We start from the raw sequence: 57671 nt of genomic DNA, 5'->3' as shown, positions 1-57671 counted from the left end.
GAAGAAAGATACCGAGATCGTCGACTGGGCTGCGGCCTGGGTGCCGGAAGGCGAGCTGGTGCAGGAAAGCTACGTCAACCTGATCCCGACCGCGCAGCACGGCACCCACGTCAACGGCCTGCGTTCGGGCCTGACCGATGCGTTGCGCGAGTTCTGCGACTTCCGCAACCTGCTGCCGCGCGGGGTCAAGCTGGCGCCGGAAGACGTATGGGACAGGGTCACCTTCGTGCTGAGCCTGAAGATGACCGACCCGCAGTTCTCCGGACAGACCAAGGAGCGGCTGTCCTCGCGCCAGGCCGCCGGCTTCATCGAAGGCGCCGCGCACGATGCCTTCAGCCTGTATCTGAATCAGAACGTGGAGATCGGCGAGAAGATCGCGCAGATCGCCATCGACCGCGCCAGTGCGCGCCTGAAGACCGAAAAGCAGATCGTCCGCAAGAAGGTGACCCAGGGCCCGGCCCTGCCCGGCAAGCTGGCCGACTGCATCAGCCAGGACCTGTCGCGTACCGAATTGTTCCTGGTCGAAGGCGACTCGGCCGGCGGCTCGGCCAAGCAGGCGCGCGACAAGGATTTCCAGGCGATCCTGCCGCTGCGCGGCAAGATCCTAAACACCTGGGAAGTGGCATCGGGCAGCGTGCTGGCCTCCGAGGAAGTGCATAACCTCGCGATCGCGATCGGCTGCGACCCGGGCAAGGACGACATCACCGGGTTGCGCTACGGCAAGGTGGTGATCCTGGCCGACGCGGACTCTGACGGCCTGCATATCGCCACCCTGCTGACCGCGCTGTTCCTCAAGCATTTCCCGGCGCTGGTTGCCGCCGGCCATGTGTTCGTGGCGATGCCGCCACTGTTCCGCGTGGACGTGGGTAAGCAGGTGTTCTATGCGCTGGACGAAGAGGAAAAGACCACGCTGCTGGACAAGATCGCGCGCGAGAAGATCAAGGGCCAGGTCAGCGTCACCCGCTTCAAGGGCCTGGGCGAAATGAACCCGCAGCAGCTGCGCGAGTCGACGATCCACCCGGATACGCGTCGCCTGGTGCAGCTGACCATCGACGATGGCGAACAGACCCGCTCGCTGATGGACATGTTGCTGGCGAAGAAGCGCGCCGGCGATCGCAAGCAGTGGCTGGAGACCAAGGGCGATCTGGCGTCGCTGGAAGTTTAAAAGCCTCTCGAGTTTTAGCTCCTAAAGGTTAAGCCCCTCTCCCGTCGGAAGAGGGGTTGGGGTCAGGGTACGTGCGAAGCCACTGGGTAAGTAAACGCCTGAGGCTTCGCCCCGCACCCTCCTCCGCCCCGGCCGGGCACCTTCTCCCGAGGGGAGAAGGGAGTGTCAGCGGTTTTCTTTTAGGTCGATGCCTATTTCAGCAGACTGCCCAAACCTCACCCTTTGGGTCAGACGGCTGCCTGCCGCGGCACAGACGGCGCCATGCCAGGCATGCGACGTCTGCCAACGCGACACACATGCCTTTGTGCACATCCATCAGGCGCTATCGGGGGCCTAGCATCGCTGCTCCCCTACCGAACGCCCGATGCTCATGCCCTTCTTTCTCCGCACCAGCCTGCTGGCCTGCGTCCTGCTCAGCGGGACCGCGCTGGCCGATACGCCCGACAAGAACGATGCAAAAACCGACGCCAAATCCGATACGGCGGCGGCCAAACCCGCGCCACTGCCGGCCGATGCCAGCGTGCGGCAAAGCACACGCGTGGCCGGGCGCACGCTGAGTTACACCGCCACCGTCGGCACGCTGCCGGTGCGCGACGCGCAGGGCAAGACCACCGGCGAGGTGGTGTTCACCGCCTATACCGTCGACGGCAAGGACCGCCCGGTGACCTTCGCGCTGAATGGTGGGCCCGGCGCGTCGTCGGTGTATCTGAACATGGGCGCGATCGGGCCCAAGGTGGTCGGTTTCGGCGCCGAAGGCGACAGCGCGTCGGCACCGGCGGCGCTGCGCGACAATCCGGGCACCTGGCTGGACTTCACCGACCTGGTGTTCATCGACCCGGTCGGCACCGGCTTCAGCCGCGCCCTGATCGGCGACGACGAGGCCAAGAAGCAGTTCTACAACCCGCAGGCCGACGTGGAATATCTCTCGCGCGTGGTCTACGACTGGCTGCTCAAGAACCGCCGCCTGCAGGCGCGTAAATACCTGGTCGGCGAAAGTTACGGCGGCTTCCGCGGCCCGCGCATCACCCAGTACCTGCAGACCCGGCTGGGCGTGGCGATGAACGGCGTGGTGCTGGTGTCGCCGTATCTCAACCCGACCCTGGACGACAACAGCGATGTGTCGCCGCTGGCGTGGATGATGACGCTGCCCTCGATCGCCGCCGCGCATCTGGAGCGCCAGGGCCAGCTCAGCGACACGGCGATGCGCCAGGTGATCGACTACACCCGCGGCGACTATGCGGTGGCGCTGATGAAGGGCCGCACCGACCCGCAGGCCAGCGAGGCGATGCTGCAACAGGTCACCCGCATGACCGGGCTGGATCCGGCTTATGTGCGGCGCTCCGGCGGACGCCTGGAAACCCAGGCGTACCTGCGCGAGGTGTTCCGCGACAAGGGCGAGCTGGGCAGCCGCTACGATTCCAATGTCACCGCGTTCGACCCCTTCCCCAACGATCCGGAGCAGCGCGCCAACGATCCGCTGCTGGACAGCATCATCGCGCCGACCACCACCGCGATGGTGGACTTCGTCACTCGCGTGGTCGGCTGGAAGGTCGATGCGCGTTATCAGGCGCTCAATTACGACGTCAACAAGCTATGGGACTGGAACGACGAACTGCGCAAGGGCGCGGTCACCCAGCTGCGCCAGTCGGTGGCGATCGACCCCAAGCTGCGCGTGTTGATCGCGCATGGCTGGAACGATCTCTCCTGCCCGTTCATGGGCTCGGTGCTGACGGTGGACCAGATGCCGGCGATGGGCAGCGACCCCAGGCGCGTGCAGGTGCGCGAATATCCCGGCGGCCACATGTTCTACAACCGCCCCGACAGCCAGGCCGCGTTCCGCAACGACGTCAAGACGCTGTACGAAACCCGCTGAGCACAGCCATCGCCGGCCGCACACGCGGCTGGCGATGCAACACCCAGCGGCGCGTGCGTATCAACCCGTCGCGAAGCCACCACACAACGCGTGCACTGGCCCTACTGCCAGTTGCATGCGCCCGCTTCCGCAAACCTGAGACCGGCACAGGTACCATTGAAGTTGATCAGCCGCACAAACCAGAACGGACACCAGCTGTTACGAATCCCGAATCCCCATTCCCCATTCCCCATTCCCAATTCACAACGCCCCAGGCGCCACAGCCAGCACATTCCACCCCATCCACTCGTAAACCCGATAACGCGCAATGCCCAGGTACTCGTGCAAGGCGACATCGGCCACGGTGAAGTTGTAGCTCTGCGGCAACCACGCCCAGGACGCGGTCAACCAGTCCGACCGCACCGGCGTGGCGTCGATGCCGAAATGGCGGAAATACAGCTCGGCCCGCCGCAGATGCGTGGCCGAGGACACCAGCACGACCCGGTCGGGGCGGTACTGGCGCAGCAATGGCTGGCTGAACTGCGCGTTCTGCCAGGTGTTCATGCTGGACGGCTCCATGATCAGATCGGCCTGATCGATCCCCAGCCCGATCAGCACCTTCCGATAGACCACCGCTTCGGACAGGCCCAGCCCGCGCGCATCGCCGCCACTGATCTCGATCTTGCAGTCGCCGCCATGCGCACGGCACTGCCGGTACAGCCGCGCCGATTCGACGATGCGACCATAGGCAAACATGTTGGCCTCGGCGGTGGCATCGGGGCCATCCGGCCGCACCGTGCCCGCGCCCAGCAGCACGATCATGTTGCGCGCGCGCCAGTCGTTGAAATCGTTGACGCCAGTCTGCTGCAGCCCGTGCAGCATCCAGCCCGCCAACGGGCCGCAGCCGACCAGCAACAGCAACGCCAGCGTGGCCGCCGCCAGCGCACGTGCACTGCGCAGCCAGCGCCGGCGGCCGATCAACCAGGACAGCAGAAACAGTACGCACACCAGCGCAAGCATCATCGGCGCGTTTCCTCAGGCAGGACGCGTTGGTACATCAAAGCCGAACGGGATGACCTGCAACAGGATGGCCCGCAGTTGGCGCGCATGCTCGCCGACCGAGGTGACCACCGCGCGACATCGCTCAGGTCCAGCCGAACCATTCGAAGCAGCGCAGGATCAGATACGCCACACCGCCTGCGGCCGGGATGGTCAGAATCCAGGCCCAGACGATGCGCTCGATCACGCCCAGCCGCAGCGAGCGCGGATTCTTGGCAAAGCCCACGCCCATGATCGCGGTGGAAATGCTGTGCGTGGTCGACACCGGCATGCCGAAGTGCGCGGCCACGGTCAGCACGGTGGCCGAGCTGGTTTCCGCGGCAAAGCCGTGGATGGGATGCAGCTTGACCATCTTGTGGCCGAGCGTCTTGATGATCTTCCAGCCACCCGAGGCGGTGCCGGCGGCCATCACCACCGCACAGGTCAGCACGATCCACATCGGAATGCCGGCGCCTGCGGCCAAGCCGGTGCCCGGATGCAGGAACGACAGCCAGCTCGGCAGCTCGTCCAGTGCACCGGCCGACTGCGCGCCGATCAAGGTCATGGCGATGATGCCCATGGTCTTCTGCGCGTCGTTATGGCCGTGGGCATAGCCCATGTAGGCGGCCGAGGCGATCTGCGCCTTGCCGAAGAACGCATTGACCCAGCGCGGACGCGCCAGCCGCCCGATCGGCCCGCCCAGCCGGGCCATGCCGGCGATGATCGCCCACAGCAACAGCATCACCACGATACCGAGCAGGAAGCCGGCGATCGGCGAGGTGATCATCGGCACGAACACCTTCCACAACAGGCCCTTGTTCTTGGCCCAGTTGCCGATGTTTTCCGACCAGATCAACGCGTTCCAGTTGTTGTGCGCGGCCGCCAGGCCGGCGCCGCACAGCCCGCCGATCAAGGCGTGCGAGGACGACGACGGCAGGCCCTTCCACCAGGTGATCAGGTTCCAGATGATGCCGCCCAGCAGCGCGCACAGGATCACCTGCGGGGTGACCTCGACCACCTCGGTGTTGAGCAGGCCGGAAGCGATCGTCAGTGCCACCGCGGTGCCGGTGAGCGCGCCGATCAGGTTCATGCCGGCGGCCAGCATCACCGCCCAACCCGGCGACAGCACCTTGGTGGCGACCACGGTGGCGATGGAGTTGGCGGTGTCGTGGAAGCCGTTGATGAACTCGAACACCAACGCCGCCAGGATCACCACCAGGACTAGGGTAAGCACGCGGCGACCTCAGCTGTTCTTCAATACGATCTGGTACACCACCACCCCTGCCTCGCGGCAGCGGTCGATGGCCTTTTCCAGGATCTCGAAGAATTCCTTGAGCAGGAACATCTGCAGCGTGTCCAGGCGGCCGGAATAGATGTCGCGATACAGCTCAAGCATCAGCCGGTCGGCTTCGTTTTCCAGCATGCGCAGCTTGTCGTTGAGCGCGGTCATGCGATCGATGTTCATGTGCGGCAGGTCGGTCACCATCTCCACCACCACGGCAGCCGCCTGTTCCAGCATCGCCGCGCGCGGGGCGAAGTCGATGTGCTCCAGATGCTTGGTGGCCAGCGAGTACCGGTCGGCAAACTTCTCGACCTGCTTGGGAATCTTGTACAGCGCCGAACCCAGCGCTTCGATGTCCTCACGCTCGATCGGGGTCATGAAGCTGTCCACCAGCGCCTGGCCGATCTTGTCCGAGGCGGCGCGTTCGCGCAGGCGGGCCAGCTTGAAGGCGTCCAGCGCGGGTTGGCGGTCGGACGTGCGCATCATGGCGTGCAAGGCCTTGGTGCTGTCGTAGGCGGCCTGCGCCGCTTCGTTCAGAAGCGCATAGAACTGCTTGCCGGAACCGAAGATGGTCTGCAACGAGAACATGGGTGGAGAACTTCCTGCCGTCGAGGGAGAGACGGACGCCAAGCGCGAATTATGACCGTTCCATGACCTGTCTGGGTATCTCGGCGGCGCAGGCGGCCTTCACATCGGCATTTCCCGGCTCGAACCACCCTGTGGTTTGCTAACATGCTCCCGCGCCCCCGGGTGCACCCTATGGCCTATGGAAGACGACCCTATATTCCCCCGTTGCCGCCCCGCCCTTGCGCGCGCCGGCCAACCCAGTGCTCGCCCGCCCTCCCCTTCACTGACCGGGGAAGACGCCCGTGGTTGAGTTTCTGATCGTCATCGCGCTGATCCTGTTGAACGGTTTCTTCGCGATGTCGGAAATGTCCCTGATGACCTCGCGCAAGAGCCGCCTGAAGCAGATGGCCGGCTCCAGCAAGCGCGCCGCACGCGCCTTGGCGCTGGCCGAAAGCCCGGAAAACTTCCTGTCCACGGTGCAGATCGGCATCACCCTGATCGGCATCCTGACCGGCGTGTTCGGCGGCGAAGCGATCGGCGAGGCCATCAGCAGCTGGCTGCAGGGGCTGTTCCCGGCACTGTCGGCCTCGTTCGAGCTGGTCGGCAAGCCGCGCCCGTATTCGGTGGTGATCGGCAGCACGCTGGCGGTGGCGCTGATCACCTTCCTGACGCTGATCTTCGGCGAACTGGTGCCCAAGCGGCTGGCGCTGCGTAACTCCGAGGACATCGCCGGGGTGGTCGCGGTGCCGATGGCCTGGCTGGCGAAAATTGCCGCGCCCGGCGTGTGGGTGCTGGCGCGCTCGACCCGGCTGGTGCTGCGCATGCTCGGCATGGGCAAGGACGAATCGGCATCGGTGACCGAAGAGGAGATCCGCATGCTGGTGGCCGAAAGCCACGAGGCCGGCGTGATCGATGCGCATGAGCGCGACATGATGAACCGCGTGATGCGGCTGGGCGACCGCACCGCCGACAGCCTGATGACCCCGCGCAACCGCATCGCCTGGCTGGATGCCAACGCCGAGCCGGAACGCAATCTGCAGGTGATGCGCGAGCACGAATTTTCGCGCTACCCGGTCTACCGCGGCAGCGACCAGGACATCGCCGGCGTGCTGGAGGTCAAATCGCTGGTCACGCGCATGGACGGACATGGCGCGCACTTGTTCCAGGCGCTGCGCGACACCTTGTTCGTGTCCGAATCCACGCATGCGATGAAGCTGCTGGAGATCTTTCGCGAAGAACAGCAGTCGATGGCGCTGGTGGTGGACGAATACGGCGAAATCCGTGGATTGGTGACCATCAGCGACCTGATGGGCGCGGTGGTCGGCCGTCTGCAGGCGGTGGAAAACACCGACGAGGATGCGCTGGTGGTCACGCGTGCCGACGGCTCGCTGCTGATCGACGGGTCGCTGCCGGTGGAGGAACTGCGCGAAGTGCTGGGCGCCGAACTGCCGGAAGCCGACGAAGGCGACTATCACACGCTGGCCGGCCTGTGCATCTACTACTTCGGGCGCATTCCGCAGGCGGGCGAATTCTTCGATTGGGCCGGCTGGCGCATCGAGATCGTCGATCTGGATGGCGCGCGCGTGGACAAGCTGCTGCTGAGCCGTGTCGGCGATGAGGGCAGCGATGACATCGTCGGATAACGGCATGCCGCCTTCGGATGCGGCCGACGACGAGCAGATGCGCTATCGCAACGAAGGCATCCGCAGCCTGCTGGCGGCCTTCAGCGAGGGCGATCCGGCGCAGGTGTTACGGGTGCGCGAGATCCTGGCCGATCTGCAGCAAAGCGCGTTCGGCGTGTTTCTGTTCCTGGCGATCCTGCCGTCGTTCATTCCCATTCCCGGCGTGGCCGGCGGCATCAGCGGCCCGCTGACGGTGCTGATCGGGCTGCAGATGCTGTGCTGCCTGCGCAAGCCGTGGGTGCCGCGTTTCATCGGCGAGCGCGGGCCGCGCCGCAGCACCAGCCAGCGTTTCGTCGCGCGACTTGCGCCGACGCTGCAACGCCTGGACCGGCTGCTCAAGCCACGCCTGCACGGCATGCTGGACCGGATTCCGGCGCAGATGTTCACCGGCGTGCTGCTGGTGCTGGTCGGTATCTTGCTGACGCTGCCGATCCCGTTCACCAACTACCTCTTCGGGCTGATCCTGCTGTTGTTCGCGCTGGCCCTGCTCGAGCGCGACGGCGCGCTGCTGCTGGTGGGCTGGGCGGCTGCGCTGATCTCGGTGGCGGTGTTCGGCGTCACATCCGACCAGCTGCTGGATCTGGTGCGCGATTGGTGGCCGGTCGCCTGGCGCTGATGCGCGAGACGATCGGCACACCTGATCGGTCGCCGTTATTTCAGATCGACCACACGGTTGTCGGACAGGCTGCCGGTATCGTCGGTGACTGCCGTCATCACAAAGTACAGCGCCTTGCCCAGCAGCCCGCTCGGGCCATCCCAGTACTCGGCCGATTCGGCGCGCACGTGGATCAGGCGCAGATTGGGGTCATCCTTTCCACCCGGGAAAAACACCTTCATTGCCGGCGACCATAGTTCATCGATCTTGGCGCGGTCGTTGACCAAGCGCGCGGTACCGGCGACCGACACATAGCTGTTCTTCGACGCCGAGGCGTATGCCACATTGACGCGCGGGTCGGCGGCAATCTCTGCCACCTTCGGGCTATCGGCGGCGGTGGCGAACCACAGGTCGCCATCGAATTCGACTTCCTGCGTGCCCAACGGCCGGCTCACCAGTTTGCCGTCGGCCGACACGGTCGTGAACATCGCGATGTCCACGCCGCGGATCAATTCCGCCAACTGCTTGATGCTCTCGCTGCGTTCCTGAAATTGCATGCTGGTCTTCCCAATGGAGGTGCATGCATCTGAGCGGATCGCCGCGCAAAGCGACGTGAATCACGCAGGAGTCACGTCCAGCTCGCGGCAGGCCATGGCGGCGATTTCGAACGAACGCAAACGTGCGGCATGGTCGTAGATGTTGGCGGTAAACAGCAGCTCATCAGGTGTGTGGCGCTCGATGAACTCGGCCACTCCCTGCGCGACCTGTTCGGCATCGCCCAGCACCGTGCAGGCCAATGCACGCTCCACGCCGGCACGTTCGTGCGGCTGCCAGAAGCTGTCAATGTCGTCGATCGGCGCGGGAATCTTGCCCGGCTTGCTGCGCCGCAGGTTGACGAAACTCTGCTGCTGGGTGGTGAACAGGCGGCGCGCCTGCGCTTCGGTCTCCGCGGCTACCACATTCAAGGCCAGCATCACATGCGGCTTGGCCAACTGCGCGGACGGGCGGAACTCGCGGCGGTAGATCGCCACCGCCTCGTCCATCGCGTCGGGCGCAAAATGCGAGGCAAATGCGAACGACAGGCCCATCGCTGCAGCCAGCCGCGCACTGAACAGGCTGGAGCCCAGCAGCCACACCGGCACGTCAAGACCGCCGCCTGGCACCGCCTGCACCAGTTGCCCCGGCACGACCGGCGCGAAGTAGCGCAGCAGCTCGGCCACGTCCTGCGGGAAATGGTCGGCGCTGTCGAAATAGCGGCGCAGGGCGCGCGCGGTCGGCTGGTCGGTACCGGGCGCGCGGCCCAGGCCCAGGTCGATGCGCTGCGGATACAACGAGGCCAGCGTGCCGAACTGTTCGGCCACCTGCAGCGGCGCATGGTTGGGCAGCATGATGCCGCCGGCACCGACGCGGATGGTCTTGGTGCCGCCGGCGACGTGGCCGATCAGCACCGCGGTGGCGGCGCTGGCGATGCCCGGCATGTTGTGGTGCTCGGCCAGCCAGTAACGCTGGTAGCCCCAGCGCTCGGCGTGCTGGGCCAGATCGAGCATGTTGGCGAAGGCGTGGGTGGTGTCGCTGCCTTCGCAGACCGGCGCCAAGTCGAGCACGGAAATGGGCGTCATCGGATGACTCCGGGGAATGAATGATGTGCAAGAGATGGGGCTGACCTGGTGGCTTTGCCACCTGCCGAGGTGGCGCTGGGGGGATTACAGCATTCCAGTGGTCAAACAACGGGAGGATTTTCAACCGGCAACCCCACTCCGCGCCCAGGCCCGCGCCTGGTTGCACAGGCGCTGCAACGCACACGCGGCAATGGCGCGCAAGTCATGCATTGGCCCCGCAGGCAGGGGCTTCAGCTGTGCGCGATGGGCTAGTGGTGTATTGCGCTCGTTGGATCGCCTGCGAATGCAGTTGCCTGGTCACGAAGCACGCGCGCCGGGTGACACCGCTGCTGGCTATGATGGACATCGCACTGGCAGCGCCTGCATGACGATGGCTTCGACCGCTCCGCTTGACCCCGCTTCCGACACCCTGCACATCGCCGCGCGGATCGATCGGCTGCCGGCCAGCGCCACGCTGTGGCGGCTGGTCGGCCTGCTCGCGCTGGGTGGATTTTTCGAGTTGTATGATCTGTTCCAGACCGCCTACATCAGCCCCGGGCTGATCCGCGACGGCATCTTCGCCAGCGGTGCCGATGGCGCGTTCGGCATGTCCGACCAAGCCGCGTTCGCGGCGGCGACGTTTCTGGGCCTGTTCGTCGGCGCCGCCCTGTTGAGCCCGTTCGCCGACCGCTTCGGGCGCCGGCCGGTGTTCACCTTCGCCTTGGTCTGGTACACCGCCGCGACCGTGGCGATGGGCCTGCAGGACACCGCCACCGGCGTCATCGTGCTGCGCTTGGTGGTCGGGATCGGCCTGGGCATCGAGCTGGTCACCATCGACACCTATCTGTCCGAGCTGGTCCCGCGGCATATGCGCAGCGCCGCGTTCGCGTTTGCGTTCTTCGTGCAGTTTCTGGCAGTGCCTGCGGTGGCGCTGACCGCCTGGCTGCTGGTGCCGCATGCCCCGCTGGGGGTGAGCGGATGGCGCTGGGTGGTGTTGCTGAGCGGGGTGTTTGCGCTGGCGATCTGGTGGCTGCGCAGCCGTTTGCCGGAATCCGCCCGTTGGCTGGCAGCGCAAGGACGCCATGCCGACGCCGATGCGGTGCTGAGCCAGCTCGAAGCGCGCTGCGCGCGCGATCTGGGCGCGCCCCTGGCCGCACCGCAGTTGCTTGCCCCCTCGCCGGCCGGCGACATACAGACAGCAGTGCTGTGGCGCGCCCCGTATCGCGGGCGCATCGGCATGCTGGTGGTGTTCCATATCTTTCAGGCGATCGGCTTCTTCGGCTTCGGCAACTGGTTGCCGGCATTGATCTCGGCGCAAGGCACCGGCGTGACCAAGAGCCTGGCCTATTCCTTTGCGATTTCGCTGGCCTACCCGCTGGCGCCGCTGCTGTTGCTGCGCTTTGCGCAGCGCTGGGAGAACAAATGGCAGATCACCGCATCGGCGCTGGGCGCAGTGCTGTTTGGCGTGCTGTTTTCGCAACAGCATCAGGCGATCGGCATGGTCGTGTGCGGGGCGACGATTGCGTTCTGCAATGCCTGGATGAGCTTTGCCTATCACGGCTATCAGGCCGAGCTGTTCCCCACCGGGCTGCGCGCGCGAGCGGTGGGCTTTTGCTATTCCTTCAGCCGCCTTTCCACCGCGGTAAGCAGCGTGCTGATCGGCTGGCTGCTCGCCCAGGTCGGCAGCCATGGCGTACTGGCCTTTATCGTGGTCAGCATGTCGATCGTGGCCGGTGTGATTGCGCTGCTGGGCCCGCGCACGCGCAATCGTGCGCTGGAAGAGATTGCCGGTTGATCGCGCTGCCGGCGCGAGCACGCCACCTGGGGTATCACGCATCTGAGCTTGCAACTGCATCAGCGTGGGCAGCGGTCTGTGCGGCAACTGCGATGCCCAAGACAACCGTGCGATCGGCCACCGCAGCCAGGCTTGTGCGATGCGAGACCACCACCAGCACCGTCCGCGGCAGGCGTTGCCGCAACATGCGCAACAGCTGCTGTTCGGCCTCTGCATCCAGTGCGCTGGTGGCCTCGTCCAGCACCGCCAGGGCCGGCTGGCGCAACAGCACCTGGGCCAGCAGCAGGCGTTGCGCTTCACCGCCGGACAGCCGCCCGTCCTGGCCGTTGATCGGGCTGTCCAGGCCTTGCCCGTCGCGCCGCAGACGCGTGCTCAAGCCGACGTCTCCGAGCACCTCCCACATGCGTGCATCGGGGGTGCCGGGCAACGCCCAGTCCAGACACGCGCGGACCGTGCGCTGCCACGGCCGCACGCCCTGGCCCAGGTAGGCGCCATGCCGCACCAGTGCGCGATACGCGGCGAAATCCAGCCGGCGCCCGGCCATGTGCGCGGTGAACTGCGCGGGCGCAGTCTGACCCGAGAGTACGTCCATCAGGCTGCTCTTGCCGACGCCGGAGGGCCCGACGACCAGGGTCAGTTCGCCGGGCAGCAGCAGCATCGGCTCGAGATCGAGCCTGGGCAATGGCGGTGCCAGGCCGATATGTTCCAGATGCACGGCTGCCGGCAACGGTTGTGCCGGCGCGGCCGACGTGTGCGTACGCGTCGTGCCCAGCTCCACATAGCGCCGCCACAGCTGCAGTGCCGGCCAAGCCGAGCGCAGTTGCTGCACGCTCTGGCGGGTACTGACCAGATACGGCAGCAGCCGCCCGAGCAGCAGGCTGACGGTGATCAGCGCAGCGCGGTCCGCGCCCTGCCACAGATTGGCCAGCACCAGGATGCCGGCGATTGCAGCCACGGCAGTGGCTTCGAGCAGCAGCCGGCTGCCTGCCACCAGCGCCTGCTGCTGCGCATAGCCCTGCCCCAGCCGTGCGGAAATACGCTCGTAATGGCGTGTTTCCAGCGCTTCGCGCTGGAACGAGCGCACATGCCGCAGCCGACGCGGGAAGTCTTCGCTCAACCAGAACAGCTGCGTCATGTCGGCCACATAATCGCGACTGATGCGCGCCTGTTTGTCGCTGCTGGAGATGCGCAAGCCCAGCCACGCAAGCCCCAACAGCAGCGGCGCCGCCATCAGCAACGCCGGGGCGATCATGACCGCGATGCAGATGCTCACCAGTGCGGTCGTGCCGGCCACCAGCAGCTGCAATGCTGCACTGAACCCCTGGGTGGCGATTTCGATGTTGTAGGTCAGCACATTGGCGATTTCCGCCGAGCTGGCGCCGGACAGGGCCGGCAGCGGCGCATCGATCAAGGCGGCATGCACACGCTGCCGCAACCCGATCGCGTAGCGGCTGGTCAGCCGCGCGGCCAGCCGTGCGCTGTACCAACGCAGCGCGGCAAACACCAGACTGACAGCAACGAACAGCGCCACCTGCATCGCCAGACCCTGCGGTAACGCCAGCGCATAGCCGGCCAGGCGGACGGCGTGCCCAGGCTGCACCAGCGGCACCAGGCTGACCGCGACGATGCTGCCGGCCAGTGCGGCAAGCAGCGACAGGCCGACGTAGAGCGCGATGGTCGACACATCCGCCGGTACCAGCGTACCGAGGAAATCGCGCCACATCGCGCGCGTGGGCTTGCGATCTGCAGCGGCGCGCATCTCAGTCACGCGTGGCGCACACGATGGAATGCGGCATGGCGTCGAACAGGCCGACGACGCTAAGCGGCAGCGGCACGGATGCGCTCACCGCAACACCTGCAGCAGCGCGTCCACCGAGGCCTGCGGATGCAAGCCGCGGCGCAGGGTAAACATGCCGATGCGCTGCACCTGTTCGACAAAGCGCTGCCAGCCCGGTTGACCGGCCGCATATGGCTGGTCGCCTGCGAGGCAATCGGCGATCCGCTCGGCCGGCATCGCCAGCAACGGCTGCGCGGGATCGCTCGCCGGCGTTGCCGACAGCATCACCACCGCACACAACTGCAGGGGCGCGCGCGCCAGCTGCGCGCGGCCGTGGCGGATATCGATCTCAAACTTTTCCACGCCGCTGCGGCGCCGGATGGTCGGGGAGGCGCTGATCCAGGCGCGGGTCTCCGCACTGACCAGGCCCAGCGCGCCGGCGCGCAGATGCAAAAAGTTGGCCACGCCAGTGGTGAGCAGGCTCTCCGGCGCCACGAACACGCCGTCTTCGGCGATGAAGTCCAGGCCATGCAACAGGCTGTGCAGCGCCAGGGTCGATTTGCCGGCGCCACTGGCGCCGAGCAACAGCACGCTGCGTCCCTGCCGGCCCACGCAGGCGCCATGCAACGGCACCAGGCCCATGCCGCGTGCGGCCAGCAGAAACACGGCAAATTCGATCAGCTCATAACGCACGTGATAGGCGTGGGCGAGCATGTCGTCGGAGACCACCAGCATGGCGCGGCGCGCGGGCACCGACAGCATCAGGTAGTTGCAGGCATCCATGACGCCGCACAGCAGGCCGCCGCTGGCGTGGGTGCGCACCGGTGGCGGTTCTGCGCTGGGTGGCGCATGCCCACGCGCCAGCAGATCCAGCGTGACATGGAACTCCGGCGCACCCGGCAAGCGATGCGCGGGCAGGCCTGCGTAGGCAAGGTCCACCAACGCCAGGAGCGCCTCGCTGTCGCTTTCGAAGTGAAACAGCGCGCCGAGGATCTGCCTGCGCACGCCATGCCGACGCGGCCGATGTTCGCCGAAGGGATCTGCTGCCAGTGCCGCCGCATCCGGCGTGCCAGAGCGTGCGTCATCGCCCACCGGCATCAATTGCGCCAACGCAGCCGACTGCGGCATGCCGTTTCCATCCATTGCATCGATCAGCCGGTATGTGCCGATCGGCAAGAGAAAGGTTGCCTCGCGTGCATCGGCGCGCATGCCCAATGCAAGCCAACGACCGCGCGCGAGTCGGCGCAACCAAAGCCGCCCGCATCCGCACCTACTGCCGAGCCGAATGCCGGTGTCTGCGCACGCCGCCGCTGCGCCCACCTGGCGACAGAACGAGAGCCTTGTGCAGATGCTAAAGATCCAGGTCAGTCATTCGTATTTCCTGCGTTACGACCCCAAGCAATGGGAGCGCGGCAAACCGTATCCACCACTGGCGACGCTGCAGGTCGCGGCGTTGCTGCGCGAACGTGGCCATGCACTGAGTCTGTTCGACGCGATGCTGGCAGACGACGTGCAGGAGTACGCCGGCGCCTTGCACCAGGCGCAGCCGGATGTGGTGGTGTTCTACGAAGACAACTTCAACTTTCTCACCAAGATGTGCCTGAGCCGGATGCGCGAGGCCGCTTGCCGCATGATCGCGCAAGCGCGTGCTGCCGGTTGCCGCGTGCTGGTCGCCGGCTCCGATGCGTCCGACAACCCGGACGTGTTCCTCGACGCCGGCGCGCATGCGGTGCTGGTCGGCGAAGGGATCGCACCGCTGCTTACGCTGATGGAACGGCTGGAAGCCGATCCGGACATCGACGGCGACGCCTGGCTGGCCGGCGTGGCGCGGATCGCCACCGCGCAACCTGCCGCCACGCGCGCGCATCCCGGCGCGCAACCGCCGGATGCGCGCCTGAGCGGCCTGCCTGCCTGGGATCTGGTCGACATGCCGCGCTATCAGCGTTTCTGGCAGCAACGGCACGGCTATTTCAGCCTGAACATGGCCGCTTCGCGCGGCTGCCCGTTCCGCTGCAACTGGTGCGCCAAACCGATCTGGGGCAATCACTACAAGCGCCGAGATGCGGAAGACGTGGCTGCCGAAATGATCCATCTCAAGCGCAGCTTCCAGCCCGATCACCTCTGGATGGCCGATGACATTTTCGGCTTCCACATCGATTGGGTGGAAACCTTTGCGCAACGCCTGAGCGAAGCCGATGGCGCGATCCCGTTCACCATCCAGACCCGTGCAGATCTGGCCAGCGAGCGCATGGCCGCCGCGCTGGCACGCGCCGGCTGCGCCGAGGCCTGGCTGGGTGCCGAAAGCGGCAGCCAGCGCATCCTGGACAAAATGACCAAGGGCACCGAGGTTGGCGAGGTGATCGCCGCACGCCAGCGCCTGGGCGCACACGGCATCCGTGTTGGCTTCTTCATTCAACTCGGCTACCTGGGCGAAGAACTCGAAGACATCCTGGCCACGCGCGCACTGGTGACGCAGGCCAACCCGGACATCATCGGCGTCAGCGTGTCCTACCCGCTGCCCGGTACCAAGTTCTACGAGGAAGTGAAGAACCAGCTGGGCGGCAAGACCCATTGGCAGGACAGCGACGACCTGGCGATGATGTTCCATGGCGCCTACGACTCGGAGTTCTACCGCAACGTGCGCGACCTGCTGCACACCCAGGTCGACCTGCAGCAGGCGTGCGCCACGCTGGGCGCCGATGCGTTTGCTCAGGCCTCGGACACGCTGGAAGCGCGCTGGTCCGCCTTGATCGCCAGCGAACGGCAGCACCGCACCGCGCCGCTTGCCGGCGCTGCCGAACGCCAACCGCGCCAGCTGGCCAGCGTGCTGGTCGGCTAGCGCGCAACGCGCCGATCTCGCTTCCCCCCTCACCTCGCCTTCCGGATCACAGCCGCATGCAGCCTTCCCTTCGCACCATCAAGCACGGCCTGCGCATGGCCACCGAACGGCTGGCCAGGGAGTTGGCGCAGCCCGGCGCAGCGGTGCCGCAGTGGGACCGGCTGCAATGGCAGCTGGCCGCCGCGGCGGCGGCAGCGCATGGCGTGTCGCCGCTGCTGCAACGCCGCTCGTTGTGGCAGAACGCCGACTGGACCACGTTCCTGAGTGAGCAACGTGGCCATGTCGAAGACCGCCATCGGCGTATCGCGCTGCTGCTGACGCGCATCGACGCGGCAGCGCGTGCGGCGGGCATCGCCCTGGTCGGTCTCAAGGGCACCGCCTTGCATCGGCTCGGCGTCTATCTGCCCGGCGATCGCCCAATGGCCGATATCGATCTGCTGGTGGCGCCGGAGGATGCGCCCGCGGCGGCGGCGCTGTTGTGCGAACTCGGTTACGTGGCCTGCTTCGAACAATGGAAGCACCAGGTGTTCAAGCCGCTGCATGGCGTGGCGGTCGCGGGACTGGGCGAGCATCGCGATGCGCCGATCAATCTCGAGCTGCATACCCGCATCCAGGAACGCCTGCCGCTGAGCAGCGTGGACATCACCGCGCGCATCCTGCCGGAGCGTCCGCAGCCGGGATTGAACCCTTACCCGTCGGTCGGCGCGCTGATGTGCCACCTGCTGCTGCATGCGGCCGGCGGCATCTGCCACCGCAGCATCCGCCTGATGCATCTGCATGACCTCGCACTGCTGGCCACGCGCATGGGGCCGCGTGACTGGGAACAGTTGTGGGACGACCCAGCCGTGGCGCCGTGGTGGGCGCTGCCGCCGCTGCTGCTGCTGCAACGCTATTACCGCAGCGTGGTGCCACCGACGGTGATGGCGCGGCTGCAGGCCGGTTGCCCGCGCGTGCTGCGCATGCGTGCGGCCCGCCAGACCCTGACCAGCGCCTCGTGCTCCAACCTCTGGTTGTCGGCCCTGCCCGGCATCGAATGGTCACGCTCGCTGGGCGAAGCGCGGCAGTACCTGCGCAATCGCGTGGTGCCGACGGCCGAGAGCCGCAAGGAACGTGCGGACATGCTGCAGACCCAGTTGTGGCTTCAGGGCCAGCCGTGGGTGCGACAGACCCAGCTGCGCCGGGTGATGACGCGCCTGACCCGGCCGGTGCCGCGCACCGACATGCTGTACGTGGTGCGTGCAGCGCTGGACGGCTATCTGCAGCCGGCCTGAGCGCGGCGGACAGCACTGCTGCGCTAACCACTAGGCGGGCGCGGCCTGCGCTCGGAGTCAGCATGTGTCAGCCGCAAAATCCGGTTCTGGGCGCGTCGTCCGCACCCATCCATCGGCCGCTCGCTACGTCTTGTTGGCTATTTCAAGCCTGCAGCAGGCGTGCGCAAGCGGCCGGCTTCTCCAGCCGATCAACGTTGCGATCACGTCCCCACGTTTGGTTTGGCAATATCGTTGCTGCACCACGCGCGTTGCTGGCGGCTGATGCGATCTGCGTCACGGCAACTGCACTCAGCGCAGCGGCCGCGCCTCGCACAGTTGCCGATACAGCTGTTCGAACAGCCGCGTGGTCAACGCCGCGTCTTCGCGGACCGCACGACACTGCGCTGCCCAGGCCAGGCGCAAGCGCAGCTCGTCGTCGGCGATGACCTGACGGATCGCTTCTGCCAGCCCGGCCCAGTCGCCCGGCGGCACAGCGAGCGCGCAGACCGGTGCCCACTCGACCAGATGCCCGACTGCAGTACCGACGGTGGGCACACCGGCGACCGCCGCTTCCAGCAGCACCAGCGGCCCGGCTTCGTGTAAGGACGACAGCACCAGCAGGTCCGCCGATTGCATGATCGGGCGCAATTCGCGCTGGGTCTTGAAACCGAGGAAACGCACCTGCTCGCTCAGGCCGAGCTGTTGCACCAGGCGCTGCATGGCGCCATCCAGCGTATCGACGCCGACCATGTCCAGGGTAAAGGCGACATCGGCGCGTTTGAGCGCAGCCATCGCCTGCAGCAGGGTGGTCTGGTCCTTGACCGGATTGAGGCTGGCCACATGCAGCAGGCGCGCCACGCCGCCAGTGCGTGCGCGCGGCGCGGCCGGCGGCCAGGCACGCAGATCCACGCCCAGCGGCACCCGCTGTGCATGGATGCCAAGCGTCTTCAGCGACGCGAGGATGGGCGCGCTGGCCGCGGTGACGCGGTCGGCCAGGCGCAGGATCACCGCTTCGCGCAGGCGCCCGCGCCAACGCTGCCGGCCGCCGTAGCCGATGCCATGCAACGCGACCAGCTCGCCACCGGCGATATGCACCACGCTTGGACGCCGCAACAGTCTTGCCGCTATGACAGCGATCAGACTGCAATAGCCGGAAAAGATGGCCTGGATCACATCGAACGGAGCCCGACGATGTTCGTCGGCAATGGCGGCGATCGCGCGCATGCGGGTGCGTCGCGCGCCGATGTTGTGCACGGTGGCGCCACGCAATGCCCAGGTGCCGGGCAGCGGTTCCTGGTGCAGCACGAACACATGCACCTGATGCTGGCGCGCCAGCCATTCGATCAGCGTCAGGAACACCGGGATCACGCGGACCTCGCCGCTGCGATCCACGCCGCCCGGAACCACCAGGGCCAGTTTCATGCGGTTCGCCTCGGCGCGGCAGCCAGTAACTGGCTGTACGCGCTCGCCCAGCGCTGCCCTACGGCAGCAAAGGACAGCCGTGTATCGAAATGCGCACGCACCTGTGCGCGATCGGGGCGTTGCCGGACGACGCGCAACAGCAGCTCCGCCAGGGCCGAAGCATCGCCGACCGGCCACAACGCGCCGACCGTTCCACCAACGCTGAGCGCACGAAAGGCCGGGATATCGGTCAATAGCGGCAAGGTGCCGCAGGCATAGGCCTCCACTGCGGCGTAACCGCAGCTCTCCGCATGGCTGGCGGAGACGAACAGGTCGCAGGCACGCAGCAGCGTTTCCACGCGCGCATGCGGCACCTTGCCCAGCAGCTGCACGCAGCGCGCCAGCGACGGATCGGCGCGCAGGCGCTGTCGTACCTGCTCCAGCAACGGCGCCTGGTCGAACACGCACCACAGCCGCAGCCCCGGCAACACGCGCGCGGCCAGGGCGATGGCATCGAGCACGCACAGCGGATCCTTGGCCGCGCTCAGATGCCCGACCCACAACACGCAGGGGTCGCCCTGCAGGCGGGTGTGCTCGCGTGCCTGCAGGCGATCGCCCGGCGAGAAGCGGCTGCTCGATTCGGGAATCGCAAATAGCTGCGTCCTGGCCTTGAACAGGCGCGCCTGTGCGAACGGCTGCGCCATGTCCTGCGAGGTGAACGCGATCCCGGCGGCTGCAGCGTAGCGACGCCGCCACACACTCCGGGCCCACCAGCGCGGCGGGCGGTTGGCATGATCCTGCAGCAGGATCGGCGTATGCGGCAGCAGGCGGGCGAGACGGCGTGCATCGCCGGCAAATTCCAGACCGTGGATGTGGATCACATCGGCGCCGATCTCGCGTAGCGTCGCCGCAAGCAGCGCTGCGCGCTGTGCACTGCCGCGCACATCCAGCTCGACGAAGCGGTAGTCCACGCCCTGGCGGGTGAGCCGCAGGTTCAGTGCAGAGGCCTGGACCACCGCCACGCGGACCCCGGTGCTGGCGACGGCCTCGGCGATATCGGCCAGCGATGGCCACTGCGCGAACACCTGTTCTGCCGTCAGGCCGGCGGGCGTCGGCACCAGATTGACTTGCGCCACATGCAGGCTCATGACACAGACCGCGCCAGGATTGCACGCGCTGTAATGGCGACCAGGCCATGTGCCGGACACTGCACCGCGCGCAAACGGCACGGTTCGCCTGCCGCCGAGATGCTGCATGCACACGCCACCAAGGCCACCACGGCGGTCACGCGATGCGCCGCAGCCGCAGCACCAGCGCGACCGGCACCCGCAGCGCGGCCTGATCGAAGCGCGCACCGGGCGCAATGTCGGCCGGGTCCAGCATCGGCTCGGCCACCGCTTCGATCTCCATGCCCAGTGCCACGCAGGCCGCATGCCAATGGCTGTAGAGATGTTGCGTATGCCGCACCGCGTACTGCCGGCCGTCGGCCTTGAAGTCGCGTCGCCAGCCCAGCGCATGGCCGATCGGATGCACGTCGCTGCACAGCACCAGGCCGCCGACGCGGGTGACGCGGTGCAGTTCTTCCAGTGCCGGCCATAGCTGCTGCAGATGGCCGACCACCAGACCGCAGACGCTGAGATCGGCCACTGCATCGTCCAGCGGCAGTTGCTCCAGGCTGCCCTGCTGCAGGCGCATGCGCGCCGATGGCCAATCCTGCGCCAGCTCGGCGTGCGCACGCTGCAGCATCTGCGGCGACAGATCCACGCCGGTGACCTGCAGCGCGCCACGCCGCAAGGCATGCAGCATGTAGCGGCCACTGCCGCAGCCGGCGTCCAGCACGTGCTGGCCCTGCAACACGCTCGGCATCAGCGCGAGCATGGCGCGCTCTTCGGCCAGCATCACCGGGTTGTGCGCATGCGGCGGATACGCCTGCGCCCACAGCGCATACGCCGCTGCCGGCTCCAGCGTCGGCACTGCGCTCACGACAGCGCACCGCTGGCGGCCATGGCCACGCCGGGCCGGTGCGCAGCCTGCGCCACGCGCTGCAGGCCCGGTTCCAGTGCCAGCACCGCCGGATCGGCCAGCGTGGCGTCGAGCAGCTTGGGGCGGCCGTCCAGCAGCACCGGCACGGTCTGGATGCCGGCCGCGTCAAACCAGTCGGCAAAATCCGGGTCGGCGATACGCGGGATGCCATCGCGTATCACCGCGCGCAGATCGCTGCGTGCGCAACCCACCACGCTGAGGGCCGGGTCGCCACCGCGGTCGCGCACGATCACCAGATCCGCCGCGGCACCGGGCGCCAGGCGTCCGCGCGTGGCCATGCGCAGGATGCGTGCCGATTGATGGGTGACCAGGCCGAGCAACAGATCCGCAGCCAACCCGCTGCTGGCGGCGATGCGCAGCTCTTCCAGCAGATCTCGCGAACCGCTGACACGCGAATCGTTGCCCAACGCGAGCCGGCCCGCCATGCACAGGCGCCAGGGGTCGAGCGTGCGGCCCAGCAGTGCAAGATTGCTCGATGGGCACCACACCACCGCTGCGCCACGTGCGATCACCCGCTCGATATCGCGCTCGCCCATGCCCACGCCGTGGATCAGCACGCTGTTGGCGGCCAGGCAACCGAGCCGGTCCAGTTCCTCCAGTTCGGCGGCCGCCACCGCATCGGTGCCTTCGGCCAGATGGATCATCCAGGGATGCGCGGGCAAGGTCGCGGCAAAACTGCACTGCACTGGTGGGCCGTAGCCGGTCCACCCCAGCGCATAGCTCCAGCCGAACGCACGCAATAGGCTGACCGGAAAGCTGGCTTCGTCCAAGGTGGCATGCCACGGGTCGTGCTGCGCCACGCAGGTGACGCCGGCCAGCAGGTTCTTCAACCCACCATGACGCAGACGCACCGCCTTGGGCACACGCAGGGCGGCGGCCACATCGGGATGCCGGAAATGCGCCTGGAATGCCTCGATCCACGCATAGCTGTTGGGAAAGGCTGCGCCCTGCGGCAGCGGCGGCACGCAGTTGACCTGCAGATGATCGTGCGCGTTGATCAGGCCGGGCGCCAGCACATGCCCCTGCAGGTCCAGGCGCAGGCTGCCGGTGCCGAGCGTGCCGCCGAAGCGCCCCGCGCGGATATTCAACGGCGCGCGCGACGGGCCCGCCAGGGTGATCGAGCGCGCGCCCTGCAGACAGACATCGGACATGGACATCGGCATCTCCACTCAGCGCTTGCGCATCACGATCAGGAAGTGGTCGCCCATGTCGCGCAGCAGCGGCAGGCCGCCCAGCCGGTCATCGCACCGGCCCAGGCGCTCGGACAGGCGCGGATGCCGTTCGCAAAAATCCACCAGGTACGGCGGCGGCAGGAACAGGCTCAAGGCGCGATAGCGGTCCAGGACGAAGTGCTTGTCGAAGGCGCGGTAGAACTCGCGCGGCAGGTGGTACCAGGTCCAGATGGTGTGGCCGTTCATACCCACGGCGGTGACCCCGCGCGCCGCCCGCACTGCGGCGCGCTTGAACCGCCCACGCAAGCTGTAATGGCCGATTTCCCACGGGCAGATGCGCCCGATCACCGAGAACACCAGGCAGCCATCGGCGCGCAACAGACGCGCGCATTCGGCCGCCACCGCGGGTAGATCCGGCGCGCAATTGAGCGGGCCGAAGTTGGAATACATGCCGTCGAAGCTGCCCTCCAGCTGGTCGAGCTGCTGGATGCCGACATGGGCGGCGCTCAAGCGATCTTCCAGTCCCTGCGTGGCCGCGCGATGGCGGGTGCGCTCGACCATCGCCGGCGACCAGTCCGTGGCCAAAACGCTGTAACCGCGACGTGCGAATTCGCCGGCATCCAGGCCGGTGCCGCAGCCCAGGTCCACCAGCCGCGAGCCCACCGGCAACTCGGCCGCGACCGTATCCCATAGCGTGGTGCGCATGCGCTGGATCAGCGCGTTGTTGCCGCGCGGGCCGTCATAGTCGGGCGCCACGCTGTCGAACGCGCGTTGCGTCTCCAGCAAGCGCTCCGGGGCCACCGTGCCACCGCGGGCCGCATGCTCATTGACCACCGACATGCGCAGCCTCCCACCTCGATCCAGCTGTTCTCACCACACTCTCCAGGCGCGACACCGCCAACGCGGCATCGCTTGATTGACCGGTGAGTGCCACGCGCCGACGGTTTGGTTGCAGCGTTGGACAGCGATGTCCACCGCGCCGCGGCGCGGATCAGCCGGCAGCGTGCGGCGCGGCGCCTGTGCGCCGCCGCCATGCATTGCGCAAGACCGCGGCGAGCACCGCCAGCCCCGCCCCGCCGAGCAGGCCGGCGGCCCAGGCGGTGATGGCATTCGGAAACGCCTGTTGCTCGGGCACGTACAACGGCCATGCCAGCGAGGTCTGATAGGTGTAGCGCGTGGTCAGGCGGGCAATGAGATCGTCGCGCTCGCTCTTCAATGCGCGCACGGTGGCGTTGCTGTCGGTCAGCAGCACGCCTGCCAGGACCTGGGCCGGGGTCGCCGCAGCGGCGCCCTGCCCGGCCTGCACCTGCCGCTGCAGTTGATCGCGGTTGCGGGTGGCCACGCGCAGATCGTCGGTCAGGCCCTGCAGGCGCGCGCGCGCCAGTTCGAGCGCCACCGCGTTGGTGTCGCCGTGCAGGCCCTGCAGTGCGCTCACCGTCGCCAGCGCCAGGCTGCGCGCCTGCGCCGACGATTCGGCCCGGATGGTCACGCCGATCAGATTGGCATACGGGTCCGGGTCCGGCTTGAGGCTGCCGCGGTACAGCTGCGCAGCGCGGCTTTTCAGCGGCACGCCGGCCTGGCGCAGCACCGCATCCTGGAACAGCCGTGTCTTCATGCGATCGATCACGCGCTGGAACGGTTCGACCTTGGGATCGCGCCCTGCGGGCGTGGGGCCGATTTCGCCGACCTGGATCCAGGCGGTGGCTTCCCACTGCGGCCTGGCCAGGCGGGTAAAGGCGAACGTCAGTGCAAGCACCACCACCAGCGCGGCCAGCGCCCAGCGCCATTCGCGACGCAGGATGCGCCACAGGTCGATCAGATAGATGTCGTCGTGTTGAGTCATGGTGGACCGGCTCTGGAACAGGGTGAAAAAAACGAAGCTGCCGCCATTACGTAGCAGCGGTAGGAGCGGCATTGCGGGTGGGCAACAACACCGTGCAGGCATGCAACACCAGGCACAGCACGATGAAGCCGAAGTTTGTCCAGGTGAAGGCCTGCGGCGCGAACGGCGACATCAGGCAGGCATAGGCAATGCGCAGGAAGATCAGCACATGGAAGATCGACAGGCAGCTGTCGAGCAAGCGCACGCTCCACAACAGGCCGGCATACAACGCCAGCAGCGCCAGCAACGCACCGGGTACGCCCCAGGCCATCAGGAACGGAAAGAACTCGGTCCCCACATTGATGTTGGGCGCATCCAGCGGGATGCCGGTGCCGGCGGTGGCGCTCGAGCCACTGAACGGCACCAGCTGATTGACCAGGAAGTCGGCGTTGACATAGCCCTTGGCCAGGATCGCGCCAAAGTTGTACGGCCCGGCGCTGATGTACAGCAGCAACCACTGCACGCCTTGCGGCATGGCGCGATACACGGCACTGAACGGCAGGGCGACCGTGGCCAGCGAGCCGGAACGCAGTGCGCCGAGGATGGAAAACACCCCGCCGCCGGCCAGCACCAGCAGGCCGATGGTCTTCCACGGCAGGCGGCGCGCCGGATCGCGGCGCAACAGCATCACCAGCACGAACGAAAACAGCCCGGCAAAGATGCGGTTGCGGTCGATCACCACGATCGGGAACACGAATCCCAGCGTCACCATCGCCGCGCGCAGCCCGCGATGACGCACGCACAGCAGCGCGATCGGCGGCAGGATCCAGCACATGTTGGAAATGTGCCGCACATGCGCGCGCAACGGGCTCAAGGTGGCATACGAGGACGGATCGCTGAACAACGGAATCGGAAACAGCACCACATCCACGATGCAGAACACCGTCACCACCGCCGCCAGCGTCATCACCAGGAAGGCGTCGCGGGTGCCGGCATAGCGGTAGGCGCGAAAGCGTTCGAAAGATGGCAACCGAATTCCAATCAGCAAGTCTAAAACGAGCACCTGCCAGGCCGCGAAAAGCAACCAAAAAATACCTTTGATATAACCAAGAGGCAGCTGATAGGTTCCCACAGTGACCAAGCAACTGATCACCAGCGACGGAAATAGATAAGTTGCAGGCCTGCGTAGAAGCCCTCCCGTCACCGATATCACCGAATTCTCCCGCCACCATGCAGACACCAGGCAAGCATAGACTTGGCAAAAGACGCCAGCAGATGCATCGACGCCCTAAAATAATACCTTTTTAAGAAAAGTATTTTGGCACCAATTAAACTCTTCTGCGCTCGCAACAACCAATGTTCACATCCTTCAAAGAGCACAGAATTACGCGACGCCACCAGCCCGAATTCAGCGAGGTTGTCCAGCCTTCTGGAAACATCCCTTGTCTTGCTGACGTTGGTGCCATGCAACCTGTATGCGCATACCTTGACGTCAATAAACCCAAGAGCATCACGCGCGACAAGTCGAAGAAAAAAATCCCAATCTTCAATCCTTAGCGCCTCGTCCCATACAGCCCCCCCATTAAACGCGCTACGCCTGAGCATTGTGACAGCGCCACTGATCGCCCAGTTACAGATCACGGCACGACGAATCCCCCCATCAGAAAGATACAATTTTTTATTTGCACCATGGAGATCGCACATAGCGCTTTCGTACAATTGCTGTCCTTCAGAATTGACAACAAATGCATCACCGACCACGGCATCCTTACCAGGATTCGATCCCAGGTAGCCAACCTGAACTTTCAAACTTCCTGCGACTAAATAATCATCGCTGGCGACGATGCGTAAATACTCGCCCCGCGCACGCAACGCCAACTCGTTGAGCGTGGCCGCCACACCGCGATTGGCGCGCTGTACGAACTGCACCGGCAGCCGATGGCCGTGGGTGGCGATCCACTGCGCAATCTTCTCGCCGGTCGCGTCGCTGGAGCCATCGTCGATAATGACCAGTTCCTTGCACGGGTACGGGTCTTCCAGCACGCTGTCCAGGCAGCGTTGCACGAAGCGTTCGTGGTTGAAGGCCGGAATCAGCACCGACACCAACGGCCAGTGTTCGCGCCGATTGGCTTGGGTGGAATCGCTCATGTCGGCTGCACCAGATAGCGACGCACCACCACGATGTTGAACAGCAGATACAGCACATAGTTGGCGACGAAGGCGTACATCGCACCGATCAGCCCCCATTGCGCGGTGAACAGATACACCAGCGCCAGGTAGCTGGCAGCAAACACGCATTCGGAGATCACGAACAGCCGTGTCATCGCCTTGGCCAGCATTACGTACGACAGCACGAAGGCCGCGATCTTGATCACATCGCCCAGCAGCTGCGGGGCATACAGCGGCGCGGCTTGGGCAAACCGGGCATCGAACAACAGCCAGGTCACCCAATCGCGACACAGGTACACGCCCAGCGCCATCACGGTCACCGCCGGCATCACGTGGCGATACGCGGTCCGCAGCTCGCGCCCGAGCGCTGCGCGCTCCTGCAGCGATGCCAGCCTGGGCAGGTAATACACGTTGATCGCGGTCGTGAAGAACAGCAGATACGCATCCGACACCCGGCTCACCGCCTGCCAGTAACCCACCTGCTGCCAGCCGAACCGCAGCGCCAGCTGGTCGCGCACCAGAATGGCCACCAGTTGTGGCACCAGCGTGGAGGTCAGCGTCATCACCGAGAAGGCCGCCAGCCTGCGCGTCATCTGCGCATCGAAGCGCATGCGCAACATCTCGCGCCGAAAATAACCGCTGCGCCGCAGCGCCGGCACGCCGGCCAGCAACCACAGCACCTGGCCCAGCACCAGTGCCAGCAATGCGCCCTGCAACTGTGCCAGGCTGGACAGCCATGCAACCAGTGCCACACTCAGCGCCGCGCCGCTGACCTGCACAAACGCCAGGCGACGCACGTCCATGAAGCCGTTGATCACCGCCAGGATGTAGTTGACCAGTGCAATGCCCAGTTGCGCGACCGCCACGACGCAGATCAGCGGCCGGTACGCCGCATCGCCGAGCAGACGCTCGGCGATGGCTCCACTGAACAGCAACGCCAGCACCGCCATCACGCAGGCCGCGCAGAAGGCGTACCACAGCGCCGCACTGAGCAGACGTGCCAGCGCAGCGGCATCGTCGCGATATTCGGCCACGTACTTGACGATGCCCGCGCTGATGCCGCCACCTGCCAACACCGCCAGCACCGACAGCAGATTGAGGAACTGGCCCAGGCGGCCGACCCCTTGCGGGCCGGCGTACACCGCCACCAACTTCACCACCACCAGCGCGGCCAGCAGCTTGGCCAGCGTCGCAACGCCGGTGTAGGCGCTGCTGCGCACGACATTCATGCAGCGGTGCCGAACGACTGGCATGCGGCAATCACGCGCACGACCGACGCATCGTCCAGGGCAGGACCCATCGGCAGACTCAGCACTTCGCGGTGCAGCCGCTCGCTCACCGGCAGGCAGGCGTCGCCCAAGGTGGTGTAGGCCGGCTGCCGATGTGGCGGCACCGGGTAATGGATCTGGGTGTGGATGCCCGAGCGCAGCAGATGCGCCTGCAAGGCATCGCGCTGGGTGCTGCGCACCACAAACAGATGCCAGACGTGCTGCGCTTCGGCCACCACCGTGGGCAGCGTGACCAGGGGGTTGTCGATGCCGTGCAGATAACGCTGCGCCACCGCACGGCGACGGGCGATCTCATCGTCCAGATAGCCCAGCTTGACTCGCAGGAATGCCGCCTGCATCTCGTCCAGCCGCGAATTCACACCCTGGCAGAGGTGGTGATATTTCACCTCCGAACCGTAATTGCGCAGCGCGCGAATACGCTCGGCAAGGCGCGCATCCGAGGTCACCACCGCGCCAGCATCGCCGAGTGCGCCCAGGTTCTTGGTCGGGAAGAAACTGAACGCCGCCGCATCGCCGAAGGCGCCCGCACGGCGCCCCTGCGCGCTGGCGCCATGCGCCTGCGCGGCATCTTCGATCAGCAGCAGCCCGTAGCGATGCGCCAGCGTCTGTAGCGCCGGCATGTCGACCAACTGCCCATACAGATGCACCGCCATGATGGCGCGCGTGCGCGGGCCGATCGCCTTCTCCACGCTGGCCGGATCGATATTGAAGGTCGCAGGGTCCGGCTCCACCGGCACCAGCACCAGGTGGTTCTGGCTGATCGCCAGGAAGGTCGCGATGAAGGTGTTGGCGGGCACGATGATTTCATCTCCCTCGCGCAACACGCCCAACTCGCGATAACCACGCAGGATCAGCGACAACGCATCCAGCCCGTTGCCCACGCCCACCGCCTGCGCAGCGCCGCAGTAACTGGCAAATTCCTCCTCGAAAGCGGCCAACTCCTGTCCAAGCACGTACCAGCCGGCATCGATCACCCGCGCCGCAGCAAGCTTCAGCGCATCCGCATAGCGCGCATTGACCGCGCGCAAATCCAAGAACGGCACATCCATCGGCGCAAGCATTTAGGGTTGAACTCCCAACAGCCCATCAGAGTGAGACGCGATGCCCTCAAGCATGTTCAAGGCCTTTTTGCCAGCGCGCACCTCGCTGAGAAACTGGTCGTAATCCAGAATGTAATCGGCGGGATCGTAGAACTGGTCGGCCAGCACCATCAGCACGCAGTCGGGGCTGAAGCGATGCAGGTCGCGCCATACCATGCGGCCGAGCAGCAGGCCTTGCGATGGATCGTCCAGCACCACTTCCTGCTGGCCGTTGCCGTCGCCCTGGTCCAGCAGGATCGTCACCGAACCATGCAGGGCCACGGCAAGCTGGTTGAGCTGACGGTGTGCATGCTGTCCGCGATGGACGTCGTTGCGGGTGCCGAACAGGTAATACACGCGACGTATCTCGAACGGGACGTTGCGCTGCTGCTCCAACGAAATGAGCAGCCCGCGATCATCGCCGTGGGTATGCAACTGGATGCGTTCGATGGCCATGATCGGAAGGGCGTAACCGCTGACTGCACGTAGTGCGACATGCCTGAGTGCGCCGGGATGCGCGAAAGGTTGCGCGCGGTCACGGCGCTGCGAAGCCATGTGCGCGCAAGCGCAGTGCGCGCACCGCAGCACCGCGACGTGCAGCGCGTGCGAGCGAAATGCCAACTGCGACGCAACCTTTTTCCGACGTCGCCGCACATATCGGTGCACGTTCACCTGGCCGCCGTTCGGCCGGCGTGGGGAGCCAGGCCTGGCAGCGCAGCGCACTGTCGGAACCAACGACCACCACCGGAAGACAGATCAGATGAGTTCATCCCCCAACCCGCCCGCCAGCGCTTCCGCCAGCGGCGCAGGCCCCATGCCACTGCCGGAACAGGTGCCCGCAGCCGCGCGCGTGCTGCCGTTGCCAACATCGATGCGTGTCCTGCACTGGCTTACCGTGCTGTGCCTGACCATGGCGGCCACGCTGATCCTGCTGCGCGCCGAACTGGATGGTCGCGCACTGCGCCAGTGGCTGCTGGAAGGTCACCGCCACTTCGGCCTGTTGGTACTGGTGTTGTTCGCGTTGCGGATCGGTTTGCGGCTGCGGCTGCGCACGCTGCCACCCGGCCCGCCCGCCTCGCTGCCGATGCGCCTGGCCGCTGGTGCCACGCATGTGGCGATGTACGGGCTGATGCTCGCGTTGCCGTTGCTGGGCTGGTCGCTGAGCGGTGCCTTCGGCAAGACGGTCTATTTCTTCGGCATTCCGCTGCCCGCGCTGGTCGCACCTGATGGTGACCTCGGCGACACCCTGGGCATGTGGCACTTGAATGCCGCCTGGGCGCTGCTGGCACTGGTGCTGCTGCATATCGGCGCCGCGCTCTGGCATCACCTGGTCTTGCGCGACGGCCTGCTGCGTCGCGTGTTGCCAGGCAAGCGCGCATGAACCGCCAGATGCCGCCATCTGTGACCCGCTTCCTCGCACGTTCCCGCACCACTGCATCCCGCACTGTCGAACAAGGACTTTCCATGCCTGCTCCCCAGCCCGCTCCGCGTCGCACCGCCACGCGTCCCGCCGCCCTGACGTCCTTGTTGTGCGTATCCGGCCCGTTGCTGCTGCTGGCCAGCACGCAAGCCCAGGCGATCCCCTCGTTCGCACGCCAGACCGGCTCGTCCTGCGCGGATTGCCACATCGGTTCCTACGGCCCGTCGCTCACGCCTTACGGCATGCGCTTCAAGCTTGGCGGCTTCACCGATACCAATGGCGAAGGCACCAAGATTCCGGTGTCCGGCCAGCTGACCTGGGCGCGCAACAATCCCAGCCGCGGCGACAGCACCGCGCGGCTGACCCAGGCCGATCTGTATCTTGCCGGCCGGGTCAACGACAACATCGGCGGCTACTCCAAGATCCGCTCCAACAACAGCGGCAACGCCACCTTCGATACGCGCCTGGACGATGTGGATCTGCGCTTCGTCAGCAAACCGTTCCAGATGGCCGGCAAGGACACCATGATCGGCGTCAGCGTCAACAACAATCCGGGCATTTCCGACCCGGTGCATGTGTTGCCGAATGCGTCCACCCTGACGCCGGCATCCAATGGCGGCGCGTCCACCATGCTCAGCTCCTCGTCCCTGTCCAACCGCGTCATCGGTGCCAGCGTGTACGGGCTGTACGACAAGAACTGGTACGGCGAAGTGGGCAGCTACAGCGCGTTGTCGCCCTCGGCGCAGGATCGGCTCGGCTGGCCGATCAACGGCGACCCAGGCAAGCTCAGCGACACCAGCTATGCGCGTCTTGCGTACATGAAGGACATGAAGCGCCAGTTCTTCTCGGTGGGCCTGACCGCGCTCAACACGCGTCGCCAGCGTCCGCGCAACGGGCCCAGCGACGACCTCACCGATTTCGGCTACGACCTGACCTATCAATTTCTCGGCACCCGCGAACACGTGCTGTCGCTGGCTTACGTCAACATCTACGAGCGCCGCAGATACGGCAGCCCGCTGATTCCGTCCGACCCGACCATGCCCGCGCTCGACCGTGGCAGCGTGCGCGACCAGACCATCAGCATGAACTACGCGTTCAAGCAGACCTACGGCGTGCTGGCTGCGCACATGATCAGCACCGGTTCGTTCGACGCAGCGCGTTATTCGCCGGTCGGCATCCCCGACACCACCAGCAATCTGATCCTGGTGTACTGGAGCCCGTTCGGGCGCGAAGGCACCTACACCACCAATGCCAACCTGCGCGTGTCGGCTGGCTGGTTCCGCTTCGACAAGTTCAACGGCAGCACCTCCAACGTGTTCCGCGGACCGCCGATCACCAATCCGCGCGACCTCGACAGCTTCACGCTGTCGGTGAATCTGGCGTTCTGATTTCCCCTGTTGCACGCAACCGTACGGACTCCCATGCCTCCCATGCCTCCATTTCCTAAGACACTGTTGTGCGCTTCGCTGGCCGGCCTGCTGCTGGCCGGCGCCACCCTGACCGTCCCGGCGCGCGCCGCCGATGGCAAGAGCGTGTTCGCAAGCGAATGCGCCGAATGCCACAGCGCCACCCAGGGCAAGAACAAGAAGGGCCCGTCCCTGTTTGGCATCGTCAACCGCCCTCCCGGCAGCGTGGCCGATTTCAGCGGCTACTCGCCCGACCTCAAAGCTTATTCGGCGGTGCTCAAGAGCCGCTCGACGGACGTGATGCCGAACAAGGGCGTCTGGGATGCAAACAGCCTGAAGGCATTCCTGAAGCAGGACTCCAAGAAGGCCCTGCCCGGCACCAAGATGAAGTACGAAGGGCTGGAGGACGAAAAGGAACTGGACGCGCTGATCGCCTACCTCAATACCCTGCATTGAGACCGTCAGGCGACGGACCGGCCGCGCCGGCACCCTGGTGCCTGCCGGCATGCACCCTGGCGCGGGCTGCCAGCTCCAGGGCGGTCCCGGCACCGGCCTGACGGCGCCGCCGGTAGAGGGAATGCCCGCTTCAAGCAGCGTACAGCCGGCCGGTCGCAGTGTCCGCGTCCAGCATCGCCCCCGGACCAGCACTGCACAGGTGTGCCGGGCCGCATTGCCTGAACCGGTCCCTTCGCGTATACGGACGAAACCGTCGCAGCCGCGGCGGTCTCTTCCTGCGTGATGGGTGACTATCCCGCCCCGCCCTGTGCCGACGTCCTACGCCCTTGCCCACCGTGTCACCCGCCCAGCACGCCCCCTTACGACCGCGACGCCGCTGCGCCTGCGGCGGGCAGCCGTGGGTGGCGATGGGTGCTCGCCCTGCGCCGCCCGGCGTGTTTTCGCCGGGCCTGCCCTGTACTTCTCTGCGCTGCGGGCGGCGCCACCGCGCGCGGCTGCGCCGCAGTCTGTTGCTGGCGCTGGTGCTGGGCCCGTGCGGCAACGCGCTGGCAGATAACCTCGGCGGCGCGGTCGCCGTCGCCTCGACCCTGATCGACCGCGGCATTTCGGTCGCCCCCAACCGCGTCACCCTGCAGGCAGCCGGCTACTGGCTGCCCTCCCCCGGCTGGTCGGTCTCGGTGTCCACGGCGCTGCAGTCGCCCTCGCTGAGCCGGCCGGTGGCGGTGACCGCCCAGGGCGCACGCGCCTGGATGCTGGACGACCGCTGGCAGATGCAGGCCAGCCTGCTGTATTACGCCTACCCCGCCGACCGCCAGTCGCGCACCTTCGACCGCCAGGAAGCGAGCCTGGCTTGGTCCTACCGCGACATGCTCACGTTCTCGCTGTCCACCTTCAATTTCCCGCGTGCGCAGCGCTCGCCCTGGAACAAGGTGATCGATGTCACCGCCAGCGTGCCGCTGTCGGCCAGTTTCAGCCTCTCGGCAGGCGCCGGCATCTCCGACTTTCCGGCCATGACCTACGGCGCCCAGAGTTCCGGCCGCTATCGGTATGGGCAACTGGGCCTGAAATGGAACCATGCCGCATGGACCGTGAAGCTGGACCGGGTGCTGACCAGCAGCAACACCCCGCGCGCGCAGGGCGGCCCCGGCGAAACGCCGTGGGTGGGCATGGTGTCGCGCGCGTTCTGATCTACCCGCAACCTTTTGCCCATTCCCGGGCACCTAGATGTGTCCTCTGCCGTGCCTGCCTTGATGAATGATTCCGACACCCTGGGTGATGCCACCGATCGCATGCTGCTGCGCCGCATGGCGGCGGGCGATCGCGCCGCGTTGTCCACCATGTACACCAGCTATCACGGCCGGCTGTGCCGGTTCCTGTCGCGACTGACCCGGCGCCCGGACATCATCGAGGAAGCCATCAACGACTGTTTCTGGATCGCCTGGCAGAAGGCCGGCGACTTTCGCGGCGATTCGCAGGTCTCGACCTGGATCATGGGCATTGCCTATCGCTGCGGTCTCAAGTGCCTGCGCCAGCACGACGGCGAGACCATCGACGATACCGCCGTGGTGGAAGACCACGCCCCCAGCGCCGACGACAACGACGACCGCGAGCTGCGCGACTGGCTCGACAAGGGCATGGAACGGCTGTCGCCGGACCAGCGCCTGGTGATCGAACTGGTCTACGGCGTCGGCCACAAGCTGGAAGAAGTCGCCGAGATCATGCAGTGCCCGGTGGGCACCATCAAGGCCCGGCTGTTCCATGCGCGGGTCAAATTACGCAATGTGCTGCCAGGCCTGGCCGGCGGCGCCCCCTATACGGAGACCATGCAATGAAGACGTTTTTCATCGCGCCTGGCAAGGAATGCTCGCACGCCTGGGAACTGATGCCCGCGGTCCTGCTCGACAGCGCCACCGAGGAAGAGAACACCTGGCTGATCGCGCACGTGGCCAAGTGCGCCTCGTGCAGTGCCGAGTTCGCCCAGCAGAACCGCCTGCGCCAGGCGCTGGCGCTGCCGTCGGCGGTGAAGCTGGACCCCGACGCCGGCCTGCAGCGTCTGCTCGGCCGCCTGGATGCGCCGGAGCAGACCAGCGCGCCCGCGCCGCCGGCAGCGCGCCGCTCCGGTAGCTGGACGGTGCGCGCCCTGGCGGCCGCTGCGCTGGTGCAGGCGATCGGCCTGGGCGTCATGGGCGTCAAGCTGGCCTCGCCGGCGCCCTCGCACGACTACCGCACGCTCAGCAGCGCCACCGCCCTGCCGGTGCCGCAAGGCGCTATCCGGGTGGTGCCGGATGCCAAGATGACCGTAGCCGACTGGGACCGCCTGCTGCATGCACAGCAGTTGCAGGTGATCGGCGGGCCCAACGAGATGGGCGCCTACACCGTGGTGCCGGCCCAGCCGCAACCGCCGGCCCAGCCGCAGCGGACCGTGCAACAGCTGCGCGCCAACCCGGGCATCCGCATGGCCGAGATCGTGTCCGCGCCATGAAGCGACTGCTCGCCATCGGCATCATCGCCGCCTGCATCGGCCTTGGTACGCAGGCCGCCGCGCAGGAGCCGGCGCACCTCGCTGCCAGCACCAGCACGCCACCGGCGGCCGATGCGCAGACGCCCGACAGCAGCCGCGACATCCTGCTGGCGGTGGCCAACCCGCTCAGCGCACCACCAGCCCGCGCCGGTTCCAGCCTGATCGGCTACGCCTCCAGCTATTACGGCGCCGGCCAGAAAGCCGCCGTGCGCATGGAAGCACTCAAGCAGCGCTACAAGCTGCGCGAAGTCTCCGGCTGGCCGATCACCTCGCTGGGCCTGTACTGCGCGGTGTTGCAGCCGCCACCGGGCGTGTCGCGCGACGAACTGGTCAGCGCGCTGGCCGACGACGACGGCGTGGAGCTGGTGCAACCGGTGCAGGATTTCTCGGTGTTTTCCGCCGACGCATCGGAAAAGACCACCGCGCTGTCCGGCTACAACGACCCCTACGTGGATCTGCAACGCGGCTTCATCGCCACCGATGCGGCCAGCGCACAGACCGTCACCCAGGGCCGCGGCGTGGTGGTGGCCGTGGTCGACACCGGCGTGGACACCACGCATGCCGACCTGAAGGCGCGCATCCGCGACGTGCACGACCTGGTCGACGACTCGCCGGTGATGACCAGCAGCGACTCGCACGGCACCGAGGTGGCCGGCATCATCGCCGCCGGCAGCAACAACCATCAAGGCATCGTCGGCATGGCGCCCAAGGCCATGCTGAGCATCTACAAGGCCTGCTGGTATGCGCCCACGGTCGGCGCCACCGCACGCTGCAACACCTTCACCCTGGCCAAGGCGCTGGCGGCAATCAACAACAGCTCCGCGCGCGTGATCAACCTGAGCCTGGGCGGCCCGGCCGACCCGCTGCTGAGCAAGATGCTGCAGCACCTGGTGCAGCAGGGCCGCATCGTGGTCGCCGCGATGCCGCCCAACGGCCGCCTGGACGGCTTTCCCAACGATGTGCCGGGCGTGCTGGTGGTACGCAGCAGCAGCCCCACCGCGGCCATGCCCGGCGTGCTCAGCGCGCCCGGCAAGGACATCCTGACCACCCAGCCGAACGGCCGCTACGACTTCACCTCCGGCTCGTCGATGGCCACCGCGCATGTCAGCGGCGTGGTCGCGCTGCTGCTGTCGCTGTCGCCGTCGTTGGACGCCACTGCATTGCGCGAGCTGATGCAGCGCACCAGCAAGCTCTCCGACGGCCAGTTGCAGGTCAACGCCGGTGCCGCCGTGCAGGCGCTGGCGCCTCCCGCCAGACATTCCAACTGACGACACCGGCATGGCCAAGTGGATTCCCTTGTGGCTGCACAGACTCAGTTCGCCGCCGACCTTCTATCGCGTGGCCGGACGCGTGCGTCCGTGGGCCTTGGGCCTGGCGCTGTTGCTTGGTGCGGTGGCCGCCTACGGCGGGCTGGTGCTGGCGCCGCCGGATTACCAGCAGCACGATGCCTACCGCATCATCTTCATCCACGTACCCAGCGCCTGGATGAGCCTCTTCATCTACGGGGCGATGGGCGTATCCGCGTTCATCGCACTGGTCTGGCGGATCAAGCTGGCCGAGGTGGTGACCATGGCCTCGGCGCCGATCGGCGCGGCCTTCACCTTCATCACCTTGTGCACCGGCTCGCTGTGGGGCAAGCCGATGTGGGGCACCTGGTGGACCTGGGATGCGCGGCTGACCTCCGAGTTGCTGCTGCTGTTCCTGTATCTGGGCGTGCTCGGCGTGTACCACGCGGTGGAAGACCGCCGTCAGGCGATGCGTGCGGCCGGCTTGCTGGCATTGGTGGGCCTGGTGAATCTGCCGATCGTGCATTACTCGGTGGTGTGGTGGAACACGTTGCACCAGGGCTCCACCGTGCGCCTGCTCGGCCCCTCCACGATGAGCGCGGACATGCTGTGGCCGCTGCTGACGATGCTGCTGGCCACCAAGTGCTACTACGTGGCCAGCCTGTTCGGTCGCGTGCGTGTGGACTTGCTCGCCCTGGAAAGCGGCAAGGACTGGGCACGCCGCATCGTATTGACCGAGCGCACCGCATGAACACCTTGCTGGCCATGGGCGGTTACGGGCAATACGTGTGGACCGCGTACGCAGTGTTCGTGCTGGTGCTGCTGGCCGATCTGGCATCGCCATGGTTGCGTCGGCGCCGCCTGCCGCGCGAACTGCGCGGCCAGCTGCAACGGCAGACGCCGCGGCGCACGCGCGATGTGTCGGCTGCAGCGCCGCTGGAGCGTGACGCCCCATGAACGCCACCCGCAAGCAACGCCTGTGGCTGGTGATCGGCGCACTCGCCGCCGCCGCTTTGGCGGTCACGCTGATCGTGCTCGCACTGCAACGGAACATGAGCTATCTGTTCACGCCCAGCCAGGTGCATGCCGGCGCAGCGGCGAGTTATCAGCAATTTCGCCTCGGCGGCATGGTCAAGGCCGGCTCGATCCAGCGCGCAACCGATAGCCTGAAAGTCAATTTCACCGTGATCGACAAGCACGCCGCAACGCAGGTCGAATACACCGGCATTCTTCCAGACCTGTTTCGCGACAACCAGTCGGTGATCGCCAACGGGCGCATGCAGGGCGGGCGCTTTGTCGCCAACGAAGTGCTGGCCAAGCACGACGAAACCTACATGCCCAGAGAACTGAAGGACGCAATGGCCGAGGGCCATGTCGGCAAGCCGATTCCCGCCGCCGCCGCGCCGCTGTCTGCGCCGCGCTGATGTCGCGCGCACGGTCTTCACTCAATCGATGATCTCTCTTCGCTGCACGATGCGGTTTGCCCATGACGCCTGAACTCGGCCAGATCGCACTGATCCTGGCGTTACTGCTCTCGCTGGCCCAGGGCGTCTTGCCGCTGATCGGTGCCTGGCGTGGCAACACCGCCTTGATGGGCATTGCACGGCCGGCAGCGGTCGGCCAGGCGCTGTTCGTGTGGATGGCGTTCGGCCTGCTCGCCTGGTTGCTGCTGTCGCTGGATTTTTCGGTGGCCTATGTCGCTGCCAACGCCAATATTGCCCTGCCCTGGTACTACCGCTTTGCCGCGGTATGGGGCGCGCATGAAGGCTCGTTGCTGCTGTGGATCGCGATCTTGTCGACCTGGACGGTGTTGCTGGCCGCCTTCAGCCGGCATCTGCCGCAGCAGTTCGCCGCGCGCGTGCTGGCGGTGCTGGGGCTGGTGTCGGTGGGCTTTCTGGCTTTCATCCTGCTGACCTCCAATCCGTTCGGGCGGCTGTCGCCGATCCCGCTCGATGGCAACGAACTCAATCCGGTGCTGCAGGATCCGGGCATGACCTTCCACCCGCCGGTGCTGTACACCGGCTATGTCGGGTTCTCGGTGGCGTTCGCGTTCGCGGTGGCGGCACTGCTCGGCGGCGAACTGGAACAGGCCTGGGTGCGCTGGGCGCGGCCGTGGACCAACGTGGCCTGGGCCTGCCTCACCGCCGGCATCGTTGCCGGCAGCTGGTGGGCGTACGCGGAACTGGGCTGGGGCGGCTGGTGGTTCTGGGACCCGGTGGAAAACGCCAGCTTCATGCCGTGGCTGGTCGGCACCGCGCTGATCCACACCCAGGCGGTCACCGAAAAACGCGGCAGCCTGCGTGCCTGGACCATCCTGCTGTCGATCCTGGCGTTCTCGCTGTCGTTGCTGGGCACCTTCCTGGTGCGCTCGGGCGTGCTGACCTCGGTGCATGCCTTCGCCGCCGATCCGCGTCGTGGCCTGTACATCCTGATCTTTCTGATCGCCGTGGTCGGCGGCTCGTTGCTGCTGTACGCGCTGCGCGCACCCAGGATCGCCAGCGGCAAACCGTTCGCCGCCGCCTCGCGCGAGACCGCGATCCTGATCGGCAACCTGCTGCTCACCGTGGCGGCGGCGATGGTGTTGCTGGGTACCTTGTTTCCGCTGGTGGCCGATGCATTCGGCCTGGGCAAGGTGTCGGTGGGGCCGCCCTACTTCGGCCTGCTGTTCCCGTTGCTGATGGTGCCGGTGATGCTGTTGCTGCCGTTCGGCCCCTACCTGCGTTGGGGCAAGGCCGAGGCGGCGCCGTTGCGGGCACTGGGCACGCGCGCCGGCATCGCCGCGATTGCCTGTGCGCTGGTGGGCAGCCTGTTTGCCGATGGCCAGGTCAAGGCGATTGCCGGAATCGGCGTCGCCGCGTGGGTGGCGGCCGGCACCGCGCTGTACATGCACAAGCGCTGGCGCGAGATGCCGCGCGGCCGGCGCTTTCCGGCGGAAATGGCCGGCATGCTGCTCGCGCATGCGGGCGTGGCGGTGTTCGTGGCCGGCGTGCTGGTGTCCGAAAGCCTGTCGGTCGAACGCGACGTGCGGCTATCGCCAGGACAGACTGCCGAGATCGCCGGCTACGCCTTCCGCTTCGACGGCGTGCAACTGATCGACGGGCCGAACTGGAAGGCCGAACAAGGCAGCGTGCAGGTCAGCCGCGATGGCCAGGTGGTTGCGCAACTGCATCCACAAAAACGCCTGTACAGCAGCGAGCGCATCCAGACCGAGTCGGCGATCGACCCCGGTCTCACTCGCGACCTGTATGTCGCACTCGGCGAGCCGCTGGACGATCAGCACATCGAATACGACTGGACGCTGCGGCTGTACTACAAACCGTTTATCCGCTGGATCTGGGCCGGCGGCCTTTTGATGATGCTGGGCGGTTTTGTCAGTGCCTGCGCCCGCCGTTTTCGTGCGCCAGCCCTCGCCGGCACGGCGGCCACGGTGGCCACAGCGCCGGCGCATGGCGCCCTTGTCACTGCACAGGAATCGCACGCATGAATCGCCTGCTGCCCTTGCTGGGTTTTCTGTTGCTGGCGGCGCTGTTCGGCTTCGGCATCTACTGGACGATGCAGCACAACCCACGCGATGTGCCCTCGCCGTTGATCGGTAAGCCGGCGCCGGCATTCTCGCTGCCGCGGCTGGATCAGCCCGGGCAACGCGTCAGCCGCGATCAGCTGCTAGGCAAGGCCTACGTGCTCAATGTGTTCGGCAGCTGGTGCGCCGAATGCGTGCACGAACATCCGGTGCTGATGGCGCAGGCCAGCCGGCTCGGGGTGCCGCTGATCGGCTACAACTACAAGGACGCATCTGCCGATGCCACCGCCTGGCTTGCGCAATATGGCAACCCGTATGCGTTGGTGATCGCCGATGAAGCCGGCCAGACCGCGATCGACTTCGGCGTCTACGGCGCACCGGAAAGCTTCCTGATCGATGCGCAAGGCGTGATCCGCTACAAGCACATCGGCGTGCTTACGCCGGAGGTCATCAACGACGCGCTGCTGCCTGCCATCGCCGCATTGCCCAGGGCCACGCCATGATGGCGGCGTGCCGCGCATGGCGTTGGTACTGGCGCATGCAGGGCCGGCCATTGCGTTTGTTGCTGGTGCTGCTGCTGGGCGTGCTGCTTGCACCGCCGCTGGCGGCGCAAGCGGTGGACCCGCTGCCGTTCAAGAACCGCAGCGACGAAGCGCGCTACCAGCGCCTGACCGCACAGTTGCGCTGCCTGGTGTGCCAGAACGAGAACCTGGCCGACTCCAACGCCGCACTGGCGCGTGACCTGCGCCATCAGGTGTTCGCGCAACTGCAGGCCGGCAGGAGCGATGCGCAGATCAAGCAGTACATGGTCGATCGCTATTCGGATTTCGTGCTGTACGACCCGCCGGTCAAGCGCGGCACCTGGCTGCTGTGGTTCGGCCCGTTGCTGCTGCTGGGCGCCGGTGCGGGCGTGGTGATCCATACCGTGCGCAAACGTGCGCGTGCCGGCACCCCGGTGGCGCCGCAGGCGGAGGAAGAATGGTGATGACGGGTTTCTATTTCGCAAGCGCCGCGCTGGTGGTCCTCGCCCTGCTGTTGCTGCTGGTGCCGTTGCTGCGCCGGCCCACGCGCAATGGCAACGCACGCTACACCTTGCCGATTCTGCTGGTGCTCGGTTTGCCCATCGCCACGGCCGGTCTGTATCGGCTGGTCGGCGCACCGGATGCGATCGCACGGCGTGTGTATGCGGCGGCGCAGCCCCTGGCGCAACCGGCCGCCGCGCCCCCGTCCACTGCCGGTGCTGAGCAATCCCGGGCCACCAATGCCAATGCCGCCGACACTACGCAGGAGCAGGCGCTGGAAGCCTTGATGCAGCAAGCTAAAACGCACGAGCAGGACAACCGCCCCGCGGATGCGCGTGAGGCTTATGCGCAAGCGCTGAAAATCGCGCCCGATCTCAGCGCTGCCCTGGTCGGCTGGGTGGCTGCGGACATGGCCACGCGCAGCGATTTCGCCATCGACGCCGCCTCACGCACCCGCCTGCAACAGGTGGTCGCACGCGAACCGGATCATCAACGCGGCCCGTGGCTGCTGGGCATCAGCGACTTTCAGCAGCAGGATTACCAAGCTGCCAGCGCGCACTGGCGCCATCTGCATGGCTTGCTCGACGCCGGCTCGCCGATGCAGAAAGCAGTGGCCGACAAGATCGCCGTGGCCGAAGCGCTGGCAAGCGCGCGGCAATCCAGGCGCGCAGCGCCCTGAAGCCAGCTGCGGACTGTGTCCGCGTTCAAAGACACCACGCTGCCAGCCGACCGCAACGCCGCCACGGCGGCGGGTGCGATCGCCCGCGCAACGCACTCAGGCCGACGGCCCCAGTACCTCGTGCAGCTTTCCGCTAAACTCGACCAGCGTGAACGGCTTGGCGATCATGCTCATGCCTTCGGCAAGAAACTCGCCGCGATCGCGCGCGGTTTCCGCATAGCCGGTCATGAAGATCACCGGCAGATCGCCCCGCGACTGCCGCGCGATCTCTGCCAGCTGGCGCCCGTTGAGTCCGGGCAGGCCCACGTCGGTCACCAGCAGATCGATGCGCCGTTGTGAGGCCAGGATCGGCAGCGCCGCATCGGCGTCGGCGACCACATCGGCCTCATAGCCCAACTCGTTGAGCAGTTCGGTCACCAGCAAGCGCACCTGTTCGTCGTCTTCCACCACCAGCACCTGCTGGCCACGCCCGGCCACCACCGCCCCGGCCTGCGGCTGCGGCGACAGCGCCTGCGGATGCAGACCGGCGGGCAGATACAGGCTCACCGTGGTGCCCTTTCCCAGCGCGGACTCCACCCACACCTGCCCGTTGGACTGCTGCATGAAGCCGTAGATCATCGACATGCCCAGGCCGGTGCCCTGGCCGATCGGCTTGGTGGTGTAGAACGGTTCGAACACACGCTCCAGCACATCGGCCGGCATGCCGGCGCCGCTGTCGGTCACCGACACCACCGCGTAATTGCCCGGCGCCAGCGTCACCCCGCGCCCGAGTTCCAGCGGCTGCCCTTCAACCTGCAAATGCCGGGTGGCGATGCGCAACCGCCCGCTGTCGGGCATCGCATCGCGGGCATTGATCGCCAGGTTGAGCAACGCGCTTTCCAGCTGGTTTTCGTCGACGTATGCCTGCGGCAGATCGGCCTGCAGGTCGGTGTCCAGATGCACCGATTCGCCCAGCGTGCGCGCCAGCAATTCCTGCAGCGACACCACCAGATCGTTCAGATGCAGGTGCCGCGCCTCCAGCGATTGCCGCCGTGAAAACGCCAGCAGCCGCTGGGTCAGTGCGGCCGCGCGCAAGGCCGATGCCGACGCCACGTCCAGAAAGCGGCCCAGCCCCTCGGTGCGGCCCTGATCGATGCGCAGGCGCGCCAGATCCAGCGCCGACAGGATGCCGGTCAGCATGTTGTTGAAGTCGTGCGCGATGCCGCCGGTCAGCTGGCCCACCGCTTCCATTTTCTGCGCCTGGCGCAATGCCGCCTCGCTGGACTCGCGCGCCAGCATCTGCTGCTGCAGCTCGGCGGTGCGCTCGGCCACCTTGACCTCGAGCAGATTGGCCTGCTGCTGGATCGATTCCAGCGCCAGCGCGCGCGCGGTGATGTCGGTGGCAAACACATGAAAGCCGTCCACCTTGCCTTCCGCATCCAGGCGCGGCATGTAGCGGATCTCCGCATCCCGCCGGCGTCCGTCGGCATGCGGCCAGCTCGCCTCCACCGTCAATGCCTGCCCGGCCAATGCGGCCTCGATCCAGGCACGCCGCTCCTGCACCACCGCAGGTCCGACCACGTCCACCAAGGGCCGCCCGATCACCTCGGCAGGCGGGATGCCGATCCAGTCTTCATAAGAGCGGTTGGCAAAGCGGTACACCAGATCCTTGTCGATGAAGGCGATCAGCACCGGCAGTGCGTCGGTGACGCGGCGCAGTTCGGCCTCGCTCGACATCAGTGCCGTCTTGCTTTCGGCCAACTGCGCCATCTGATCGCGGATCACGAACTGCTTCTGTCGCGATCGCAATGCCGTGGAGATCGCGCTCAGCAACGAGGACGAACTCAGCGGCCGTTCCAGCTCGATGACATTGGTCACTTCCGGCGGCAGCGTGGCCTGGCGCCCGGCATGGGTGCCGCGTGGTGCACGCAGCAGCACGAACGGGATATCCGACCATGCAGCCTGGGTCTGCAGGATATGCGAGAGCTGTTGCAGATCACCGCCGACCGCTTCTTCGGTCAACACCACCACGCCAGAGGCATCGAGCAGGTCGTCCGCCAGCGCAGCCAGCGAGCCATACACCCGGCGCGTCAGTCCGCGCTGACCGACGATGCCGGCAATGCTCTCCGCATCGCGGCCGAACGGCGCGATGATGTGGACGATGGATCCATCCGGGTCACAGGTAGTCAAGTGGACGATCCAGCAATGGCGTATCGTCCCCAACGAAGTGCGGCGTACCGGTCAGCACGCCGTGGAATTTCTCCAGCGGCTCGCTCAGATGGATACCGCTCGTTCCGATACGCAACTCGCGGATCGAATCCTCATGCGCGCCACTGCGGTTCTTGATCACCGACAAGGCCTTGCGGATGCGGCCCTGCGCCTCGAAGAAGCGGAACAGGATGACCGTATCGGCCATGTAGGAGATGTTGAGGTTGCCGGTGGACATCGTGCCGACCAGGCCGTGCTGCGGATTGATCAGGAAGGTGGTCACGCCGCTCTGGTTGAGGTACGAGAGCAACTCGTGCATCTGCAGCATCAGCTGCTTTTCCTGCGGCATCGAGGTGAGATAGCCGTTGAGGCTGTCGATCACCAGCACGCGGCAGCCGCGCTCTTCCACACTCGCGCGCACCGCCCAGGCGAACTCGCCCGGGGTCAGTTCGGCCGGATCCATCTGATGCAGTTCCAGCAGGCCCGCATCCAGATACTTGCGCAGATCCATGCCCAGACTCTCGGCACGCGTCAGCAAGGTGCCGGTGCGCTCATCGAACTCCAGGATGCAGCAATGCTCGCCGCGCTCGCAGGCGGCGGTCACGTACTGCAGCGCGATATTGGTCTTGCCCGAACCGGCGGGCCCGGTCAACAGCGTGCTGGTACCGCGCAGCGGCCCCCCGTGCAACAGCGCATCGATCCGCGCCACGCCGCTGGACACCGCATCGCCAATGAACGGCACGTGGTGATCGGAGGCGATCAGACGCGGATAGATCCGCAGACCTCCGGTGGTGATGGTGATGTCGTGATAGCCGGCGATGAAATCCACGCCGCGCAATTTCTGCACCTGCATGCGCCGACGTGCCGCACCGAAATCCAGCGTCATGCGTTCCAGCGAAATCACCCCGTGGCACAGGCTGTGCAGATGCGCATCGCGCTCACCATTCTCGCCGGTGAGGTCATCGACCAGAAACACGGTGATGTTGCGCGGCGCGAAGAACTGCTTCAGCGCCAGCACCTGACGCCGGTAACGCAGCGAATCCTGTGCCAGCAGGCGCAACTCGGACAGCGAATCGAAGACCACCCGCGTCGGCTTGACCCGATCCACCTCGGCCTGGATCAGCTTGATGGTGCCGTCCAGCTCCATTTCCCACGGGTGCAGAATGGACTGCTGGCGTCCATCGCCCAGAAACGCTTCGGCCGATGCCAGCTCGAAGATATGCAGCGCCTCCAGCGACCAGTCGTGCGAGGCGGCCACTTCGTTGAGCTCGTCGATGGTCTCCGACAGGGTCACGTACAGACAGCTCTCGCCCTTGGCCGCGCCATCGAGCAGGAACTGCAGCGACGCTGTGGTCTTGCCCGAGCCAGGCTGGCCTTCCAGCAGGTAGAGGCGGTTGGGCGGCAGGCCGCCGCGCAAGATGGTGTCAAGCCCTGTCGTACCAGTCGTAATACGGTTTGCGATCATCGGCTTCAGATTTCCCATAGACCTAAATTTATCACGGGCACGTCATGCACCGCTGCGCGCCCGTGAATCGATCAGCTTGCTTGGCGCGACCTGAGCGCCCGCGATACCGGCAGCGTGCTGTGATCGGTGCCGCGCTTTATGACAGTTCCGACACGTTCGTCACGCGCTCCCGCCTAGCGTTGCAGCTGAAGTGCATCGCGTGGTTGCGATCGCCTGAGGACTGCGGTGAATCACGCATCATGTAACGCCCGTATCTTGCTGGTCGAAGACGACGACGCCATTCGCGCGATGACCGCCGATATCCTGGGTGACGAGGGCTATCAGGTCACCGCGTCGTCCGACGCCGAACAGGCGCTGGAGCAGCTCAACCAGGCGTACCCGTTCGATCTGCTGCTTTCCGATATCTGCCTGCCCGGCATGAACGGGCGCGACCTTGCAGACAACGCACGCCGCCTGTATCCCGCATTGCCCATCGTGTTCATGACCGGCTACGCCGGTTCTATTGCCAAGCGCGTGGATTTTCTGGATACCGGCATGCGCCTGTTGACAAAGCCGTTTTCGTTGCGTGACCTGCTGGGCATCGTGCGCACCGCGCTGTAAGCGCACCCAACCGCTGGCAACCTGGCTTTACGTGCGTCTCAGTGCGATTTGCGCTCCAGCAGTTGCGCGACACGGCGCTCCAGGTCCACCGCCAGAAATGGCTTGGTCAGCACTTCCATGCCCTCGTCCAGTTGCCCGGCGCCCACCGCCGCGGTTGCCGCATAACCGGTGACGAACAGCACCGGCAGGGTCGGCCGGTACTGCCGGCCCGCGTCGGCAACCTGACGTCCATTCAATCCGCCGGTCAGGCCGACGTCGGTCACCAGCAGATCGATCGCTTCCTGCGAGCGCAGGCGTTCCACCGCCGCACTGCCTTCGGCGGTCTCGATGACGCGGTAGCCCGCTTCGCCCAGCACTTCGGACATCAGCACGCGGATCGCGGTTTCATCTTCCACCAGCAGCACCGTGCAGCTCTGCGCCGCCGAGCGCAGCGGCTGCTCGGTCGCCGGCACCACCTCGTCCTGCGGCAGCACGCCGTTGAAGCGCGGCAAGTACAACGCCATCGTGGTGCCGACGCCCACCTCCGAATCGATGCGCACGTGGCCGCCGGACTGGCGGGTGAATCCGTAGATCATCGACAAGCCCAGACCGGTGCCCTGCCCGATCGGCTTGGTGGTGAAGAACGGCTCGAAGACCTTGGACATCACATCGGCGCTCATGCCGGTACCGGTGTCCTGCACGCTCAGGCACACGTATTCGCCGATCGGCAGATCCAGTTGCTGGGCGGCGTCGGCCTGCAGGACCCGGTTGGCGATACCGATGGTGAGCTCGCCGCCATCGGGCATCGCATCGCGTGCATTGATGCACAGGTTCAAGAGCGCGTTTTCCAGCTGGGGCGCGTCCACCAGCACTTTCCAGGCGTCGGGTGCATGACGCAGCTGCAAGGCGATCGACGGCCCCAGCGTGCGCGCGATGATGTCGTGCATGCCGTGCACCAGTGCCTGTACTTCCAGCGCGGTGGGCGCCAGTGTCTGCCGGCGCGAAAATGCCAGCAACCGCTGGGTCAACGCCGTGGCGCGCGCGGCACTGGATTGCGCCATCTCCACATAGCGTTCCAGGCGATCGTACTTGCCCTGTTCGATCCGCGTCTGCAGCAGCTCAAGGCCGACGCTGATCGCCGTCAGCAGATTGTTGAAGTCGTGCGCCAGCCCACCGGTCAACTGGCCGACCGCCTCCATCTTCTGACTCTGGCGCAGCTTCTCTTCGGCCAGCAACAGCGCCGCGCTGCGTTCGCGCACGCGCTCTTCCAGCGTTTCGGTCAGCTGGCGCAGCTGCTGTTCGGCCAGCCGCTTGTCGGTGATGTCGGCAGCGGTGCCGAACCACTCCACGATCTGCTCGCGCTCGTCCAGCAAGGGGATCGCGCGCATCAGGGTCCACCCCACCCGCTGATCGGCATCCAGCACGCGATATTCCAGATCCAGCCCGGTCTTGTTGATGATCGAATGCGCAATGGCTTCGGACAGCCGCGCGCGATCGTCCGGGTGCACCATCTCCTGCTGCCAGTTCAAGCTCGACGAGAGCGCATCGCTCAGCGCCCCCTCGCCAACCAGCTGGCGAAGCTCGCGCCAATCGGCCGTGGCCGAAAAGATCGATTGCGAAGACGCGCGTACCAACGCATCCAGCCGGCGCTCGCTCTTGCGCAGGGCTTCGCTGGCCAGTCGCTCGGCGGTACGGTCGCGCAACACCTTGACAAAGCCGATCGCCGCACCGGTTTCGTCGCGCAGCACCATCAGCGAACCATTCGCCCAGAACCGTTGACCGGACTTGCGCACATGCCAGCGCTCGTCCATGCCGCTGCCGCTTTCCAGCGCCGCCGCCGCCTCGATCAGGATCTGCCGGCGCTCCACATCTTCCGGCGTGAAGGTGCGCTCCAGGGACTGGCCCAGCATCTCGGCCTCGCTCCAGCCCAGGATGCGCTGTGCGCCCTCGTTCCAGGACGTCACCAAGCCGTGCAAGTCGGTGGCGATGATCGCATAGTCCATCACGCTGTCCAGGATCTGCCGGTTGCGCACTTCGGCCTCGCGCACCGCGCGTTCCAGGCCGATGCGATCGGTGATGTCCAGGCCCTGCACGAAGATGCCGGAGACAGTGCCGTCGGCGCCGGCGATCGGCTGGTAGACCAGATCCAGCAGACGCCGCTCCACCGCGCCGCCCGGCTCGACCTGCACGTTGTAGGCGAGCGCGTTGGCGGCATAGGCGCGCCCGGACTGATACACCTCGTCCAGGCGCCGCAGATGCCCCTGCTCGACCAGATCGGGCAAGGCCTCGGCCAGTGGCTTGCCGATCACGTCGCGGTGGCCGATCAGGCGCGAATAGCAGGGGTTGGCAAACTCCACCCGATGCTGCGGACCGCCCAGGAACGCCATGAACATCGGCGCCTGCTCGAACAGCCGGATCAGCCGCTCGTGCTCATCGGCAAGCCGGTTCTGCGCCACCTTGCGGTCAGTCACTTCATTGGTCACGCAGAACGCGCCGCCCACACGCCCGTCGTCCAGATAAATCGGCGAGAACGAGAACGTCCACCAGGTGTCTTCCGGCGTGCCATAGCGGTTCATGCCGATCGGCACTTCATCAAAGCGCGACGCCCGCCCCGCGAATGCGGCCTCGATCGGCGCACGCACGGCCTCCCAGGCATCGGCCCACAATTCCTGCAGCGGCGCACCCAGGGCATGCGGCTGCCGCGGCCCCAGGATGGGCGCATATGCATCGTTGTAGAAAAAGGTCAGCGCATCGCCCCACACCACATACATGCTTTCCGGCGAGCTGAGCATCAGGCTGACGGCATTGCGCAGCGGCGACGGCCACTGCGCACTCGGCCCCAGTGGGGTTGCGGCCCAATCGTATCCACGCACGGCCTGCGCCATGGCGCTCTGGCCATACGGAAACGACGCGCTCATGCGGCGCCCGGGCGTGCTGCCGTCAAGCGGCAGACGTCGTGCGTGCAGTGCGCAATGCGGTGTGCGCCCGGATTACCAATCACCCAAACAAGCATCTTTGACGAACCATTGAAGAGGAATCAGGGGCCAACGCCGCGCATCGCTGGCTGGCAGGGTCGGACATCCCGGCCTGACCTGCCGGCAACGCCCTCCGGCATCGCCGTCGGCGCCCCGCGCGGCGTGCAGCGCCCGCCTACGTTACAACACCCGGGTGATGAGGTGGCCTGGCTGCGCGCAGGCCCACCCGCAGCGCGCGTCGCCGCCCGGCATGGCCGGCAGGGAGACCTTGCAGTGGCGCGCAGGCAATGCCCCGTGGTGGGCGTGCCCGGCTAAAATCGCCAACTGGCCGAAAGGCGTGGCACGGTGACGCAGATGCAGGATCGCGACGTACTCATTCACCCGCTGGCTGCGGTAGCACCGGGGTATCTGGCCAATCATGCTGCGCGGGTCTTCAATCGTCTGGTGGATGCGCAACTGCGGCCGCATGGTATGTCGCTGGCACTGATCGGGCCGATCATGCTGCTGTCCTGGAAAGGACCGATGCTGCAACGCGACCTGGTGATCGACTCGGCAGTGAAGCAGCCGGCGATGGTTGCACTGCTGGACAAGCTGGAAGGCCTGAAGCTGATCAAGCGCTCCCCGACGCCGCAGGACCGCCGCGCTGCGGTGGTCTCGCTCACGCCGCGCGGGCGCAAGATCGCCGAGATCGGCGGCAAGATACTGATCGACCTGAATGCCGATGCGCTGAAAGACTTCTCCCCCGAAGAGGCGCAGCAGACTGTCGCGTTCATGCAGCGCCTGATCGCCAACCTGGAGCAGCGCGACCAGGACATGTAATATCACTCCTGATATTTATTCTTTGGGGTGATCTGTCATGCCGCGTCGCATCCTCATCACCGGCGCAAGCATCGCCGGCAACACCGTGGCCTGGGCGCTGGCCCGGCAGGGGTTCGACGTCAGCGTCGTCGAGCAGGCCCCACAGTTTCGCGATGGTGGCCAGAACATCGACGTGCGCGGCGTCGGCCGCGAGGTCTTGCAGCGCATGGGCCTGGAGCAGGCCGCACTCGATCACGGCACCGGCGAGGAAGGCACTGCCTGGGTCGACGAACACGGCCATGCGGTGGCGACCTTCAAGACCGACGACATCGACGGCGAAGGCCCGACCGCAGAACTGGAAATCCTGCGCGGCGACCTCGCCCGCCTGGTCTATGAGGCCGCCCGCCAGAACGCCGAGTATCGGTTCGGCGACCGCATCGCCAGCATCGACGACGACGGCAATGCTGCCACCATCCGCTTCCGGAGCGGACACAGCGACCGCTTCGATGCCGTCATCGTCGCCGAAGGGGTCGGCTCGGCCACACGCGAGATGATGTTCCCCGGCGAGAACGACCCGCGCTGGATGGATCTGACCATCGCCTACTTCACCATCGCACGCACCGCCGACGATGACCGTCTGTGGCGCTGGTATCACACCACCGGCGGGCGCAGCATCTCGTTGCGCCCGGACCAGCACGGCACCACGCGTGCCATGCTTTCGGTGCAGAAGGCCTCCGAGGGCGAGCAAGACTGGGACGTGGCAACGCAAAAGGCCTACCTGCGCGAACGCTTTGCCGATGCTGGCTGGCAGGCTGCGCGGGTACTGGACGGCATGGACAGCACCGACGATTTCTACTTCGATGCCTTGCGCCAGGTGCGCATGCCGCGCTGGCACGCCGGCCGTGTCGTGCTGACCGGCGACGCCGCCTGGTGCGCAACCCCGCTGGCCGGCATCGGCGCCACCCTGGCGGTCACCGGCGGCTATGTCCTGGCCAACGAGATCGCACGCGCCGCAACGCTGGAACAGGCGTTTGCCGCCTACGCCGAGGCCATGCGGCCGATGGTCGACCAAGGCCAGGGCGTGCCGAAGATCGGCCCACGGCTGATGAATCCGCACAGCCGGCTCGGCATCCAGCTGCTGCACGGCGCACTGAAATTCGCCAGCCAACCCAGCATCCAGAACATCGCCGCCAAGCTGATGACGCCGTCGATGAAGGCGCCGGACCTGTCGCGCTATGACTGAACTCGAATAGATCGGCTGCGCTGCCAGGGCGGCACGGCGCGTGCTGACATCGACATCGGCAAGCGGCCGCAGTTGCCTCGCAGCGGCCGTCTCCCAGCGCCGTCAACCCGCCGAACTGAAGCAGGTTATCTCCGGGTGCTGAGCGGCACCACAGCGTGGCCTTCCGGCCGCACCCGGCGGCTTGCGACCTCAATCGCTCTGGCCTGGCGCCCATACGAAGCCAACCGTGGATGAATCCCTCCGGGCCGGCGGTTTCATTTCCGATGGCGGAGGCCGCTAACGAACAGGTCGAGACATCCTTCGTGCAGCGGCAACGCTGCCGGCCCCATCGGTGTCCCGGGCGCATCGCCTCCCAGCTGTTGCTGGGATTCTCCCCGCTCTTCCGCTAGTCGGATCACCGATCGAACTCCCTATGTCCCTGCTTTCGAATCTGCGTATCGGTCAGCGCCTGGCCCTCGGCTTCCTCGCGATCATTGTCCTGATGGTGATCCTCACCATCGTCGGCATCCAGCGCGTGCGCAGCATCGACCAGCAGCTCACTGCCATCAACGAGGTCAACAGCGTCAAGCAACGCTATGCGATCAACTTCCGCGGCAGCGTGCACGACCGCGCGATCGCCCTGCGCGATGTCGTGCTGGTGGACGACCCGGCAGACCGGCACACGGCGGAGCAATCGATCGACAAGCTTGCCGCGGACTACGCACGCTCAGCGAAGCCGCTGGACGACATGATCGCGGCCTCAACCGACACGGAAGAAAAGGCCATCCTCCAGCGGATCAAGGCCATCGAGCAGCGCACCATGCCGTTGATCGCGCAGGTGCGCGCGTTCCGCGATGGCGCCGACAAGCCGCATGCCGAACAACGCCTGCTGCAGCAGGCGCGCCCCGCCTTCGTCGCCTGGCTGGCCAGCATCAATGCCTTCATCGATCTGCAGGATGCCAAGAACCGCGCGGCTGCCAAAGACGCAGTGACCACCGCGCGTGGCTTTGCGATGCTGATGGTGGTCTCCACCGTCATCGCCTTGTTATTGGGCGCAGCGATTGCGTTGTTGCTGACCCGCAGCGTGGTGCTGCCCTTGCGGCAATCGCTGCGGCTGGCCGAACGCATCAACGACGGTGATCTGCGCAGCCAGGACCTGCCCACCAGCAAGGACGAATCCGGCCAGCTGCTGCGCGCCATGCAACAGATGCAGCGCCGTCTGCAGGATGTGATCTCCGCCCAACGCAGCATGGCGGCCCGCCACGATGCCGGCGAGATCAGCTATCGCACCGATGCCCAGCGGTTTCCCGGCGAATACGGGCACATGGTGCAGGACACCAACGCACTGGTACATGCGCACGTGCAGACCCAGCTGCACATGACCGAGGTCATGGGCAGCTATGCCATCGGCGACCTGGCACCCGAAATCGAGCAATATCCCGGCGAAAAAGCCGCCATCACCGCCACCATGCAGCAGGTCAAGCAGAACCTGCGCGCCATCAACGCGCAGATCCAGCAGCTCACCCAGGCTGCGTGCGCCGGCAACTTCACGCTGCGCGGCCAGCCGGAAAAGTTCGAACACGACTTCCGCCTGATGGTGGAAAACCTCAACACCATGATGGCCACCTCCGACACCAACCTGGCCAGGTTCTCCGACCTGCTGCGCTGCATCGCCGATGGCGATCTGACCGTGCGCATGAGCGGCAACTTCCACGGTGTGTTCGCCTCCATGCGCGACGATGCCAACAGCACCGTGCATCGCCTGACCGACATCGTCACGCATATCCAGACCACCTCCAACAGCATCGGTTTTGCCGCCGAAGACATCGCCAGCGGCAACCAGGAACTGGCCCGCCGCAGCGAACAGCAGGCCGCCAGCCTGGAAGAAACCGCCGCCTCGATGGAAGAGCTGACCTCCACCGTCAAACAGAACGCCGAGCATGCCGCCGCGCCAATCAGCTCGCGCTGGGCGCTGCCGCCATCGCCTCGGAAGGACGCGATGTGGTTGGCCAGGTCATTGAACAGATGTCCGGCATCGAGGCCTCGTCCAAGCGCATCGCCGACATCATCTCGGTCATCGACGGCATCGCCTTCCAGACCAATATCCTGGCCCTCAATGCCGCCGTCGAGGCCGCACGCGCCGGCGAACAAGGACGTGGATTCGCCGTGGTCGCCTCGGAAGTGCGTACCCTGTCGCACCGCTCATCGGACGCCGCCAAGGAGATCAAACGCCTGATCGACGACTCCGTGCAACGCGTCGCCGACGGTGCAACGCTGGTGCACAAGGCCGGCACCACTATGGGCGAGGTCGTCACCAGCGTCCAGCATGTCACCGACATCATGGGCCACATCTCCGCCGCCTCGCAGGAACAGGCCGGCGGCATCGAACAGGTCAACCTGACCATCGCCCAGATGGACGAAACCACCCAGCAAAACGTCAGCCTGGTGGAAGCGGCGAGCTCTGCGGCACGCTCGCTGGAAGCGCATTCGACCCAGCTGACGCGGGCGGTCGAGGTGTTCAAGGTCAATGCGTCGGTGATCTGACTGGCCAGGTAGCCCGGCCTGCTCCCCGGTGATTGGACCAAGGCGGACTTGCAGCGATCGGTGATTAGCTGATCGGCAGTGCTTTGCTCCGGATTCGCGCTCGGATGAATGCGGAAGAAGATGACGGCGGCAGCGCTGAGATTCAGGGCTGCACTGGATCAGCCACTGATGCGCTCGGTCACGCAACGCCAGTTCGCTTGGTCACGCATCCTCGTTGCCAGGCGCACTGAGCAATTGACTCGCCTTGCCGCCAGGCTTATGCGTCGAGGCAACCGACTACACCTTGAGAGGGTTCGCCAGGAAACCAATAGAGCGCCCTTGATCTCCAGGTGTGCCTAGATGCAAGGACTGCGCGGACGCATGCGGTTCTCGTCGCCACTGGATGGATGGATGCGCTACACACGCATGCGATCTCGCCACCCAGCCGAATGCTAGGACATCCATGGAGAAGGTTTGTATGAGCGCGACCGAAACGCACGCCAGCCTGGGAATGATTCCCAAGGTTCCCCGCCAGATCGTCAATCAGCCGCTAGCCAATTTGGCGGCGGACAAGGCCGCGTTGCAAGCCTTGGTCCAGGCCGCTGTCAATGTGGAGCTGTTCACCGTGCCGCTGTACATGTGCACGATGAAATCCATCCAGGGCACGCATGCGATCAATGCCAACGGCATTTCCTACTACAAGGGCCGCCGCTGGCCGGGCATGGCGACCGGGACCCTGCCACTGGGCGCCGCACCCGACAAGACCGCGCCGCAGCGCGCCTACAACCTGCTGTTCTCGGTCTTTATCGACGAGATGCTGCATCTGCAGATGGCGGCGAATCTGTGCGGCGCGGTCGGTGTCACCCCGACCTTCAACAGCCCGCTGCTGCAGGACGCCAACTACAACTGGATCTGTTACGGTCCCGCGCAAACCGTCATCCCGCACATCATCGACCTGCAGGACCTGGAAGACGGCACGGTCGGCAGCGGACTGACGGTCGAGCTTGCCGGACTCACCGAGGCGCAAGTGCAGCTGTTCACGGTGATCGAGGAAAACCACGACACCGCACGCGTCAAGATCAAGCCATCCGTGCTTAATACCTATTTTCCGGGCGTGCCATTCAGCGGCTGGACCGCGACAGACACCGAAGTGGATCTGCCCAAATTCGGGACGATCGGCTGGATGTATTTTTGTCTATTCCAGTACATCACGCTCAAGTACGAGGACAACCAGACCTTGTGGGAAAAGGTGTTCGCCGGCCCCAGCGGCCAACGCGATCTGTTCAACAGCACCGCCAACAAGATCCAGAAAGAATACCCGCAACTCAACACCCAGATTACCGAGACCCATCCACTGGCTGCCGCAGCGCAAGCGATCTACATGATGTATGCCATCTGCGATCAGGGCGAAGGCGGTATCGACTGGCAAACCACCAGTGCGTTTCTCGGGATGATCCACCAGCGCGCACTGGAAAGCGGGGTCGAGCTTGCCACCCTCAACAGCGTACTCGTGCAGTTCCAGCCGGACGCCGCGGCATTGGCCAACAATTATCCGTCCTACACCGATACTGGCGGGTCCGCGCCCTCGGCAGATGCGGCCGCGCGCTCGAGCAATGGCGGGCAGGATCATTACGAACGCTTCGAGCAGCTGCTTGATCTGGTCGATCAGGTGGAGACCTGGAGTGAGTGGCATGCGGTGTCCGGCAATATCTGGACAGAGGCACTGCTCACCAGTGCAGACTTCGATCCTGCCACTGCGCCGACCAGCATTCCCAAGCCATCCGAGGTGGCGACCGCGCTCAACAACCTGAAGTTGCTCGATCCGGTCGACCTGGACAATGTCGCACAAGGTTCGCTCGCCGGCATCACCACCGTGCTGACCAAATCCTGGGGAGATCTCTCCATCGACTTCCCGTTTCCCTCCATGGTCGGCTCCGGCGATCGCATGGGGTTGTATTGGGCCGTCTATGGCAGCGCGCCGAGCTTGCGGCAAGGTGTCGCGGCGCAGCCCACGAGCGCCCTGCAACACGCCTGCCAGGGCCTGGCCCTGGATGCATCTGGCGGCAATTGCGCGGCACCCGCCATCTATCACAGCTGCAAAGGCTCCAATACCTGCGCCACCCAGGGTGGCTGTGGCTTTGCGCACAAGGTGAGCGGTGGCGGCAATTGCTCCCAGGCGATCGGTGGACGCGGCGGGTGTGGTGCGCCGTCGCCGTCAACCTCGCCATCGGCGGTGGGCGGAACCTGCGGCCTGCCCACGTTCTTCAGCGCGCCGGCGGACAACAAGTGCGCGGGACTGGGCGGCTGTGCCGTGCCGATCTCTGCCTCCCAGCTGTATCCCACAGCCGGCACGATGGAATTGTTCAATTTCACCGGTTCCGACAACACCCCCACGCCAGTGGCGGAATTGCCCTTTGCCGTGGGCGACTCCGTCTACGACATCGCGTGGCAGGCCTTCGAGAAGGTCATGGCCAACCGCCAGCTGCCGCCCGGCAACAAGCCCAGTCCGACGGATCTGCGCATCGCCCTGCCGCCTTCCACCTGACCGGCTGACACGGTGATGCACGCACGTCCGGCTCAACCGCACGATGCCCTGGGCATGGTGGAAGAACGATCGCCGCCGCCACGCCTGGGCTTGCCCAATCTCGGATTCGGTGTCGGGCTCCGTCCGCAGCATCTCCCGGCCATCCTGGCCGGGGGAGCACGGGTGGATTGGTTCGAGATCATCTCGGAAAATTACCTCGATGATTGCGGCTATCAACGCACGATGTTGCGCAAGCTGGCGGAAGAAGTTCCCATCGTCATGCATGGCGTCAGCTTGTCGATCGGCTCGGACTCGCCACTGAACAGCGATTACCTGCACAAGCTCAAACGGCTGGCGGAAGACATCAATGCGGTCTGGGTGTCGGATCATCTGTGCTGGACCGGACTTGGCTCGCACAACTCGCACGACCTGCTGCCGCTGCCCTTCAACGCAGAGTCACTGGCCCACGTGCGCGACCGCGTCCTGCGGGTGCAGGACGTGCTGGGCAGGGCCTTGGTGCTGGAAAATCCCTCCAGCTATGTGCAGTTCCAGACATCGACCATGCCGGAGTGGGAGTTCCTGGCGCGCCTGGCCGAAAGCACCGGTTGCGGCATCTTGCTGGACGTCAACAATGTCTATGTGAGTGCCTACAACCATCGTTTCGATCCCGAGCTGTACCTGCGTGCATTGCCGCACCAGCAGGTGGTACAGATCCATCTGGCCGGACCGACGCAGTACGGCGACTGCCTGGTCGACACGCATGACCAACCCGTTCCGGGCCGCGTGTGGGAATTGTATGCACTGGCGCAGCAATTGACCGGCGGCGTTTCGACGCTACTGGAATGGGACGCCAACCTGCCCGACTACGACGGGCTCATGGGCGAATTGCACAAGGCACGCCAGGTCATGGACGGCAGCATGCCGGTGCTGGCACCTCCCGTGGTGGCCGAGCATGCGCTTTCCACACCGCTCCACCACCAGCACGTGGAGACTCTGGATGTTTAGTGCTTCGACAGGCGCGCCAGGTGCAACGCCACTGGGCGAGGTGCAGCGCTGGATGCTGACGGCAACCACGCACCCGGCGGGACTGAAAGTAGGCCTCATGACGGCGCATGCCGGTCAGGGCCTGGATATCCACTCGCTGGTTGCCACGCCCGCCGGTGTCGACCCGCACACGCGGCTGGCCATTTACGCCAACGGCTATTGGCTCAGGCTGATCGAATGCCTGCAGTCGGACTATCCGGCGCTCTCGCGCCTGCTCGGGCCGGAGCTGTTTGCCTTCTTTGCACGCGCGTACCTGAGCGACTATCCCTCCACATCGCCGTCCCTGCACGCACTCGGCGCACGCTTTCCCTACTTCCTGCGCACCTCGCAACGGGTCCGGGACCAACAACAACGCCAACGTTTTCCGCTGGAACTGGCCCGGATCGAACGCGCGCTCGCCGACGCCAGCCGCGCACAAGGCCTGGAAGAAGCGGCGATGGAGACGCGCATCGATGCATCCACGCTGGCACTTGGCTGGCCCTGCACCGTGCACCTGCCTGCAACCACCAGGCTGGCCATCGTGTCGCATACCCTGGAGAGCTTTCGCGGTTGGTTGTCGGGCGCAAGCCCAAGCGTTTCTCCGATCGCTGGCCGAACCTTCCTGGCCATTCGCCGCCACCGATTCCGCGTCGCGATCGAGCCGCTGACCGATTGGCAGTTCTTCGCCTTGCACCACGCTGCGCGTCGTCCACGCACGCTCATCGAGTGCGCGCAGGCCGCGGCACGCCGCAGCGGACGTGCGGCAGGCGAACTGCACGCCCTGCTCGCCCTATGGCTGCCCACTGCACAAGCGTCGAGCATGGTGGTGCTGAGGTCTCCATCAGCAACCGCTGAACTCACCGATACAGAAGCCTGCCCACCATCACGACCAGGACATCCGCCATGACCAGCGTTACCGGACCATTATTGGACGCGCACTATCGCCGCAGCTTTGGCGCGCTGGCCGGATATCTTCCGGAAGACCGCAGTGGACTGGCCGCGTGGCATGCCGTCATTCGTGACAAAGCTGCCCAGCTGCGCAACGATCATGGATCTGGCTACGCCAACCAGGCGGTGCAGGACCTGGCCGATCTGATCGATACCAATGCCATCGTGCGCATGTATGTCATCGAGGCCATCGACCAGACCAGCGCTTTTACGAGCAACATCACCACCCTCCAGGACATGCTGGACCAGCTTGATGTCATCTGCACGACCGCGCCCGAATACAACGTCAACAAGAACGTGCGCGTGCTGTTCCCGATGTCGGCGCTGTTCGTGGACATGATGGCAACGCCTGCCGGCAAGGCCCTGTTTCGCCTCGAACCGTTCAATGAAGCACTCCGTGCGATCCTGACGACATGGTCCGGGTATCTCGACAGTCAGGCCAGCTGCTGGGTGCTCAACCGCGACCCCACGACAGGCTGGCTGGGCACTGCCGCCATCGATGAATTCAAGCTTGCCGATTTCGTCATCGACTGGGATGCCGAGTACGGCGGCTTTGAGTCCTACAACGCCTTCTTTCATCGCGAAATTCAGGCCAGCTGTCGCCCACTGGCAGGAGGAGGCGACGCGGTAATCCCCCCGCCCATTAGCTGACGCCAGAAGTGGAATTTTCTCGTCCCCTTTCCCGAGGAGGTTCCATGAAGA

Annotated in this window: 49 protein-coding genes, 1 other RNA gene and 2 pseudogenes (1 of these 52 running past the window's edge); 30 read left to right on the top strand and 22 right to left on the bottom strand. The window is 65.9% G+C overall.

From position 1 onward, the window contains the following. A protein-coding gene (gene parE, locus LL972_RS12405) for a DNA topoisomerase IV subunit B (RefSeq protein WP_228327859.1) crosses the window boundary here: on the top strand, positions 1–1165 show its 3' portion. 725 nt of this gene lie to the left of the window's left edge; only the last 1165 of its 1890 coding nucleotides appear in the window; its start codon lies off the left edge, out of view; the stop codon is at positions 1163–1165. Positions 1166–1535: 370 nt separating this feature from the next. After that, entirely contained in the window at positions 1536–3038 is a 1503-nt protein-coding gene (locus LL972_RS12400) for a S10 family peptidase (protein ID WP_228327858.1), read from the top strand. A 240-nt stretch (positions 3039–3278) separates the two neighbouring features. Here the strand turns inward: LL972_RS12400 and LL972_RS12395 are convergent, their stop codons facing one another. The 3 genes from LL972_RS12395 to LL972_RS12385 all read right to left on the bottom strand — a co-directional run bounded on the left by LL972_RS12395 (position 3279) and on the right by LL972_RS12385 (position 5925). After that, entirely contained in the window at positions 3279–4040 is a 762-nt protein-coding gene (locus LL972_RS12395) for a YdcF family protein (RefSeq protein WP_228327857.1), read from the bottom strand. A 121-nt stretch (positions 4041–4161) separates the two neighbouring features. Further along, entirely contained in the window at positions 4162–5289 is a 1128-nt protein-coding gene (locus LL972_RS12390; RefSeq protein WP_228327856.1) for an inorganic phosphate transporter, read from the bottom strand. Between the two features lie 9 nt (positions 5290–5298). After that, positions 5299–5925, bottom strand: a complete 627-nt coding sequence (locus LL972_RS12385; RefSeq protein ID WP_104532321.1) for a DUF47 domain-containing protein — start codon at positions 5923–5925, stop codon at positions 5299–5301. A gap of 281 nt (positions 5926–6206) precedes the next feature. Here LL972_RS12385 and LL972_RS12380 point away from each other — a divergent pair, with 281 nt between their 5' ends. Then, a complete protein-coding gene (locus LL972_RS12380) occupies positions 6207–7547 on the top strand; it encodes a hemolysin family protein (protein WP_126971666.1) in 1341 nt (446 codons plus the stop codon). Beyond that, on the top strand, positions 7531–8202 hold the full coding sequence (locus tag LL972_RS12375; RefSeq protein WP_228327855.1) for an exopolysaccharide biosynthesis protein: 672 nt from the start codon (positions 7531–7533) through the stop codon (positions 8200–8202). The genes LL972_RS12380 and LL972_RS12375 overlap by 17 nt, the downstream gene beginning before the upstream one ends. Positions 8203–8237: 35 nt before the next feature. Here LL972_RS12375 and LL972_RS12370 read toward each other — a convergent pair whose 3' ends face one another. Beyond that, on the bottom strand, positions 8238–8738 hold the full coding sequence (locus tag LL972_RS12370) for a pyridoxamine 5'-phosphate oxidase family protein (RefSeq protein ID WP_228327854.1): 501 nt from the start codon (positions 8736–8738) through the stop codon (positions 8238–8240). A gap of 60 nt (positions 8739–8798) precedes the next feature. After that, a complete protein-coding gene (locus LL972_RS12365) occupies positions 8799–9800 on the bottom strand; it encodes an LLM class flavin-dependent oxidoreductase (protein ID WP_228327853.1) in 1002 nt (333 codons plus the stop codon). Between the two features lie 364 nt (positions 9801–10164). Here LL972_RS12365 and LL972_RS12360 point away from each other — a divergent pair, with 364 nt between their 5' ends. After that, complete coding sequence (locus LL972_RS12360; RefSeq protein ID WP_228327852.1) at positions 10165–11574, top strand: MFS transporter; 1410 nt, start codon at positions 10165–10167, stop codon at positions 11572–11574. Positions 11575–11608: 34 nt separating this feature from the next. On the opposite strand, the gene LL972_RS12355 is transcribed toward LL972_RS12360, so the two are convergent. Continuing rightward, positions 11609–13333 (bottom strand): ATP-binding cassette domain-containing protein, encoded by a 1725-nt coding sequence (locus tag LL972_RS12355; protein WP_228327871.1) that lies wholly within the window; start codon positions 13331–13333, stop codon positions 11609–11611. Positions 13334–13417: 84 nt separating this feature from the next. Beyond that, the gene (locus LL972_RS12350) at positions 13418–14479 is read right to left on the bottom strand and encodes a serine kinase (protein WP_228327851.1); all 1062 of its coding nucleotides are present in this window, start codon (positions 14477–14479) and stop codon (positions 13418–13420) included. A gap of 157 nt (positions 14480–14636) precedes the next feature. Here LL972_RS12350 and LL972_RS12345 point away from each other — a divergent pair, with 157 nt between their 5' ends. The 3 genes from LL972_RS12345 to LL972_RS12335 all read left to right on the top strand — a co-directional run bounded on the left by LL972_RS12345 (position 14637) and on the right by LL972_RS12335 (position 17600). Beyond that, positions 14637–16190 (top strand): B12-binding domain-containing radical SAM protein, encoded by a 1554-nt coding sequence (locus LL972_RS12345; protein ID WP_228327850.1) that lies wholly within the window; start codon positions 14637–14639, stop codon positions 16188–16190. 56 nt (positions 16191–16246) lie between these two features. Then, positions 16247–17461, top strand: coding sequence for a nucleotidyltransferase family protein (locus tag LL972_RS12340; RefSeq protein ID WP_228327849.1), 1215 nt, complete (start codon positions 16247–16249; stop codon positions 17459–17461). 62 nt (positions 17462–17523) lie between these two features. Beyond that, a non-coding RNA gene (locus tag LL972_RS12335) (sX9 sRNA) lies at positions 17524–17600 on the top strand. A gap of 149 nt (positions 17601–17749) precedes the next feature. On the opposite strand, the gene LL972_RS12330 is transcribed toward LL972_RS12335, so the two are convergent. The 11 genes from LL972_RS12330 to LL972_RS12280 all read right to left on the bottom strand — a co-directional run bounded on the left by LL972_RS12330 (position 17750) and on the right by LL972_RS12280 (position 28871). Further along, complete coding sequence (locus LL972_RS12330; protein ID WP_228327848.1) at positions 17750–18862, bottom strand: glycosyltransferase family 4 protein; 1113 nt, start codon at positions 18860–18862, stop codon at positions 17750–17752. After that, positions 18859–19989, bottom strand: a complete 1131-nt coding sequence (locus LL972_RS12325; RefSeq protein WP_228327847.1) for a glycosyltransferase family 4 protein — start codon at positions 19987–19989, stop codon at positions 18859–18861. Before LL972_RS12325 ends, LL972_RS12330 begins: the two co-directional genes overlap by 4 nt. 136 nt (positions 19990–20125) lie before the next feature. Further along, a complete protein-coding gene (locus tag LL972_RS12320; protein WP_228327846.1) occupies positions 20126–20824 on the bottom strand; it encodes a class I SAM-dependent methyltransferase in 699 nt (232 codons plus the stop codon). Next, complete coding sequence (locus LL972_RS12315; protein WP_228327845.1) at positions 20821–22041, bottom strand: amidohydrolase family protein; 1221 nt, start codon at positions 22039–22041, stop codon at positions 20821–20823. The genes LL972_RS12320 and LL972_RS12315 overlap by 4 nt, the downstream gene beginning before the upstream one ends. A gap of 12 nt (positions 22042–22053) precedes the next feature. After that, on the bottom strand, positions 22054–22896 hold the full coding sequence (locus LL972_RS12310; RefSeq protein ID WP_228327844.1) for a class I SAM-dependent methyltransferase: 843 nt from the start codon (positions 22894–22896) through the stop codon (positions 22054–22056). A gap of 151 nt (positions 22897–23047) precedes the next feature. Beyond that, positions 23048–23899, bottom strand: a complete 852-nt coding sequence (locus tag LL972_RS12305) for a Wzz/FepE/Etk N-terminal domain-containing protein (RefSeq protein ID WP_228327843.1) — start codon at positions 23897–23899, stop codon at positions 23048–23050. Positions 23900–23945: 46 nt separating this feature from the next. Beyond that, entirely contained in the window at positions 23946–25082 is a 1137-nt protein-coding gene (locus LL972_RS12300; RefSeq protein ID WP_228327842.1) for a hypothetical protein, read from the bottom strand. 5 nt (positions 25083–25087) lie between these two features. Next, the gene (locus LL972_RS12295) at positions 25088–26026 is read right to left on the bottom strand and encodes a glycosyltransferase family 2 protein (RefSeq protein ID WP_228327841.1); all 939 of its coding nucleotides are present in this window, start codon (positions 26024–26026) and stop codon (positions 25088–25090) included. Continuing rightward, a complete protein-coding gene (locus LL972_RS12290) occupies positions 26023–27276 on the bottom strand; it encodes an O-antigen translocase (protein WP_228327840.1) in 1254 nt (417 codons plus the stop codon). The genes LL972_RS12295 and LL972_RS12290 overlap by 4 nt, the downstream gene beginning before the upstream one ends. Continuing rightward, positions 27273–28397, bottom strand: a complete 1125-nt coding sequence (locus tag LL972_RS12285) for a DegT/DnrJ/EryC1/StrS family aminotransferase (RefSeq protein WP_228327839.1) — start codon at positions 28395–28397, stop codon at positions 27273–27275. Before LL972_RS12285 ends, LL972_RS12290 begins: the two co-directional genes overlap by 4 nt. After that, positions 28398–28871 (bottom strand): sugar 3,4-ketoisomerase, encoded by a 474-nt coding sequence (locus LL972_RS12280; RefSeq protein WP_228327870.1) that lies wholly within the window; start codon positions 28869–28871, stop codon positions 28398–28400. A 358-nt stretch (positions 28872–29229) separates the two neighbouring features. On the opposite strand from LL972_RS12280, the gene LL972_RS12275 reads away from it, so the two are divergent. From LL972_RS12275 to LL972_RS12210, 14 genes are all read left to right on the top strand, one after another. Next, a complete protein-coding gene (locus LL972_RS12275; RefSeq protein ID WP_228327869.1) occupies positions 29230–29796 on the top strand; it encodes a cytochrome b in 567 nt (188 codons plus the stop codon). Between the two features lie 83 nt (positions 29797–29879). Further along, the gene (locus LL972_RS12270) at positions 29880–31223 is read left to right on the top strand and encodes a cytochrome C (RefSeq protein WP_228327838.1); all 1344 of its coding nucleotides are present in this window, start codon (positions 29880–29882) and stop codon (positions 31221–31223) included. A 33-nt stretch (positions 31224–31256) separates the two neighbouring features. After that, positions 31257–31697: a c-type cytochrome gene (locus LL972_RS12265; protein ID WP_429002151.1), complete on the top strand. Its 441-nt coding sequence runs from the start codon at positions 31257–31259 to the stop codon at positions 31695–31697. A gap of 407 nt (positions 31698–32104) precedes the next feature. Continuing rightward, on the top strand, positions 32105–32884 hold the full coding sequence (locus tag LL972_RS12260) for a hypothetical protein (RefSeq protein ID WP_228327836.1): 780 nt from the start codon (positions 32105–32107) through the stop codon (positions 32882–32884). 63 nt (positions 32885–32947) lie between these two features. Further along, a complete protein-coding gene (locus LL972_RS12255; protein ID WP_228327835.1) occupies positions 32948–33529 on the top strand; it encodes a sigma-70 family RNA polymerase sigma factor in 582 nt (193 codons plus the stop codon). Then, positions 33526–34179, top strand: a complete 654-nt coding sequence (locus LL972_RS12250) for a zf-HC2 domain-containing protein (protein ID WP_228327834.1) — start codon at positions 33526–33528, stop codon at positions 34177–34179. Before LL972_RS12255 ends, LL972_RS12250 begins: the two co-directional genes overlap by 4 nt. Next, on the top strand, positions 34176–35486 hold the full coding sequence (locus LL972_RS12245) for a S8 family serine peptidase (protein WP_228327833.1): 1311 nt from the start codon (positions 34176–34178) through the stop codon (positions 35484–35486). The genes LL972_RS12250 and LL972_RS12245 overlap by 4 nt, the downstream gene beginning before the upstream one ends. Before the next feature lie 10 nt (positions 35487–35496). Continuing rightward, positions 35497–36255 (top strand): heme ABC transporter permease CcmC, encoded by a 759-nt coding sequence (gene ccmC, locus LL972_RS12240; RefSeq protein WP_228327832.1) that lies wholly within the window; start codon positions 35497–35499, stop codon positions 36253–36255. Continuing rightward, positions 36252–36461 carry a heme exporter protein CcmD gene (ccmD, locus tag LL972_RS12235; protein ID WP_228327831.1) on the top strand — a complete coding sequence of 70 codons (210 nt, stop codon included), beginning with the start codon at positions 36252–36254 and terminating at the stop codon, positions 36459–36461. The genes ccmC and ccmD overlap by 4 nt, the downstream gene beginning before the upstream one ends. Then, entirely contained in the window at positions 36458–36928 is a 471-nt protein-coding gene (gene ccmE, locus LL972_RS12230) for a cytochrome c maturation protein CcmE (protein ID WP_228327830.1), read from the top strand. The genes ccmD and ccmE overlap by 4 nt, the downstream gene beginning before the upstream one ends. A 62-nt stretch (positions 36929–36990) precedes the next feature. Continuing rightward, positions 36991–38988, top strand: a complete 1998-nt coding sequence (locus tag LL972_RS12225; protein ID WP_228327829.1) for a heme lyase CcmF/NrfE family subunit — start codon at positions 36991–36993, stop codon at positions 38986–38988. Then, positions 38985–39527, top strand: a complete 543-nt coding sequence (locus LL972_RS12220) for a DsbE family thiol:disulfide interchange protein (RefSeq protein WP_228327828.1) — start codon at positions 38985–38987, stop codon at positions 39525–39527. The genes LL972_RS12225 and LL972_RS12220 overlap by 4 nt, the downstream gene beginning before the upstream one ends. Next, positions 39527–40009 carry a cytochrome c-type biogenesis protein gene (locus LL972_RS12215; RefSeq protein WP_429002152.1) on the top strand — a complete coding sequence of 161 codons (483 nt, stop codon included), beginning with the start codon at positions 39527–39529 and terminating at the stop codon, positions 40007–40009. Before LL972_RS12220 ends, LL972_RS12215 begins: the two co-directional genes overlap by 1 nt. Continuing rightward, the gene (locus LL972_RS12210; protein WP_228327826.1) at positions 40003–40725 is read left to right on the top strand and encodes a tetratricopeptide repeat protein; all 723 of its coding nucleotides are present in this window, start codon (positions 40003–40005) and stop codon (positions 40723–40725) included. The genes LL972_RS12215 and LL972_RS12210 overlap by 7 nt, the downstream gene beginning before the upstream one ends. A 96-nt stretch (positions 40726–40821) precedes the next feature. On the opposite strand, the gene LL972_RS12205 is transcribed toward LL972_RS12210, so the two are convergent. Both LL972_RS12205 and LL972_RS12200 read right to left on the bottom strand, forming a co-directional pair. Further along, on the bottom strand, positions 40822–42894 hold the full coding sequence (locus LL972_RS12205) for a PAS domain-containing sensor histidine kinase (RefSeq protein ID WP_228327825.1): 2073 nt from the start codon (positions 42892–42894) through the stop codon (positions 40822–40824). Next, positions 42881–44395 (bottom strand): ATPase domain-containing protein, encoded by a 1515-nt coding sequence (locus LL972_RS12200; protein WP_228327824.1) that lies wholly within the window; start codon positions 44393–44395, stop codon positions 42881–42883. The genes LL972_RS12205 and LL972_RS12200 overlap by 14 nt, the downstream gene beginning before the upstream one ends. Positions 44396–44632: 237 nt before the next feature. Here LL972_RS12200 and LL972_RS12195 point away from each other — a divergent pair, with 237 nt between their 5' ends. After that, positions 44633–44977 (top strand): response regulator, encoded by a 345-nt coding sequence (locus LL972_RS12195; RefSeq protein WP_228327823.1) that lies wholly within the window; start codon positions 44633–44635, stop codon positions 44975–44977. A gap of 38 nt (positions 44978–45015) precedes the next feature. Here LL972_RS12195 and LL972_RS12190 read toward each other — a convergent pair whose 3' ends face one another. Then, positions 45016–47874 (bottom strand): hybrid sensor histidine kinase/response regulator, encoded by a 2859-nt coding sequence (locus LL972_RS12190; RefSeq protein ID WP_228327822.1) that lies wholly within the window; start codon positions 47872–47874, stop codon positions 45016–45018. Positions 47875–48285: 411 nt separating this feature from the next. On the opposite strand from LL972_RS12190, the gene LL972_RS12185 reads away from it, so the two are divergent. The 3 genes and pseudogenes from LL972_RS12185 to LL972_RS12175 all read left to right on the top strand — a co-directional run bounded on the left by LL972_RS12185 (position 48286) and on the right by LL972_RS12175 (position 52495). Continuing rightward, entirely contained in the window at positions 48286–48750 is a 465-nt protein-coding gene (locus LL972_RS12185) for a MarR family winged helix-turn-helix transcriptional regulator (protein ID WP_228327868.1), read from the top strand. Between the two features lie 37 nt (positions 48751–48787). Continuing rightward, positions 48788–49972, top strand: coding sequence for an FAD-dependent monooxygenase (locus LL972_RS12180; protein ID WP_228327821.1), 1185 nt, complete (start codon positions 48788–48790; stop codon positions 49970–49972). Between the two features lie 412 nt (positions 49973–50384). Next, positions 50385–52495: pseudogene (locus tag LL972_RS12175) on the top strand (methyl-accepting chemotaxis protein). Positions 52496–52545: 50 nt separating this feature from the next. Here the strand turns inward: LL972_RS12175 and LL972_RS12170 are convergent. Then, a pseudogene (locus LL972_RS12170) lies at positions 52546–52641 on the bottom strand (JAB domain-containing protein); the annotation flags it as partial. A 311-nt stretch (positions 52642–52952) separates the two neighbouring features. Between LL972_RS12170 and LL972_RS12165 the strand changes: the two are divergent. From LL972_RS12165 to LL972_RS12150, 4 genes are read left to right on the top strand one after another with little or no spacing between them, the layout of a single operon-like run. Further along, positions 52953–55019, top strand: a complete 2067-nt coding sequence (locus LL972_RS12165; protein WP_228327820.1) for a ferritin-like protein — start codon at positions 52953–52955, stop codon at positions 55017–55019. 15 nt (positions 55020–55034) lie between these two features. Continuing rightward, positions 55035–56003: an MNIO family bufferin maturase gene (gene bufB, locus LL972_RS12160; RefSeq protein WP_228327819.1), complete on the top strand. Its 969-nt coding sequence runs from the start codon at positions 55035–55037 to the stop codon at positions 56001–56003. 52 nt (positions 56004–56055) lie between these two features. Then, entirely contained in the window at positions 56056–56928 is an 873-nt protein-coding gene (locus LL972_RS12155; RefSeq protein ID WP_266104604.1) for a DNA-binding domain-containing protein, read from the top strand. Next, positions 56925–57620, top strand: coding sequence for a phophatidylserine decarboxylase associated domain-containing protein (locus LL972_RS12150; protein ID WP_228327818.1), 696 nt, complete (start codon positions 56925–56927; stop codon positions 57618–57620). The genes LL972_RS12155 and LL972_RS12150 overlap by 4 nt, the downstream gene beginning before the upstream one ends. Positions 57621–57671: the final 51 nt, after the last annotated feature.

The organism is Xanthomonas campestris pv. asclepiadis, assembly GCF_020784175.1.
GTDB lineage: Bacteria > Pseudomonadota > Gammaproteobacteria > Xanthomonadales > Xanthomonadaceae > Xanthomonas > Xanthomonas campestris_D.
This window is presented reverse-complemented; position numbering and strand designations above follow the sequence as displayed.

Excerpts from the sequence above, each read along its gene's own strand:
- LL972_RS12400 (WP_228327858.1), top strand. The coding sequence starts at position 1,536 with ATGCCCTTCTTTCTCCGCACCAGCCTGCTGGCCTGCGTCCTGCTCAGC.
- LL972_RS12395 (WP_228327857.1), bottom strand. The coding sequence starts at position 4,040 with ATGATGCTTGCGCTGGTGTGCGTACTGTTTCTGCTGTCCTGGTTGATC.
- LL972_RS12385 (WP_104532321.1), bottom strand. The coding sequence starts at position 5,925 with ATGTTCTCGTTGCAGACCATCTTCGGTTCCGGCAAGCAGTTCTATGCG.
- LL972_RS12375 (WP_228327855.1), top strand. The coding sequence starts at position 7,531 with ATGACATCGTCGGATAACGGCATGCCGCCTTCGGATGCGGCCGACGAC.
- LL972_RS12370 (WP_228327854.1), bottom strand. The coding sequence starts at position 8,738 with ATGCAATTTCAGGAACGCAGCGAGAGCATCAAGCAGTTGGCGGAATTG.
- LL972_RS12365 (WP_228327853.1), bottom strand. The coding sequence starts at position 9,800 with ATGACGCCCATTTCCGTGCTCGACTTGGCGCCGGTCTGCGAAGGCAGC.
- LL972_RS12360 (WP_228327852.1), top strand. The coding sequence starts at position 10,165 with ATGACGATGGCTTCGACCGCTCCGCTTGACCCCGCTTCCGACACCCTG.
- LL972_RS12355 (WP_228327871.1), bottom strand. The coding sequence starts at position 13,333 with ATGCGCGCCGCTGCAGATCGCAAGCCCACGCGCGCGATGTGGCGCGAT.
- LL972_RS12350 (WP_228327851.1), bottom strand. The coding sequence starts at position 14,479 with ATGCCGCAGTCGGCTGCGTTGGCGCAATTGATGCCGGTGGGCGATGAC.
- LL972_RS12345 (WP_228327850.1), top strand. The coding sequence starts at position 14,637 with ATGCCGGTGTCTGCGCACGCCGCCGCTGCGCCCACCTGGCGACAGAAC.
- LL972_RS12340 (WP_228327849.1), top strand. The coding sequence starts at position 16,247 with ATGCAGCCTTCCCTTCGCACCATCAAGCACGGCCTGCGCATGGCCACC.
- LL972_RS12330 (WP_228327848.1), bottom strand. The coding sequence starts at position 18,862 with ATGAAACTGGCCCTGGTGGTTCCGGGCGGCGTGGATCGCAGCGGCGAG.
- LL972_RS12325 (WP_228327847.1), bottom strand. The coding sequence starts at position 19,989 with ATGAGCCTGCATGTGGCGCAAGTCAATCTGGTGCCGACGCCCGCCGGC.
- LL972_RS12315 (WP_228327845.1), bottom strand. The coding sequence starts at position 22,041 with ATGTCCATGTCCGATGTCTGTCTGCAGGGCGCGCGCTCGATCACCCTG.
- LL972_RS12310 (WP_228327844.1), bottom strand. The coding sequence starts at position 22,896 with ATGTCGGTGGTCAATGAGCATGCGGCCCGCGGTGGCACGGTGGCCCCG.
- LL972_RS12305 (WP_228327843.1), bottom strand. The coding sequence starts at position 23,899 with ATGACTCAACACGACGACATCTATCTGATCGACCTGTGGCGCATCCTG.
- LL972_RS12295 (WP_228327841.1), bottom strand. The coding sequence starts at position 26,026 with ATGAGCGATTCCACCCAAGCCAATCGGCGCGAACACTGGCCGTTGGTG.
- LL972_RS12290 (WP_228327840.1), bottom strand. The coding sequence starts at position 27,276 with ATGAATGTCGTGCGCAGCAGCGCCTACACCGGCGTTGCGACGCTGGCC.
- LL972_RS12285 (WP_228327839.1), bottom strand. The coding sequence starts at position 28,397 with ATGCTTGCGCCGATGGATGTGCCGTTCTTGGATTTGCGCGCGGTCAAT.
- LL972_RS12280 (WP_228327870.1), bottom strand. The coding sequence starts at position 28,871 with ATGGCCATCGAACGCATCCAGTTGCATACCCACGGCGATGATCGCGGG.
- LL972_RS12275 (WP_228327869.1), top strand. The coding sequence starts at position 29,230 with ATGCCACTGCCGGAACAGGTGCCCGCAGCCGCGCGCGTGCTGCCGTTG.
- LL972_RS12270 (WP_228327838.1), top strand. The coding sequence starts at position 29,880 with ATGCCTGCTCCCCAGCCCGCTCCGCGTCGCACCGCCACGCGTCCCGCC.
- LL972_RS12265 (WP_429002151.1), top strand. The coding sequence starts at position 31,257 with ATGCCTCCCATGCCTCCATTTCCTAAGACACTGTTGTGCGCTTCGCTG.
- LL972_RS12260 (WP_228327836.1), top strand. The coding sequence starts at position 32,105 with ATGGGTGCTCGCCCTGCGCCGCCCGGCGTGTTTTCGCCGGGCCTGCCC.
- LL972_RS12255 (WP_228327835.1), top strand. The coding sequence starts at position 32,948 with ATGAATGATTCCGACACCCTGGGTGATGCCACCGATCGCATGCTGCTG.
- LL972_RS12250 (WP_228327834.1), top strand. The coding sequence starts at position 33,526 with ATGAAGACGTTTTTCATCGCGCCTGGCAAGGAATGCTCGCACGCCTGG.
- LL972_RS12245 (WP_228327833.1), top strand. The coding sequence starts at position 34,176 with ATGAAGCGACTGCTCGCCATCGGCATCATCGCCGCCTGCATCGGCCTT.
- ccmC (WP_228327832.1), top strand. The coding sequence starts at position 35,497 with ATGGCCAAGTGGATTCCCTTGTGGCTGCACAGACTCAGTTCGCCGCCG.
- ccmD (WP_228327831.1), top strand. The coding sequence starts at position 36,252 with ATGAACACCTTGCTGGCCATGGGCGGTTACGGGCAATACGTGTGGACC.
- ccmE (WP_228327830.1), top strand. The coding sequence starts at position 36,458 with ATGAACGCCACCCGCAAGCAACGCCTGTGGCTGGTGATCGGCGCACTC.
- LL972_RS12225 (WP_228327829.1), top strand. The coding sequence starts at position 36,991 with ATGACGCCTGAACTCGGCCAGATCGCACTGATCCTGGCGTTACTGCTC.
- LL972_RS12220 (WP_228327828.1), top strand. The coding sequence starts at position 38,985 with ATGAATCGCCTGCTGCCCTTGCTGGGTTTTCTGTTGCTGGCGGCGCTG.
- LL972_RS12215 (WP_429002152.1), top strand. The coding sequence starts at position 39,527 with ATGGCGGCGTGCCGCGCATGGCGTTGGTACTGGCGCATGCAGGGCCGG.
- LL972_RS12210 (WP_228327826.1), top strand. The coding sequence starts at position 40,003 with ATGGTGATGACGGGTTTCTATTTCGCAAGCGCCGCGCTGGTGGTCCTC.
- LL972_RS12200 (WP_228327824.1), bottom strand. The coding sequence starts at position 44,395 with ATGGGAAATCTGAAGCCGATGATCGCAAACCGTATTACGACTGGTACG.
- LL972_RS12190 (WP_228327822.1), bottom strand. The coding sequence starts at position 47,874 with ATGAGCGCGTCGTTTCCGTATGGCCAGAGCGCCATGGCGCAGGCCGTG.
- LL972_RS12185 (WP_228327868.1), top strand. The coding sequence starts at position 48,286 with ATGCAGGATCGCGACGTACTCATTCACCCGCTGGCTGCGGTAGCACCG.
- LL972_RS12180 (WP_228327821.1), top strand. The coding sequence starts at position 48,788 with ATGCCGCGTCGCATCCTCATCACCGGCGCAAGCATCGCCGGCAACACC.
- LL972_RS12165 (WP_228327820.1), top strand. The coding sequence starts at position 52,953 with ATGAGCGCGACCGAAACGCACGCCAGCCTGGGAATGATTCCCAAGGTT.
- bufB (WP_228327819.1), top strand. The coding sequence starts at position 55,035 with ATGCACGCACGTCCGGCTCAACCGCACGATGCCCTGGGCATGGTGGAA.
- LL972_RS12155 (WP_266104604.1), top strand. The coding sequence starts at position 56,056 with ATGCTGACGGCAACCACGCACCCGGCGGGACTGAAAGTAGGCCTCATG.
- LL972_RS12150 (WP_228327818.1), top strand. The coding sequence starts at position 56,925 with ATGACCAGCGTTACCGGACCATTATTGGACGCGCACTATCGCCGCAGC.